Origin of the sequence: Streptomyces sp. NPDC047981 (genome assembly GCF_040653315.1) — a bacterium.
Classification (GTDB): Bacteria; Actinomycetota; Actinomycetes; order Streptomycetales; family Streptomycetaceae; genus Streptomyces.
The window spans coordinates 55408-112430 of sequence record NZ_JBEZNQ010000015.1 but is presented as its reverse complement, the minus strand read 5'-3'; the positions used below and the strand labels follow the sequence as shown (position 1 = coordinate 112430).

48 protein-coding genes (2 of these 48 only partly in view) are annotated in these 57023 nt (G+C 71.5%); 23 read left to right on the top strand and 25 right to left on the bottom strand.

Features of this window, described 5'->3' with window-relative positions; translation table 11 throughout:
- The 5 genes from sbnA to AB0E14_RS12155 form a co-directional block, all read right to left on the bottom strand.
- Positions 1-222 carry the start of a 2,3-diaminopropionate biosynthesis protein SbnA gene (gene sbnA / locus AB0E14_RS12175; RefSeq protein ID WP_362415337.1) on the bottom strand. Its footprint begins 732 nt before the window's first position, so 222 of the gene's 954 nt are visible here — the first part of the coding sequence; it begins with the start codon at positions 220-222; the stop codon falls past the left edge of the window.
- Positions 223-323: 101 nt separating this feature from the next.
- Positions 324-1424: a 2,3-diaminopropionate biosynthesis protein SbnB gene (sbnB, locus tag AB0E14_RS12170; protein WP_362415306.1), complete on the bottom strand. Its 1101-nt coding sequence runs from the start codon at positions 1422-1424 to the stop codon at positions 324-326.
- Complete coding sequence (locus AB0E14_RS12165; RefSeq protein WP_362415304.1) at positions 1421-2431, bottom strand: TauD/TfdA family dioxygenase; 1011 nt, start codon at positions 2429-2431, stop codon at positions 1421-1423. The genes sbnB and AB0E14_RS12165 overlap by 4 nt, the downstream gene beginning before the upstream one ends.
- Positions 2428-5007 (bottom strand): amino acid adenylation domain-containing protein, encoded by a 2580-nt coding sequence (locus tag AB0E14_RS12160; RefSeq protein ID WP_362415302.1) that lies wholly within the window; start codon positions 5005-5007, stop codon positions 2428-2430. Before AB0E14_RS12160 ends, AB0E14_RS12165 begins: the two co-directional genes overlap by 4 nt.
- Positions 5004-7628 (bottom strand): Pls/PosA family non-ribosomal peptide synthetase, encoded by a 2625-nt coding sequence (locus tag AB0E14_RS12155; protein ID WP_362415299.1) that lies wholly within the window; start codon positions 7626-7628, stop codon positions 5004-5006. The genes AB0E14_RS12160 and AB0E14_RS12155 overlap by 4 nt, the downstream gene beginning before the upstream one ends.
- A gap of 310 nt (positions 7629-7938) precedes the next feature.
- On the opposite strand from AB0E14_RS12155, the gene AB0E14_RS12150 reads away from it, so the two are divergent.
- From AB0E14_RS12150 to AB0E14_RS12140, 3 genes are all read left to right on the top strand, one after another.
- Complete coding sequence (locus AB0E14_RS12150; protein ID WP_362415297.1) at positions 7939-9453, top strand: glutamate synthase subunit beta; 1515 nt, start codon at positions 7939-7941, stop codon at positions 9451-9453.
- Positions 9454-9746: 293 nt separating this feature from the next.
- On the top strand, positions 9747-10313 hold the full coding sequence (gene sigK / locus AB0E14_RS12145) for an ECF RNA polymerase sigma factor SigK (RefSeq protein WP_362415294.1): 567 nt from the start codon (positions 9747-9749) through the stop codon (positions 10311-10313).
- Positions 10310-11143 carry an anti-sigma factor gene (locus tag AB0E14_RS12140; protein ID WP_362415292.1) on the top strand — a complete coding sequence of 278 codons (834 nt, stop codon included), beginning with the start codon at positions 10310-10312 and terminating at the stop codon, positions 11141-11143. Before sigK ends, AB0E14_RS12140 begins: the two co-directional genes overlap by 4 nt.
- 29 nt (positions 11144-11172) lie before the next feature.
- On the opposite strand, the gene AB0E14_RS12135 is transcribed toward AB0E14_RS12140, so the two are convergent.
- The gene (locus AB0E14_RS12135) at positions 11173-11358 is read right to left on the bottom strand and encodes a CsbD family protein (RefSeq protein ID WP_362415290.1); all 186 of its coding nucleotides are present in this window, start codon (positions 11356-11358) and stop codon (positions 11173-11175) included.
- A gap of 176 nt (positions 11359-11534) precedes the next feature.
- Between AB0E14_RS12135 and AB0E14_RS12130 the strand changes: the two genes are divergently transcribed.
- Both AB0E14_RS12130 and AB0E14_RS12125 read left to right on the top strand, forming a co-directional pair.
- Positions 11535-12539 carry a TerC family protein gene (locus AB0E14_RS12130; protein ID WP_362415288.1) on the top strand — a complete coding sequence of 335 codons (1005 nt, stop codon included), beginning with the start codon at positions 11535-11537 and terminating at the stop codon, positions 12537-12539.
- Between the two features lie 69 nt (positions 12540-12608).
- The gene (locus AB0E14_RS12125; protein WP_362415286.1) at positions 12609-12899 is read left to right on the top strand and encodes a hypothetical protein; all 291 of its coding nucleotides are present in this window, start codon (positions 12609-12611) and stop codon (positions 12897-12899) included.
- 15 nt (positions 12900-12914) lie between these two features.
- Here the strand turns inward: AB0E14_RS12125 and AB0E14_RS12120 are convergent, their stop codons facing one another.
- Positions 12915-14360 (bottom strand): SulP family inorganic anion transporter, encoded by a 1446-nt coding sequence (locus AB0E14_RS12120; protein WP_362415284.1) that lies wholly within the window; start codon positions 14358-14360, stop codon positions 12915-12917.
- A gap of 689 nt (positions 14361-15049) precedes the next feature.
- A complete protein-coding gene (locus AB0E14_RS12115; protein ID WP_362415282.1) occupies positions 15050-15532 on the bottom strand; it encodes a VTT domain-containing protein in 483 nt (160 codons plus the stop codon).
- A gap of 329 nt (positions 15533-15861) precedes the next feature.
- Between AB0E14_RS12115 and AB0E14_RS12110 the strand changes: the two genes are divergently transcribed.
- Positions 15862-16692: a glycoside hydrolase domain-containing protein gene (locus tag AB0E14_RS12110; protein ID WP_362415280.1), complete on the top strand. Its 831-nt coding sequence runs from the start codon at positions 15862-15864 to the stop codon at positions 16690-16692.
- 39 nt (positions 16693-16731) lie between these two features.
- Here the strand turns inward: AB0E14_RS12110 and AB0E14_RS12105 are convergent, their stop codons facing one another.
- The 4 genes from AB0E14_RS12105 to AB0E14_RS12090 form a co-directional block, all read right to left on the bottom strand.
- Positions 16732-17538 carry an ABC transporter permease gene (locus AB0E14_RS12105; RefSeq protein ID WP_362415335.1) on the bottom strand — a complete coding sequence of 269 codons (807 nt, stop codon included), beginning with the start codon at positions 17536-17538 and terminating at the stop codon, positions 16732-16734.
- A gap of 5 nt (positions 17539-17543) precedes the next feature.
- On the bottom strand, positions 17544-18530 hold the full coding sequence (locus tag AB0E14_RS12100; RefSeq protein WP_362415278.1) for an ATP-binding cassette domain-containing protein: 987 nt from the start codon (positions 18528-18530) through the stop codon (positions 17544-17546).
- Positions 18531-18818: 288 nt separating this feature from the next.
- Complete coding sequence (locus AB0E14_RS12095; RefSeq protein ID WP_362415275.1) at positions 18819-19523, bottom strand: M24 family metallopeptidase; 705 nt, start codon at positions 19521-19523, stop codon at positions 18819-18821.
- Positions 19524-19737: 214 nt separating this feature from the next.
- Entirely contained in the window at positions 19738-21264 is a 1527-nt protein-coding gene (locus AB0E14_RS12090) for a helix-turn-helix domain-containing protein (RefSeq protein WP_362415273.1), read from the bottom strand.
- Between the two features lie 346 nt (positions 21265-21610).
- On the opposite strand from AB0E14_RS12090, the gene AB0E14_RS12085 reads away from it, so the two are divergent.
- The 4 genes from AB0E14_RS12085 (at position 21611) to AB0E14_RS12070 (ending at position 25642) form a co-directional block, all read left to right on the top strand.
- Complete coding sequence (locus AB0E14_RS12085; protein WP_362415271.1) at positions 21611-22003, top strand: helix-turn-helix transcriptional regulator; 393 nt, start codon at positions 21611-21613, stop codon at positions 22001-22003.
- Between the two features lie 93 nt (positions 22004-22096).
- On the top strand, positions 22097-22912 hold the full coding sequence (gene modA / locus AB0E14_RS12080) for a molybdate ABC transporter substrate-binding protein (RefSeq protein ID WP_362415269.1): 816 nt from the start codon (positions 22097-22099) through the stop codon (positions 22910-22912).
- Positions 22913-23004: 92 nt separating this feature from the next.
- The gene (locus AB0E14_RS12075) at positions 23005-24939 is read left to right on the top strand and encodes an ABC transporter permease (RefSeq protein ID WP_362415267.1); all 1935 of its coding nucleotides are present in this window, start codon (positions 23005-23007) and stop codon (positions 24937-24939) included.
- Between the two features lie 103 nt (positions 24940-25042).
- The gene (locus AB0E14_RS12070) at positions 25043-25642 is read left to right on the top strand and encodes a pyridoxal 5'-phosphate synthase (protein WP_362415333.1); all 600 of its coding nucleotides are present in this window, start codon (positions 25043-25045) and stop codon (positions 25640-25642) included.
- On the opposite strand, the gene AB0E14_RS12065 is transcribed toward AB0E14_RS12070, so the two are convergent.
- Positions 25643-26062, bottom strand: coding sequence for a TOBE domain-containing protein (locus AB0E14_RS12065; RefSeq protein WP_362415265.1), 420 nt, complete (start codon positions 26060-26062; stop codon positions 25643-25645).
- A gap of 749 nt (positions 26063-26811) precedes the next feature.
- On the opposite strand from AB0E14_RS12065, the gene AB0E14_RS12060 reads away from it, so the two are divergent.
- On the top strand, positions 26812-27588 hold the full coding sequence (locus tag AB0E14_RS12060; RefSeq protein WP_362415263.1) for a methyltransferase domain-containing protein: 777 nt from the start codon (positions 26812-26814) through the stop codon (positions 27586-27588).
- A gap of 63 nt (positions 27589-27651) precedes the next feature.
- Here the strand turns inward: AB0E14_RS12060 and AB0E14_RS12055 are convergent, their stop codons facing one another.
- The 3 genes from AB0E14_RS12055 to AB0E14_RS12045 all read right to left on the bottom strand — a co-directional run bounded on the left by AB0E14_RS12055 (position 27652) and on the right by AB0E14_RS12045 (position 30246).
- Positions 27652-28044 carry an excalibur calcium-binding domain-containing protein gene (locus AB0E14_RS12055; protein ID WP_362415261.1) on the bottom strand — a complete coding sequence of 131 codons (393 nt, stop codon included), beginning with the start codon at positions 28042-28044 and terminating at the stop codon, positions 27652-27654.
- Positions 28045-28048: 4 nt separating this feature from the next.
- Positions 28049-29623, bottom strand: a complete 1575-nt coding sequence (locus AB0E14_RS12050; RefSeq protein WP_362415259.1) for a prepilin-type N-terminal cleavage/methylation domain-containing protein — start codon at positions 29621-29623, stop codon at positions 28049-28051.
- A 68-nt stretch (positions 29624-29691) separates the two neighbouring features.
- Complete coding sequence (locus AB0E14_RS12045) at positions 29692-30246, bottom strand: hypothetical protein (RefSeq protein WP_362415331.1); 555 nt, start codon at positions 30244-30246, stop codon at positions 29692-29694.
- A gap of 434 nt (positions 30247-30680) precedes the next feature.
- On the opposite strand from AB0E14_RS12045, the gene AB0E14_RS12040 reads away from it, so the two are divergent.
- Positions 30681-31856 (top strand): hypothetical protein, encoded by a 1176-nt coding sequence (locus tag AB0E14_RS12040; protein WP_362415257.1) that lies wholly within the window; start codon positions 30681-30683, stop codon positions 31854-31856.
- A gap of 253 nt (positions 31857-32109) precedes the next feature.
- Complete coding sequence (locus AB0E14_RS12035; protein ID WP_362415255.1) at positions 32110-34101, top strand: FG-GAP-like repeat-containing protein; 1992 nt, start codon at positions 32110-32112, stop codon at positions 34099-34101.
- 116 nt (positions 34102-34217) lie between these two features.
- Here the strand turns inward: AB0E14_RS12035 and AB0E14_RS12030 are convergent, their stop codons facing one another.
- The 3 genes from AB0E14_RS12030 to AB0E14_RS12020 all read right to left on the bottom strand — a co-directional run bounded on the left by AB0E14_RS12030 (position 34218) and on the right by AB0E14_RS12020 (position 36199).
- Positions 34218-34766, bottom strand: a complete 549-nt coding sequence (locus tag AB0E14_RS12030; protein WP_362415253.1) for a PadR family transcriptional regulator — start codon at positions 34764-34766, stop codon at positions 34218-34220.
- An 84-nt stretch (positions 34767-34850) separates the two neighbouring features.
- Positions 34851-35669 (bottom strand): prepilin peptidase, encoded by an 819-nt coding sequence (locus AB0E14_RS12025; RefSeq protein ID WP_362415250.1) that lies wholly within the window; start codon positions 35667-35669, stop codon positions 34851-34853.
- Positions 35670-35848: 179 nt separating this feature from the next.
- Entirely contained in the window at positions 35849-36199 is a 351-nt protein-coding gene (locus AB0E14_RS12020; protein WP_362415248.1) for a prepilin-type N-terminal cleavage/methylation domain-containing protein, read from the bottom strand.
- Between the two features lie 280 nt (positions 36200-36479).
- On the opposite strand from AB0E14_RS12020, the gene AB0E14_RS12015 reads away from it, so the two are divergent.
- The 6 genes from AB0E14_RS12015 to AB0E14_RS11990 all read left to right on the top strand — a co-directional run bounded on the left by AB0E14_RS12015 (position 36480) and on the right by AB0E14_RS11990 (position 45595).
- Positions 36480-38351, top strand: a complete 1872-nt coding sequence (locus AB0E14_RS12015) for a GspE/PulE family protein (protein ID WP_362415246.1) — start codon at positions 36480-36482, stop codon at positions 38349-38351.
- Positions 38352-38447: 96 nt separating this feature from the next.
- On the top strand, positions 38448-39659 hold the full coding sequence (locus AB0E14_RS12010) for a type II secretion system F family protein (protein WP_362415244.1): 1212 nt from the start codon (positions 38448-38450) through the stop codon (positions 39657-39659).
- A complete protein-coding gene (locus AB0E14_RS12005; protein WP_362415242.1) occupies positions 39656-40090 on the top strand; it encodes a prepilin-type N-terminal cleavage/methylation domain-containing protein in 435 nt (144 codons plus the stop codon). Before AB0E14_RS12010 ends, AB0E14_RS12005 begins: the two co-directional genes overlap by 4 nt.
- Positions 40087-40611: a prepilin-type N-terminal cleavage/methylation domain-containing protein gene (locus AB0E14_RS12000; protein WP_362415240.1), complete on the top strand. Its 525-nt coding sequence runs from the start codon at positions 40087-40089 to the stop codon at positions 40609-40611. The genes AB0E14_RS12005 and AB0E14_RS12000 overlap by 4 nt, the downstream gene beginning before the upstream one ends.
- A complete protein-coding gene (locus tag AB0E14_RS11995) occupies positions 40608-44486 on the top strand; it encodes a hypothetical protein (RefSeq protein ID WP_362415238.1) in 3879 nt (1292 codons plus the stop codon). The genes AB0E14_RS12000 and AB0E14_RS11995 overlap by 4 nt, the downstream gene beginning before the upstream one ends.
- Positions 44483-45595 (top strand): type IV pilus twitching motility protein PilT, encoded by a 1113-nt coding sequence (locus tag AB0E14_RS11990; protein WP_362415236.1) that lies wholly within the window; start codon positions 44483-44485, stop codon positions 45593-45595. The genes AB0E14_RS11995 and AB0E14_RS11990 overlap by 4 nt, the downstream gene beginning before the upstream one ends.
- Before the next feature lie 121 nt (positions 45596-45716).
- Here the strand turns inward: AB0E14_RS11990 and AB0E14_RS11985 are convergent, their stop codons facing one another.
- The 5 genes from AB0E14_RS11985 to AB0E14_RS11965 form a co-directional block, all read right to left on the bottom strand.
- Positions 45717-46583: a carbohydrate ABC transporter permease gene (locus AB0E14_RS11985; RefSeq protein WP_362415234.1), complete on the bottom strand. Its 867-nt coding sequence runs from the start codon at positions 46581-46583 to the stop codon at positions 45717-45719.
- Positions 46580-47908 carry an ABC transporter permease subunit gene (locus AB0E14_RS11980; protein ID WP_362415232.1) on the bottom strand — a complete coding sequence of 443 codons (1329 nt, stop codon included), beginning with the start codon at positions 47906-47908 and terminating at the stop codon, positions 46580-46582. Before AB0E14_RS11980 ends, AB0E14_RS11985 begins: the two co-directional genes overlap by 4 nt.
- 11 nt (positions 47909-47919) lie before the next feature.
- Complete coding sequence (locus AB0E14_RS11975; RefSeq protein ID WP_362415229.1) at positions 47920-49257, bottom strand: ABC transporter substrate-binding protein; 1338 nt, start codon at positions 49255-49257, stop codon at positions 47920-47922.
- Between the two features lie 50 nt (positions 49258-49307).
- On the bottom strand, positions 49308-50978 hold the full coding sequence (locus AB0E14_RS11970) for a glycoside hydrolase family 13 protein (protein ID WP_362415227.1): 1671 nt from the start codon (positions 50976-50978) through the stop codon (positions 49308-49310).
- Between the two features lie 203 nt (positions 50979-51181).
- Positions 51182-52453, bottom strand: coding sequence for an ABC transporter substrate-binding protein (locus AB0E14_RS11965; RefSeq protein WP_362415225.1), 1272 nt, complete (start codon positions 52451-52453; stop codon positions 51182-51184).
- Positions 52454-52606: 153 nt separating this feature from the next.
- Between AB0E14_RS11965 and AB0E14_RS11960 the strand changes: the two genes are divergently transcribed.
- The 3 genes from AB0E14_RS11960 to AB0E14_RS11950 are packed head-to-tail and all read left to right on the top strand — an operon-like array spanning position 52607 to position 56222.
- Positions 52607-53113: a PadR family transcriptional regulator gene (locus AB0E14_RS11960; RefSeq protein ID WP_362415223.1), complete on the top strand. Its 507-nt coding sequence runs from the start codon at positions 52607-52609 to the stop codon at positions 53111-53113.
- Positions 53110-53877 carry an ABC transporter ATP-binding protein gene (locus AB0E14_RS11955; protein ID WP_362415220.1) on the top strand — a complete coding sequence of 256 codons (768 nt, stop codon included), beginning with the start codon at positions 53110-53112 and terminating at the stop codon, positions 53875-53877. Before AB0E14_RS11960 ends, AB0E14_RS11955 begins: the two co-directional genes overlap by 4 nt.
- An 11-nt stretch (positions 53878-53888) precedes the next feature.
- Positions 53889-56222 (top strand): FtsX-like permease family protein, encoded by a 2334-nt coding sequence (locus AB0E14_RS11950; RefSeq protein WP_362415218.1) that lies wholly within the window; start codon positions 53889-53891, stop codon positions 56220-56222.
- 132 nt (positions 56223-56354) lie between these two features.
- On the opposite strand, the gene AB0E14_RS11945 is transcribed toward AB0E14_RS11950, so the two are convergent.
- Positions 56355-56573, bottom strand: coding sequence for a DUF6011 domain-containing protein (locus AB0E14_RS11945; RefSeq protein ID WP_362415216.1), 219 nt, complete (start codon positions 56571-56573; stop codon positions 56355-56357).
- 318 nt (positions 56574-56891) lie between these two features.
- On the opposite strand from AB0E14_RS11945, the gene AB0E14_RS11940 reads away from it, so the two are divergent.
- Positions 56892-57023: the 5' portion of a hypothetical protein gene (locus tag AB0E14_RS11940; RefSeq protein WP_362415214.1), read on the top strand. The gene runs 432 nt beyond the window's last position; only the first 132 of its 564 coding nucleotides appear in the window; the start codon lies at positions 56892-56894; its stop codon lies off the right edge, out of view.

Here is a 57023-nt window from a genome sequence, read left to right as displayed (position 1 = left end):
CACGCCGAGGTTGCCGGAGGAGGATTCCACCAGGATCGACTCCGGGGTGAGAACGCCCCGCCGCTCGGCGGACTCGACCATCTCCGCCGCGGCCTTGAGCTTGATGGAGCCGGCGAAGTTGAAGCCCTCGCACTTGAGGTAGAGGGGGAGGCCGAGCGTCGGCATCAGGTCGACGTAGAGATCGTCCTGATTGAAGGCGTGAGGGGTGGTGATGACGGGCACGGTGCTCTCCTCCTCGTGCCGCTGCGGCCGGTCGGTTCTCATGGGCGGTCTTCGTGGGTCGGTCCTCGTGGGGCGGTCCTCGCGGGCCCGGCGGTCCCGTCTCAGCCGTACCGGCCCAGCTCGTCGAAGAAGTCCTCGACGATGGACAGTTCGCCGGCGCGCGCCAACCGGTCGTAGACGTACTTGCCGACCGCCAGGTCGAGGACGCCGAGTCCGAACGGCGAGAAGATCACGGTCCGGTCCGTGGGCACGGACACCCGGCCGGACATCACGTCGGCGAGGGTGCCGTGCACGAAGTCCCGGTTCCCCGTGAGCTGTTCGGTGAGGTGGGGGGACGTCTGGGCCCGCAGGCAGTGGTCCGCGTCGTCGACGATGTTCGTCGCGGACAGCAGGATCCGCGGATCGAGGTCGCGCAGGGAGATGTGCAGGACCACCGGGTGGTGGTCGAACCATGCGGGCTCGGTGATGTGGGGTGTGCTCGCGACGGTGGCGAAGACCACCACATCGCTGGTGCGGATGAGTTGTTCGGGGTCGCTGTGCACGGTGACGCGGCCGTCCCTGTCGGTCTGTTCCAGGTACAGCCGGAAGCCCGCGGCGCTGTCGGCGGAGCGGTCGTGGACACCGATGTGGTCGAAGGACCAGCCGGTCCCGCGGAGATAGGTGTGGATGTAGCGCGCGATCAGGCCGGTCCCGATGAATCCGACGCGGGAGGCACGGGGGCGGCCCCGGCTGAGCCGGCCGGCGGCGGAGGCGGCGGAGGCCGCCGTCCGCGCGGCGCTGATGACGGAACTCTCCATGCAGGCGAAGGGGTAGCCGGTCACCGGGTCGTTGAGGATGAGGACCGCCGACGCCCGGGGAATCCCCGCCGTGATGTTCGCGGGGAAGCTGGAGATCCACTTGAGCCCGTCGACGTGCGCGTCGCCGGACAGGGAGGCGGGCAGGGCGATGATGCGCGAGGCGGGGCGGTCGGGGAAGCGCAGGAAGGTCGAGGCGGGGTTGACCGTCCGGCCCGCGGCGTGCAGCTGATAAGCCGCTTCCACCACGTCCGTCACCGTCGACTCCCTGCCGTCGAGGACCTGTCTGACCTGACGTCCCGGGACGACCGCGAAGGGGGGAACCCTGATGTCCTCCGGGGAGCGGGCGGGCCCGGACAGGGGCTGGGGGTGCGGCTGGGGTTGGGATTGGGGTTGGGTGACGGTCATGCCGCTGCCCTCCCGGTCGACGCGGCGGGCGGCGCCTGGCGCTGGGGTTCCGCCATCGCCACCACCACCTGCCGGGGGCCCTCGTAGGGCTCCCTGCTGTGCGCGGTGCGGATGTTGTCGACGAGCATCAGGTCGCCGTCCTGCCACGGCCTGCGGACGGTGTGGGCCTCGTAGACCTCGTTGATCTGCTCCACCGCCTCGGAGGCGACGCCGTCGCCGTTCCCGTAGGAGGTGTTGAACGGCAGTCCTTCGGGCCCGTACTCCTCGATCAGGAACGCACGGACCTCCGGGTCCATCGTCCACTGGTTCAGGAAGGCGACCTGGTTGAACCAGCAGCGCCTTCCCGAGCGCGGATGGGACACGACGGCCCTGCGGTGCTGCCGGGTGCGCAGCGACCCGTCCGGCTGCCAGTCGGTGACGATGCCGTTGTCCCGGCAGTAGGCGTCGATGGCGCGGGGGTCGGTGGTGCCGAAGGCCTGGGTGAGGCTGGTGCCGATCTCCTCGTGATACGCGCGGGTGAGCAGCCAGCCCTCCTGCTCGAAGCGTTCCACGATCGCGGAGGGGAGCGCTTCGAGCACCGCGGCGGCGTCGGCGAGCGCGGTCGCTCCGCCTCCGCCGGGCGCCCGGAGGCAGGCGAAGAGCAGCAGACCGGGGAACCGCCCCGCGTAGCTCAGCTCGTGGTGCATGCACATGGGCTGCCGGGCGGGCCAGGCCGCCGAGGAATAGACGCCGTCGGCGTACGGCGTGCGGGCGGCGAAGCCCTCGGCCTCGCGCACCGGAGGGACGCCCAGTCCCCCGAGCACCGCCTCGACGTCGGAGACCGTGCGCAGATCCAGGCCGGTCACGACGGCGGCGCCGTGCTCGGCGACGACGGCGAGCACGTCACTCGCGTGTTCGGCGGCCCAGGCCGCCGCCCCAGCGCCCGCGCCCGCGCTCGGCGTGGTCTCGATCTCCGGCAGGGCCGGCGGCGGCGCTGCTTCCCGCCGGTGGAAGAGTGCGGTCCTCATGTCGATTCCCTCTCTCGTGTCGTGGCTTCGGGTGTTCTCGGACCGGGGGCGGGCCCCGCCGGGTGGGCCGCCCCGGCACGCGTGTCGATCAGCGCCGCGAGGTCGGCCAGTACCGGACATGCCGTCAGATCACGCAGCGACACCACGCGGTCCAGCGCGACGGCGAGGCGCACGGCGGTCAGGGACGTACCGCCGAGGTCGAAGAAGCCGTCCGCGCGCCCGATCCCGGACGCCGGTACGTCGAGCACCGCGGCCCACGCGTCGGCGAGCCGCTCCTCGGTCGCCGTGCGGGGAGCGTCGCCGAGGGAGCCGGCGCGGCCGTCGCTGCATCGGCTGCCGTCGCCGCGGCCGTCCGTCTCGGCGAGCGCGCCGAGCGCCTTGCGGTCGACCTTTCCGTTGGCTGTCAGTGGGAGCGCGTCGAGCCGGTGACACGAGGCCGGCACCATGTAGGCGGGCAGCAACTCCCCGAGCAGGTCGCACAGATGCTCGGGGCCGAGCGCCGGGTCGCCGGTGTGGAAGGCGACCAGCTGCCGTCCCTGTCCTTCCGCACCCGTGACGACGACCGCGCCGTCGCGTACTCCGGGCACACGCAGCAGGGCGCTCTCGACGTCGCCGATCTCGACCCGGAAGCCCCGGATCTTGACCTGCGCGTCCCTTCTGCCCAGGAACTCGAGCTTGCCGTCGGGCAGCCAGCGGCCGAAGTCCCCTCCCCGGTAGAGGCGTTCCCCGGGGCGGAGCGGGTCGGTCCGGTAGCACTCGGCCGTGCGGTCGGGGTCGTTGACGTAGCCCCGGCCCACGCAGACCCCGGAGAACGCGATCCCGCCGGGGGCGCCGAGCGGGACGGGCATCAGCCGGTCGTCGACCACGGAGACGCGCACGTTGCGGATCGGTCGCCCGAGGGAGACCCGGTCGTCCGCGGGCGCGTGCTCCAGGATTTCGTGGTTGGTGTCGTCGGAGGTCTCGGTCAGCCCGTACGCGTTGACGAGCCGGGTCCCCGGCCTGACGTGGAACCACCGCCTCACCAGCTCGGCGCGCAGGGCCTCGCCGGTCACGGAGACGCATGCCAGGTCGGGCAGCGTCCTCCTCGTGCGTTCCAGCGCCGAGATCAGGACGTCGAGGTAGGACGGCACGACCTGCAGCACGTTCACCCGCTCCTCGGCGATCAGGGCGAGGATCCGGTGGGCGTCCAGGACCGCCTCCTGCTCGACCAGCAGCGTCCGTCCGCCCCGCAGGGGCCCGGCGAACAGCTGCCACAGCGAGATGTCGAAGCACTGCGACGCCGTCTGCGCCACGACGGTCTCCGCCCCGATGCCCAGGTCCTCGGCCTTCGCCAGGAGGTGGTTGAGCATGCCCGCGTGTTCGACCATCGCCCCCTTGGGCTCCCCGGTCGACCCCGACGTGAAGAACACGTAGGCGAGCGCGTCGGCCTGGACGGGGATGCCGAGGTCGCGGCCGTCGCTCGCGCGCTCCGCGACGGCGGGGGCGTCGAGCACGCGCGGAGGGGCCGGGGACGCGAGTGCCCGGTCGAGGTGCCCGGTGCTGCCGGGCTCGGTCAGGACGAAGCGGCACGCGGCGCGCTCCAGCATCGTGCCGATGCGTTCGGACGGGTAGTCCGGGTCCACCGGCAGGTACGCTCCGCCCGCCTTGAAGGCGGCGAGCACGCAGGCCATCCAGTACAGGTCGCGCGGGAGCACCACGCCGACCGGTTCCTCGCGCCGCAGTCCCTGGTCCAGCAGGGCCCGTGCGAGGCGGTTGGCGCGGAGGTTCAGGTCGCGGTAGGTCCACCGCCGTCCCCGATGCACCGCGACGACGGCGTCCGGGTGCCGGCGTACCCGTTCCTCGAACAGCTCGTGGAACCTCCGGTCCGGCAGGGGCCTTCGTGGTCCTGCCAGTCCCTCGGCCTGGAACCGGATCTCCCGGGCGGACAGCAGGCAGTGGCGGTCGTGGCGGGAGTCCGGGTCGGCCAGGACACCTCGGAGCGCCGTGAGGTGGTAGCCGGCGATCCGCGCCGCGGCGTCGCGGTCGAGCGCGTCGGTGCGGACGCGGAGCCTGAGCACCTCTCCGTCGGCCTCTTCGCGCACGGTGACGCAGAGGACCGCGTCGCCGGGCAGGTCAGGACCGTGGCCGTCGGGGTCGAACACGGCCGCGTGGGCGCCCGGTCGGTCGGACGCGGACGCGTCGGGGAGCCGGACCACCCATCCCCCGTCGCGGAGCGGCTCCTCCGCGCGTGCTGCGTCCCGCACGAGCTCGCGCCACGTGCCCGGCACAACGGTCGTCCGGCAGGGCACGCACCGCCCCGGCGCCATCAACCGGGCGGTGGTCACCGCCGGATCGCCGGAGAGCGCGGCGAGCACCTTGGCGTGCGCCGCCAGGTGGATCGACGAGAGCCGGACACCCAGTTCCCCGGCACGCTCCCGCAGGCCGGTCGCCAGGGCGGCCGGGAGAACGACCGCGTGATCGGCCCAGCCCGGCACCGGAGCCGTGGTCCACGGGGGAACCTCGGTCCATCCCGTCGTTGCCGTCCCACCGTCGGGGAGTACGTCGCTCACATCGCGTGGGTCGCGTGTCGCCGTCATCGGACTTCACCTCCGCCGCCGTCACCCTCGTCGGGGAGTTCCGCGGGCCGGGCCGGGTTGCCGGTCCACCGGTCGCCGTCGGGGACCGTCTCGCCCTTCATCAGGAAGCAGTCGGTGTCCAGGAACGCGTGGGCGCCGACGTCGACGCCGTAGTGCACGAAGGCGCCGACGCCGAGCGTGCAGCCCGCGCCGAGGCTGCTGGGCTCGGACTTGAACGCGCCGTCCTCCTGCGAGTGGCACTGGACGACGCTCCCCGCGTTGAGCGTGCAGCCGTCACCGATGGTCACCATGGACCGCTCCGGCAGGCCGCAGCCGTCGTCGAAGACGTTCCTGCCGATCCGGACCCTCAGCATCCGCCAGACGGCGGTCTTGAACGGAGTCCCGTTCAGCGCCTGGAGGTACGCCTCGGAGGGGACCTTCCAGTACCGCTCGCGCCGCCAGAACCGCACGTCGTAGATCGAGCAGAACAGCGACCCCAGCGGGGCGAACCGCGTGACGATCCGCTCGACCAGCACGTAGTAGAGGATGGTGAACGGGAGCAGTACGGCGTTGGCGAGGGCGAGCGCCCAGACGCCCGTCTGCACGTACAGGTCGGCCGCTCCGGTGTAGAGCACGGTGACGAGGAAGAAGTAGAGCCACGCGGTGAGCAGGTGCCAGGCCATGGTCATGGCGTTGTGCCGGTTCTTCGCCGCGAGACGGCGACGCCGCTCCTCCCCCGTGTGGATGTCCTCGAACGAGCTGTCACGGAGCACCGAGCGCGGGATCTCGAAGCTGGGCGACCCCAGCAGACCGACGTTCTCCCGGATCGGCCCGTCCACCGGGACCATGACCTTGGTGGCCAGGAGGCAGTTGTCCCCGGTCCTGCCGCGCGTGGGATAGGAGACCTTGTTCCCCAGGAAGTTGCGGGCGCCGATCCGGGTGGGCGACAGGCGGAACGACGTGCTGGAGTAGTCCGCGTTCATGAGCGAGAGGCCGTCGGCGACCATCGTTCCGCTGCCCACCTGGCTCATCAGGGGGCTTTCGTGCTTCACGACCGTGCCGAAGTTCGACCCGGTCTGCTCCACGTGGGACAGGTCGTATCCGATCCAGCGCAGGTAGTGGACGATGGCCGTGCTGTCGCCGAAGAGCCGGGTCAGGCTCCTGCGGTTGGTGAGCACCGTCGACAGACGGTGCAGGGCGTGGTGGAAGCCGAAGAGCGGGTACACGCGCCCCGGGACCACGATCCGGCCGACCAGGCGGGACACGGCGGCGAGGACGAGCAGGGCGAGCGGAATGGCGGCGAAGAACACGAGGGCCGTCCCCGCGAGCAGATCCGCGTAGAAGGTCCACGTGGTGAGGGCCGACGGCCCGGTCTCCAGTACCACCGCCAGCTGCGGGGCCTTGGAGAGCAGGACGTCCACCCCGCCGACGGCGAGCGGCGCGACGACCAGTGCGGCGAAGAGGAGCTGGCCGACGGTGTGGAGGGCTCGCCGTACGCTGCCGCAGCGCGCGGCCTCGACGCCGTGGAAGTCGGCGTCGGCAGGCTGGGCGGGTGAGCCGTGCCAGCGCTCTCCGTCGGGAACGGCCTGGCCGGCGTGGAGCGACGAGGCATGGCCGAGCTGCGCGCCGTCGCCCATCGACGTCCGGATGTCCAGCACCGTCGATTCGCTGACGACAACGCCCCTGCCGAGGGAGACGGGGCCGGTCTCGATCACGGCGTCACGGGCGCGATAGCAGCTGATCAGCGCGTCCTTGCGGACGACCGTGTGGTCACCGATGGACAGCAGGTCGGTGCAGACGGGCACGCTGCGGGACAGGACGGTGACGCCCCGGCCCACGCGCGCGCCGAGCGCCCGCAGGTAGAGCGAGTACAGCGGCGATCCCACGGAAAGGACCAGCGGGTTGGTCCGCACGAGTGTCCTGACCAGCCAGAAGCGGACGTAGCCGAGGCTCCAGACCCGGATCCGCCGCGGCCGCCACCGTCCGACGAGCAGCCACTTCGCCGCGATGGGCAGAGCGCACAGGAGCAGGAGCACGGCCGCACCGAACGCCACGGACCTCAGGTAGTCGTCGAGCGGGCCGCTGCCCGCCGCTATCCACGCGTAGCCACGGGTGACGATGACGGCGATGAGGAGGGCGTAGCCGAGGTAGCTCAACAGCTGCAGCAGCCCGCAGAGCACCGGCCGCGGCCGGCCGAGCGGGTCACCGGGCGCGGCGGGCGCGGCGGCGGGCGACGCGGACACCTCGGTGGACGGCTCCCGCGTCGCCACCGGAGGGTCGGCCGGCCGTACGGCGGCCGCGGCCGCGGCCGCGGCCGATGCCGATGCCGATGCCGATGCCGACAGTGCGGCGCTGAGTCCGCGGATCGTCGGATGCTGATAGACGTCCTTCATGGACACCGGAGGCAGTCCGGGCTGCTTCCTCACGCGCGCGCAGAAGTGCGCCATGAGCAGCGAGTCGGCGCCCAGGTCGTGGAAGAAGTCGCTGTCCGGTGGTACGGAGTCCAGCCGGGCGACCTCCGCGAGCAGACGGGTGAGGAGCTTCTCCACGGCGGCCGCGTCCCCGTGGTCGAGGCGCGGCGGGGTGGTGGCGACGGGGGTCGCGGAGGTGGTGGCCGTCATGCCGAGCGGCTTGCCACTCATGAGGTCTCCCTGAGGTGGGCGTTCCGCTGTCCGCGTGCCGGGCAGGAGTCCCACAGAGGTGATTCGTCGCCGCGGGCGGAAGGTATGGAGGAAGACCGGGACTTCTCGGCATCCGGCCGCGCGTTCCGCTCCGCGGACCGGGGCGGCGCAGCGGGTGGACCCGCCTCGCACGGACGTACGATGAGGGGCACGGACACAGGGCTTACCGCACGGAACAGGGCTTCCCGCACGGACACAGGGCTTACCGCGCGGAACAGGGCTTCCCGCACGGACACCGGCTTCCCGCACCGCCAGCCATGTCGAGGGCACCATGACCGACCCCTTCGGCTTCCTCCGCACTCCCCGGCGACCGGCCCCCTCCAGACCCCCTGACGAACGCGTCGGAGACTGGAACGAGGTGCACACGGGCCAGCCGCTGTTGCCCGTGGTCTCCGCCCAGGCCGGCCGGTGCATGGACTGCGGTGTGCCCTTCTGCCACGGTGGCTGCCCGCTCGGCAACCTCATACCGGAGTGGAACGTGTACGCGGCCCACGGCGACTGGGCCACCGCCTCCGAACGGCTCCACGCCACCAACAACTTCCCCGACTTCACCGGTCGGCTCTGTCCCGCACCCTGCGAGGACGCCTGTGTGCTCGCCCTCACCGGCGAACCGGTGACGATCAAGAACGTCGAGCAGGCGATCGCCGACCAGGCGTGGGCGCGCGGCCATGTGCGCCCGTTGCGGCCGACCCGGGTCTCAGGCCGCTCGGTCGCCGTCGTGGGATCGGGGCCCGCGGGGCTTGCGGCGGCGCAGCAACTCACCCGCGCGGGGCACGCGGTCACGGTGTACGAACGCGCCGACCGGGTCGGCGGGCTGCTCCGCTACGGCATCCCCGACTTCAAGATGTCCAAGGACCGGCTGGACGCCAGGATCGCGCAGATGGAGGAGGAGGGCACGTGCTTCCGCCCCGGCGTCGACGTCGGCCGTGATGTGGACACGGCCCGTATGAGGGCCTCGTACGACGCGGTGATCGTCGCCACGGGAGCCACGGAACCGCGGGACATCGACTGCCCCGGGCGTGTGCTGGGAGGTGTCCACCACGCCATGGAGTACCTCACGGCAGCCAACCGCTCGGCCGGTCCCCTCCCCGTACCCCTGCCCGCCGCGCTCTCCGCGCGCGGCAAGGACGTCGTGATCGTCGGAGGGGGCGACACGGGCTCCGACTGCCTCGGCACCGCCCTGCGCCAGGACGCGTCGTCCGTCGTCCAGGTGGACATCAACCCCCTGCCGAGCAAGGACCGTACGGTCGACGAACCGTGGCCGCTGGTCCATCCGAGGATCTACCGGATGTCCCACGCCCACGAGGAGGCGTGTGCCCGCGACGGTGCCGACCCCAGGGCCTTCGCCTCCGTCACCGTCCGCTTCGACGGTGACGGGTCGGGACAGGTGGTGGCCGTGGTGCTGCACGAGGTCGAACCGGCGAGCAGGCGCCCGCTGCCGGGCACGGCCCGCGTCCTTCCGGCCCAGCTGGTGCTGCTCGCCCTCGGCTTTCGCGGCCCTCGCCAGGATCCTGGCCTCACCGGCCCCCTGGGTCTCACGGCCGACGCCGGCGGGACCTTCGCGCGGACCCCGGATTTCGCCGCGCTCGCACCGACGGCGGCGGCGCCGCCGGGTGGGCAGGAATCCGTCGGCGTCTTCGTCGCCGGCGACGCCGGGCGGGGTCCTTCCCTCGTCGTCTGGGCCATCGCCGAGGGCAGAGCGGCCGCTGCCGCCGCCGACCGGTTTCTGCGCGGCCGCACCGAGCTCCCGGCCCCCGTCAGGGCCACGGACCGTCCGCTCGCGTGACCCGACGATCGCCGTTCGCCGATCCGTCATCCGCGCCCCGCACGGCAACGAATCCCTCACACAGGCAGTCTCGCCTCCTGGGAGCGGTCATGACCCTCACCGCCCCGAGCCGCACTCACCCGGCTGGCCCGGCCACGCGGCACACCCCCGCCACAGACGGCAGAGTCGGACGGGTCGGACCGGTCGGACCGGTCGGACCGGTCGGACGGGTCGGGCCACCCCGAGCGGGTCGACTCGGCCGCAGCGCCCCGACGAGCGACCACCAGAGGCACGATGGAGGACGAGGACGCCCCTTGCCGCACGCATCCGGACCGGACTCCGACGTCGACGCCCTGCTCCTCCGCGCCGCGGATGGTGACCAGGAGGCGTTCGCCGGTGTCTACGACGCGCTGTCCCAGCCGGTGATGGGGCTGGCGTGCCGGGTGCTGCGGAACCCGGCCCAGGCCGAGGAGGTGACGCAGGACGTCATGATCGAGGTGTGGCGGACGGCGGACCGCTTCCGGCCCGACCGGGGAACGGCGAAGTCATGGGTGCTCACCCTCGCTCACCGGCGGGCCGTGGACCGCGTGCGATCCGTCCGGGCCGGTTCGGACCGCGAGCTGCGTGCCGCGCTGTTGTCGGCCGACCGGGAGTTCGACCAGGTCGCCGAGACCGTCGAAGGCCGCGACGAGCAGCGCCGTGTCCACCGCTGCCTGGAGGCCCTGGCCCGCCTCCAGCGCGTGCCGCTGGTGCTCGCCTACTACCAGGGCATGACGTACGTCGAAGTGGCGCACTCCCTTTCCACCCCCGAGGGCACGGTGAAGTCCCGTATGCGCACCGGCCTCCATCAGCTGCGCGACTGCCTGGAGGCCGGCTCATGACGCCACCGGAGGATCCGCACCTCGATGCCGCCGCGTACGTGCTGCACGCGCTGCCGCCCGCGGAGGAGGCCGCGTTCGAGAACCACCTCGCCGGCTGCGAGGCCTGCCGCCGGGACGTCGCCGAGTTCGGGCGGACCACCGCCGCTCTCGCCTCCGACGAGACCGCACCGGTGCCCGAGGAGCTGCGGGCCCATGTCCTGCAGCAGGTCTCCCGCACGGCGCAGGACGGGCGCCCACGCTCGCACGGCGCCACGCCTCCGGACGGCAGCTCCGCCGGCCGGCAGGACCGGAAGGACCTGAGGGATCTCAAGGATGTGAAGGGCCGGAAAGGCTGGAAAGGACGGAAGGGCCTGCGTCTGGCGCTCGCCGCGAGCGTCGCCGCGGCGGCCACGCTCGGCGCTGTCGCCGCGTGGCAGCACTCGGAGGCCGAGGATGCGCGCGCCCGGGCAGCCCAGGCGCAGGAGCAGGCCCGCGCGGCGAGCGGCGCCTTCGCGGAAGTCCTCACCGCCCCCGACGCCACCGTGCACACCGGCGAGTTGGCCGGCGGGGCGGACGCGGCGGTCGTCGTCTCCCGCGAGCAGGCCCGGTCCGCGTTCACCGCCCGCGGCCTCCCGGCACTGCCGAGCGACAAGGTGTACGAACTCTGGTACGCGGGTGAGGCCGGCGACTACCGTCCCGCGGGCCTCCTGGCCGCCGCCGGCGACCGGGCGGCGCGCGTCCTCGAGGGTCCCTTGGGCGACGCGGTCGCCGTCTGCCTCACCGTCGAACCCGCGGGCGGCTCCGCCCGGCCGACGACCGAACCCCTCGGTGTCATCCCGATCGACGCGTGATCACGCGTCGATCGGTGGCGACGACGGAGCTACGAGTGGTCGCGCTTGAGGGAGTCCCTGATGCCTTCGGCCCGGTGTCGCACGCTCGTCATCGTCTGACGGATCCTGGCTTTCGCCTGGTCCGTCCTGCCCTCGGCCTCCAGGCGCTCGTGCCCGGTGACCTTTCCGGCGATCTCTTTGATCCTGCCCTTGGCCTTGTCCATGGCGGCACTCATGCCCGTGCTCCCTCCCGTCACAGGGATCCGTACCGTCCACGCTAGTTTCGGGGACCCCAGGGCGCTCGCCGACGAGGCACCCCACAACAGGCAAAAATCGCCCAAAAGCTTCGTCAGGGCGCAGAATAGACTTGAGGGGTCCGTGCACCGGCGTGGGCCGTCGGGGAGTGACTGGCGTGCTTGAGGTCCCGGTCTGGCTGTGGGTGGCGTTCGCCGCGACGGTGCTGGTGTCACTGGCGGTGGACCTCCTGGCGCACCGCACCGCTCATGTCATCGGCTTCAAGGAAGCGGCCGCCTGGAGCGCACTGTGGGTGGGGCTCGCGCTGATCTTCGGCGGCGTCGTCTTCCTCGTCCTCGGGACGACCGCGGGCACGGAGTACACGACCGCGTGGCTCCTGGAGAAGAGCCTGTCGGTCGACAACCTCTTCGTCTTCGCCGTGATCTTCGCCTACTTCAAGGTGCCCCGCGCCTACCAGCACCGCGTGCTGTTCTTCGGGGTCATGGGGGCCCTGGTCTTCCGCGGGATCTTCCTCTCCCTCGGCGTCGCCGTGGTGAGCCGCTTCACCGCCGTGCTCTTCGTCTTCGCCGCCATCCTCTTCTGGAGCACGTACAAGCTCCTCAAGGACGAGCAGGAGAGCTTCGACCCGGGCAAGAGCCTCGCCGTGCGGATGCTGCGCAAGATCATGCCGGTCCGCGACGACTACGCCGGGATGAAGTTCTTCGTCAAGGAAGCCGGCAGACGCGTGGCCACCCCGCTCCTGGCGGTGGTGGCGGCGATCGAGGCGGCCGATCTCGTCTTCGCCGTCGACAGCGTTCCCGCCGTTCTCGCCGTCAGCGACGACGCCTTCATCGTCTATACCAGCAACGCCTTCGCCATCCTCGGGCTGCGGGCCCTGTACTTCATGCTCGCCGGTCTCCTGGACCGGTTCCACTACCTGAACAAGGGCCTGGCGATCATCCTCGCCTTCATCGGCGTCAAGCTCGTCCTTCAGGCGTCGCACAAGACGATCAGCACGAGCATCCCCGAGATCCCCTCACCGGTCAGTCTCGCGGTCATCGTCGTCGTCCTGGCGGGCTCGGTCGTCCTCAGTCTGCTCCGGCCCGCCCCGACGGCCTCTGCCACCGCCCCGGAGGAGCAGGAGCAGGAGGAGCGGGAGCCTCCTCGGGAGGAGGAGACCTGATCTCCTCCTCCCGGGAATACAGGGGCACCTTTCGTCCCGCTTTGCTGCCATTGGGCCTATTGTTAAAGAATGAGCAAAGCCGAGTTCGAGACAGGTCCCCAGGGAGCGCTTGTCTGCCCGGTCTGCAAGCAATCCGTGACCACGACAGTGAAACGACGGCACAAGACCCTCGGAGTCTTCGTGCCCGTGTGGCGGCCCGGCCCCTGCCACAACCCCGAGTGCCCCGAATACCTGGAGGACCCCGAGCACCCCGGACACGCCCAGCACCCCGAACACGCCGAGCACCTCGGAGAGCCGGAGCGCCACGGCGACCCGGAGCGCCCCGAGCAGCCCGAGCAGCCCGAGCATCAGGGCACGTGACGCGACCGAGAGCCGTCAGCGCGGTTCGACCTGGGCGTCGGCGTCGCCGTGCCGTTCGGCCCAGGTCTCCAGTGCCGCCTGGCAGGCGTGGTCGAGGTGGTGGACCCCGGAGAGGTCCAGGACCACCCGGCGGTCGTCGGGGAGGGCGTCCAGGCTGTCGAGTATCTGGGGCAGCCGCAGGAACGTGACCGTCCCCTGGAGCCGTACGCGGACGGCGCCTCGGCCGTCGTCGGTGTGCTCGATCCGCAGGTGGGAGGCCTCCCAGGCCGCCTTCACGACGGACAGGCCGAGGCCGATCAGGACTCCCTCGAACATGCCGACCGCGACGATCGCCGTCGCCGTGACCACGAGCACGAAGGCCTCGCCCCGGTGCCGGCGCCAGAGCGCCAGGACGCCCTTGAACGGGATGAGCTTCCAGCCGGCGTGCACGAGGATGCCCGCCAGGGCGGCCAGCGGGATGTACGCGAGCACGGCGGGCAGCAGGGCGACGAAGACCAACAGCCAGACGCCGTGGAGAACCCGGGACGCCTTCGTCCGGGCCCCGGCCTCGACGTTGGCCGAACTGCGCACGATGACCGCGGTGAGCGGCAGTGCGCCCAGCAGGCCGCACAGCGCGTTGCCGGAGCCCTGGGCGACGAGTTCCTTGTCGTAGTCCGTCCGGGGCCCCGAGTGGAGCCGGTCGACCGCCGCCGCGCTGAACAGTGACTCGGCGGAGGCGATCAGCGCGAACGCGAGGACCGTGCCGATGAGAGCCGGGTCGGCGAGCGAGGAGAGGGCATCGGAGTCCGGCAGGTTCACGGCCGCCGCCACGCCGCCCACCCGCACGGTCTCCACCGGAAGGCCGAACACGGCGGTCGCGAGGGCGGCCAGTCCGACCGCGACCAGGGCGCCGGGCACCGCCCGCACCCGGGCGGGCATCCGCCGCCAGCCGACGACGAGAAGGACCGTGCCGGCTCCGAGGGCGAGCGACACCAGGGCCGCGCGGCTCCCCAGGGCGTCGACGAGGGCGCCCGGCAGACCGGTGAGCTTGTCGAGGCCGGAGTCCGGGGCGGGCGTGCCCGCCGCCGCGTAGAGCTGCCCGGCGATGATGACCAGGCCGATGCCCGCGAGCATGCCCTCCACGACGGAGAGCGAGATCGCGCGGAACCAGCGGCCCCACCGAAGCAGCCCCATGGCGATCTGCAGCACACCGGCCGCCAGGACGATGACCCCGAGCGCGGCGAGTCCGAAGGTGCGGACCGCTTCGAGGACGAGCACGGTGAGGCCGGCGGCGGGACCGGACACCTGGAGGCTGCTGCCCCGCATGAGGCCGGTGACGATGCCTCCGACGATGCCGGTGATGAGACCCAGTTCGGCGGGCACCCCCGAGGCGACGGCGACACCGACACAGAGGGGGAGAGCGACGAGGAAGACGACGAGCGAGGCGGCGAAGTCCTGCCGCAGGAAGGGGAAGGACGGCATCAGGGATTCCTCCTGGCGCACCGCGGCGGGTGCGTCGGGCTGACAGGTCGGCGCGGGTGGTGCCGCCTGTCAGCAGAGGAAGACCTGAAGCGCGGAGGAGTCGTGGGCGGCCGGCGGTCTCGGCCGCGACTCCAGACCCGCGGTGCGCGCGGTCGACGAGTCCGTGCGCGGCGCGTCGCGGGTCACGAGAGGCTCAGGGCAGGGTGGGCCCGCGGGCGAGGCGGCGGCCCTCCGCCGGTCGCGGTGGAGGGCGGACCCCCTGGGCGCGTCGGCCTCACTCCCCCCGGCGTGCGCGGACTCGTACGCCGGGACGGCCGCGGACTGCTGGAGTCGGGGCTGCTGCGGCGCCGCGGGGCCGGCTGAGCCCGGCAGGACGCACGTGCCGCAAACCAGGGCGAGCACGAGAAGGAAGGTCGCGCGCAAGGCCACGGACAGGCGGACGGCCGGCATCGTGAACGCTCCTCCCTCCGGTCGCGCCCTCGCCCGAATTCACCAAAGCAAGCCCAAGGGCGAGTCAACGAAGAGTAATGCGCGCACGTGGACAGCGCCCCGCAACACCCGTGCCGTACGAAGGTTTTCGAATGGAATCAGCCTGATGTTGACGCGAACGGAGGCCTGGGAAGGGTCCGCGCCACGGACGTGTCGGCACCTCGGAAGAGTCCGCACGGCGGCAGTCCGTCAGGACCGGCTCAGGATTCGTCGGCCGCGGTCTCGGCGGCCGACGACGCTGCGCTCCTTCTGCGGTACACGAGCACCCCGCACACCGCGAGGAGGAGGACGGCCACGGCGGACACCCCGAGGGCGGTCCGCTCGGCGAAGAGCCTTCCCACCACTTCGAGTACGCCGATCCCCGCGGTGGCGTAGATCAGCGCCCAGGCCGCTCCGCCGACGAAGAGGGCGGGAAGGTAGCGCGACAGCGGCATGCGCATGGTGCCCGCGAGGAAGTTGACGGCGGTCTGGAAACCGACGGTCAGGAAGGAGACGGCCACCACGGGCGCGCCCCACCGCTGGATCGCCCGCTCGGCGCGCTGGAACTTCGCCGACGAGATCCGCTCGGCGTAGCGGCTGCGCCGGGCACCGGCACCGGCGAGCCATCCGACGGCGAACGTCCCGCCGGCGCGGAGCAGGACGATGACGTACAGGGCTCCTGCAGTGAGCGCGATCTTATCCACGGCGCCTCGTCTCGGGCGCCGGGCCACGGCCCGCGCCGGCGTTCACCCGCATCGGCGTCCCGCCCCGACGGGCGCACACCACGTACAAGCCAGGGTCACCGTCTCTCACCTGCGCCCCGCCCTTGTCCGTGTTGCTCTCTCGGTCCACATGCGCGGCACCGGGAACCCGACGCCGCGCGTCCGGCTCCGTATGCCGTGACAAGGCCAGCCTAACCAAACATCCATACGACGGATACGGGCACCGGGCCGGACCAGGAGGGCTCCGGACCTGGTCCGGATAGAGTGGCCGGGCTCCGGAGATCCGGAGCAAGGGGTGGGATGGGTGGGGAATGGCGAAGCATCGTTTGTCCAGAAGAGGTCGCTACATCGCTCTGGCGACGACGGGGGTCGTCGTGGTCGGCGGCGCCGGTGTCGCGGCGCAGACCTCGATGGCCGCCCCGGCGTGGCCGGCGCAGAAGACCTACACGGGCCGGGCCTTCGACGCCTGCACCGCGCCCTCGCTCACCGCGATGAAGGCGTGGAAGAAGGACGGCTACTACGGCGGCGTCGCCGTCTACATCGGTGGCAAGAACCGCGGCTGCGCCCAGCCCAACCTCACCAGGTCCTGGGTCAAGTCGGTCGACACTCTCGGCTGGCGGGTCATCCCGCTGTACGTCGGAGCCCAGCCGCCCTGCCAGAAGAGCCGGAACAAGGAGCGGTTCACCGCGGCCACCGCGACCTCGGTCGGCGTGAGCAACGCCAACGACGCGATCGCGAAGGCCTCGGCACTCGGCATGAAGGCCGGCAGCGCGATCTACCTCAACATGGAGTCGTACGACATCGCGGACAAGGCCTGCAACGACGCCACCCTGGCGTACGTGCGGGCCTTCACCAAGACCCTCCGCGCCAAGACCTACCGCGCGGGCCTGTACGGCTTCAGCACCTCCAGCGCCAAGGCGATCGCCACCGCCAAGGACCGTACCGACCTGCCGGGCAACCTCTGGTACGCCCTGTGGAACGGCCAGGAGACCACCACCAAGGACTGGCCCTGGAACCCGAAGCTGTACACCGACCACAGCCGGGGCCACCAGTACAAGGCCAACAGCAAGGAGACCCGCGGCGGTCACACCATCAACGTCGACCGCAACGCCTGGGACGCTCCCGTCGCCATCGTCGGCTGACCGGCGGCCTCACCGCGGCCCCTGCCGGGGGCCGCGGTGTCAGCGGCTGCGGGAGTTGTAGACGCGCATCGCGATCGGCATGAAGACGGCCGTGATCCCCGCGGCCCAGATCAGTGACCACATGACGGCCGACGCGACCGGGGTGCCCAGCAGGAGGCCTCGGAACGCGTCGGACAGGTGCGTGACGGGGTTGACCTCGACCCACGCCTGGAGCCACCCCGGCATCGTGTCGACGCGCACGAAGGCGCTGCTCGTGAAGGTGATCGGGAAGATGATCGTGAAGGCGAAGACCTGCACCTTCTCCGCGTCGCCCGCGAGCATGCCGATCAGTACGGCGGTCCAGGAGACGGCGGCGGCGAAGGTCAGGAGGAGCAGCGTCGCGCCGAGGAATCCGAGGGCGCTGCCGGTGATCGTGAACCCGAGCAGGGTGCCGAGGCCGATCATGAGCAGCATCGCCCAGAGCTGCTTCGCCAGGTCGGCGGCGATGCGTCCGTACAGCGGCGCGGCCCGTGCGATCGGGAGGCTGCGCAGCCGGTCGAACACGCCCTTCGTCAGGTCGGCGTTGAGCGACATCGCGGTGTACATGCTCATGAACAGGGTGTTCTGCACGATGATCCCGGCCAGGGCGTACTGCAGGTAGTCCTGCGGAGAGCCGGCCATCTGTCCGCCGAAGACGAAGGTGAAGAGGAAGACGAACATGATCGGCGTGATGCTGTAGTCGACGAGCTCCAGCGGGTTGTGCTTGACCGAGATCAGGCTCCGCCAGGCCATGGTGGCCGTCTGCCGCAGCGCCGCGCCCACGTGGACGCGGTTGCCTCCGCGGGCGGCGGTCTCCGTGAGGTCCATGCCGGTCATGACGGGCTCCCTGTGGAGGCGTAGTCGTCGTCGGACGTCGCCGGGTCGTCCGCCTGTGCCTTGTGACCCGTCAGGGCCAGGAACACCTCGTCGAGGGAGGAGCGACGCAGGGTGAGCTCGCCCACGGCGATGCCCGCGTCGTCGAGACGGCGCACCACGCGGGGCATGAGCGTCTCGCTGGCGACGGGGGCGATGACGCGGTGGTCCTCGATCGCGGTCTGCTGGCCGGCCTCCTCCGCCACGAGCGCGCGGACCCGTGCCAGATCGGCCGCGGCGACCGGCCGTACGTTCAGCACCTGCCCTCCGACCTGCGTCTTCAGCTCGTCTGGGGTGCCCTGGGCGATCACGGTGCCCTGGTCGACGACGACGATGTTGTCGGAGAGACGGTCCGCCTCGTCCAGATACTGCGTGGTCAGCAGCGTGGTCATGCCCTCGGACACCAGATCGCGCAGCATCCCCCAGACCTCGCCGCGGCTGTGCGGGTCGAGCCCGGTGGTCGGCTCGTCGAGGAAGAGGATGCGGGGCCGCCCCACCAGGCTCGCCGCGAGGTCGAGGCGCCGTCTCATCCCGCCCGAGTACGTCTTCACGGCGCGCCCCGCGGCGTCCTCCAGGTGGAAGCGCCGGAGCAGATCGGCCGACCTCGCCCGCGCCTCGGGGCGCGGCATACCCAGCAGACGGCCGATCATCACCAGGTTCTCGGTGCCGGTCATGTTGTCGTCCACCGCGGAGAACTGGCCGGTGAGGCCGATCAGGGACCGGACCTGGCGGGCCTGGCTCACCACTTCGTACCCACCGACCTCGGCACGGCCCCCGTCGGGGAGCAGCAGCGTGGCGAAGATCCGGACCGCCGTCGTCTTGCCGGCACCGTTGGGTCCCAGCAGGCCCAGGACGGTGCCTTGCGGGACCTCGAGATCGATGCCCTTGAGTGCGACGGTCCCCTTGAACCGCTTGGTGAGGCCTTCCGCCCGAATCGCGTGTGTCATGGGGTCACCCCGCTCGTCGAGGAATCACCTCTTCCACTGTGCCCGACGCCTCTGACACTCACCGACCGAGGAGGGCGCACGGGGGGTCCGTGGCGGCCAGGGGCCGCTGCTGAGCCCATGCGTCGACCGGCGAGGTGCCTCCCGCGCGTGGCGAGGGGCACGCGGCCGGGGCGATCAGGGTGCTGCCGTACCGGCCGTGGGCGTGGGCCAGGCGATGCGGCGGGAGCCCGCGGGGCGCGCTGTGCGGCCGAATCCGCCGCCTCGGTCACAGAGCGCGACCGCCGTGTGTCAGACGAGGTCCAGGAGTTGCTTGTGCGTTCCGGCGAAGCCGCTGCACGCGTCGACGAGTCGTATCTCCATGGTCCAATGAGCTCGGAACCCCGCGTGGTCCGTGCGGCGCAGCGGCTTGTCGTTCTCCGGGGCTATGAACTCCTCCCCTCGCACCGCCGCGGTGGCGCCCTCGGCCGCCGTGCCCGTCAGGCGGCCGACGTGCCACGTGCCCAGATCCCAGCCCGCCTTGAGGGCGAAGGCGCTTACCTCGGCGTGCAGTTGACCGCCCGTGATGGTCTCGTCCCCCCGGAACGCCCCCCGGCTGTCCCTGAACACCCCGTACAGATCCCCGACGAGCCGACGCTGTCCGGGGTCCTCGCCGAAGGCCACCGTCCGGGCGAAGCCGGTCTCGTGACCGACCATCAGCGGGCTGAGATCCACCACCACGAGGTCGTCCACTCCGATCGCTCGATCCGGGATCCGCTGCCCGGTCGGGAGCACCGTGTGAGGCCCGGACCGCACGAGCCGCCCCGGGCCCGACAGCATCGGACCCGCGACGTCCCGGGCGATGCCGCGGATCGCGCTCTCGGCCTCGCTCTCGGAGCGCCCCGGGGTGATCGCGCCCTCCTCCATCGCTCGGTCGAACACGGCCCGCGCCATGCGCTCGGCCTCCAGCAGTCGGAGCACCCGCAGCCGCTCGTCCATCCGGTCGCGTACCGTCATCGCGCCCTTCCTCATCCGGGGTCTCCCACCGCGACGGCCGCCCGGTGACGAGCGGGGCAGAGGGTGGTGACACCTGCCTCCTCACATGGCCGGGCCGAACGTAGCACCGCGGACACGGCCCGATTGAGTGGTCAATCCCCAGAGGATTCCGGCGAGTTGCCCCCTATGACCTTGGTCGAATCACCAGGTGGACCTCCCCCGACGGCAGCGGCTGTCAACTGCACATCAGCGCCGCGCGCAGGTCGAGTCTGTGGTCGAGTCGGGACAGGTCCCGGCCGGTGAGGCCCTCGATGCGCTCGATGCGGTAGTGGACCGTGTTCACGTGGAGGTGCAGGGCGTCGGCCGTCCTGGCCCACGAACAGTTGTGGTCCAGGAACACCTTCAGGGTCTCCAGGAGCATGGCGCGGGAACCCTGGTCGGCTTCAAGCAACGGGCCGAGCACCGTGTCCACGTACACCCCGCGCACACGGTCCGGGATGCCGGCCAGGAGCGTCTCCAGGTCGGCGAGGTCCGCGAGCCCCGCCACCCGCGCCGTCGACGACGCCGTCGCTCGGGCCCCGGCCAGCGCGTAGCGGGCCTGGGCGAGGGCGTCGGCGAGTTCGGCGGGGTTGCCGACGGGGTCACTGACGCCCGCGTGCAGGGCGGCGCCGGGCAGGCAGGCGTGGACCAGCCGCCACACCTCGGTCAGCCCCGCCCGTACGTCGAAGCCGAGGCCCGGCTCATGTGCCAGCACCGCGACGGCCTCGCCTTCCGGACGCTCCGAGACGGCGAACGCGGCCACCCGCTGATGGCTGAGCGCCTCCGCGAGCGCCGCCGCGGCTCCAAGGGCTTCCGGGCTCGCAAGGGCGGCGACCACCACGGTGTACGTGGCTGCGACAGGGAGGCCGCACGCGCGCAGCGCGTCCTCCAGGCCGTGCACCTCGCCGTGTCCGGCGCTCACCCGCTTCACGAGTTCCTCGTGGGCCTGCTTCCGCGCCGCCCTCTGCTGTTCCTGCCGTCGGCGATGACGGCCGAGCAACTCGGCGATCTCGTGCAGAACTCTGGGCGGCACCTGGCCGTCCTCCGGAACGTACAGGTGCCAGGAGTCGAAGACCGTGTCGTCCGCGTCGATGCGCACGGTCGCGCCCTGCCGGCCGTGCACCGCCTCCGCCGCGCGCCGGGCGGGGAGTTCGGCCGCGGTCGCGGTCCTGGCGACCGTACGGCCGCTGCCCGTGAGGAGATGACATTCGGGAACGCCGAGGAAGGCGAAGGCCCGGTCGAGCAACTCAGCCGCCGGCGCCCCGCGTTCCAAGGCCCGGTCCAGGTCCACGCGTACGTTCTCCGGCAGCGCGAAGTGGTCCGTCGGACGGCGACTGAGCTCACCCCACTGCCGGAGGTAGACGGCCTCGGTGATCGCCCGGAAGGTCGTGTGCGCCGGGACGGCGAGCAGGGCGATCCGGTGCCTGCGGCAGGCGGTCACCAGCTCGTCCGGCACTTCGCCGTGCGTCTCCTCTCCCGCGAGCAGGGCCACCGCGCCCGCCTCGCGCAGCGCCGAGACGAACCGGTCCGCCTTCACCGCCTCGTCCTCACGCCCCCACCACACGAGCCCGCTGAGCACGATCTCGCCCGGCTGCAGAAACCGGGCGGGATCCTCCAGGTCCGTCGCCGTGACGCCGCCGATCTCCTGACCCAGCAGCGTCTCCTCTCCCCAGACCAGGGAGAGGTCGAGCCGGTCGAGACGGAGAAGATGATCGACTTGCATAGGGGCTCCTTGCGTACCTGCGATCCGGACCCGCCTCTCACAATCACTAAGCGGGAACGAGTTCAAGCATCGTAGATGCGAAGGCACCACGGCGAAACACCTCTTAGATCATCACCCAGAAGATGAGGGCCGAGCCTGGAGGATCTCCGCGCGCCACAGATGGACGGAGCAGTCGCGGTACGCCGGAGGCCATGCGCCGGTCCTGCTCGCGACGCGCATGGACGGCGAGGAGCTCGATGCGGCCGACCTGCCCCTTCGTGGCTTTCTCCAACACCACTCGCATCCGCGATGGAGGGTCACACGGATTTGTTGCAGATAAGAGCTGATCCGGCCTACGGTGTCGCACATGCAGTCCTACACCATCGGGCAGGCCGCACGGCTTCTGGGCGTGAGCCCCGACACCGCGCGGCGCTGGGCGGACGCGGGCAGGGTCGCGACCCATCGCGACGAGAGCGGACGGCGCGTCATCGACGGCAAGTCCCTCGCCGCGTTCTCCATGGAGGTCGCCCAGAGCGGCGGCGAGGACGACGCGTCCTACACCTCGGCCCGCAACGCGTTCCCGGGCATCGTCACTGGGATCAAGCTCGGTGACATCGCCGCCCAGGTCACCATCCAGGCCGGCCCCCACCGACTGGTCTCCCTCCTCACCCGCGAGGCCGTCGAAGAACTCGGACTCGAAGTCGGCATGCAGGCCACCGCCCGCGTGAAGTCGACCAGCGTGCACATCGACCGCACCTGAACCACCCCTCACGCAGCACCCGCAGACCCCGGCCGCCACCACGGCCCGCCTCCCGCCGCATCTTCCGCTCGCCCTCAAGGAGTTACGACCCTCATGACCCTCGACATCACCCTCACCAGACGCCGTGTCGCCGCAGCCGCCCTCACCGCCGCGCTGCTCGTCCCGCTCACCGCCTGCGGCAACGAGGACCCCAAGAAGGACACCGCCGGCTCCACCGCCTCCGGTTCGGCGAGCGCCGCGCCCAAGGCGAACCTGACCGTGCTGGCCGCCGCCTCCCTGACCAACGTCTTCAAGACCGCGGGCGTGGCCTACGAGAAGGCCAACCCCGGCACCAAGGTCACCTTCTCCTTCGCCGGCTCCCAGGAACTCGTCGCCCAGGTCTCCCAGGGCTCGCCCGCCGACGTCCTGGTCACCGCCGACACCAAGAGCATGGACAAGGTCGAGGGCGACACCGGCACCCCGGCGATCATCGCCAAGAACCGGCTCGTCATCGCCACCGGCGAAGGCAACCCGCTCAAGGTCGACGACCTCAAGGACCTCGCCGACACCAAGCTCAAGGTCGTCCTCGCCGCCCCCGAGGTCCCGGCCGGCAAGTACAGCAAGCAGATCCTCGACGCCCAGAAGATCACGGTGAAGCCGGTCTCCCAGGAGCCCAACGTGCGCGCCGTGCTGAGCAAGGTCGAACTCGGCGAAGCGGACGCGGGCCTCGTCTACAAGACCGACGCCGAGAGCGCCAAGGACAAGGTCGACGCCGTCGCCATCCCGGACGCGCAGAACGCCATCGCCCAGTACCCCGCCGCCACCCTCAAGGACTCCAAGAACGCCGAGGCGGCCGCCGCCTTCGTCGCCTGGCTCTCCTCACCCGAGGGCCAGAAGATCCTCCAGGACGCCGGCTTCGAGAAGCCGTAACGTAGCGAGATCACTCAGATCGTGAGGGGCTGCCCGTACCGGGGGGACGGGCAGCCCCTCATCCCTTGTCCTCATTCTCTGCGGGGTCACCGATGAAACGAGCAGGCGCGCGTACGCCCGGCGCACGTCCCCCTCTCACGCTTGCGCTGCCCGCGCTGCTGGCCGTGGCCTTCCTGACGCTGCCGCTGCTCGGGATCCTCGTACGGACCGAGTGGGGCGAGCTCGCCGACCACCTGTCCTCGCCGGGGACCGTCGAGGCGCTCAAGCTGTCGCTCGTCGTCTCCTTCTGGGCGCTGGGTCTTTCGCTGCTGCTCGGAGTGCCGCTCGCCTGGCTGCTCGCCCGGGTGCCCTTCCCGGGCAAGGCGTTCGTCCGCTCCCTCGTCCTGCTGCCGATGGTCCTTCCGCCCACCGTCGGCGGTGTCGCCCTGCTCCTCGCCTTCGGCCGACGCGGGCTCCTCGGGCCGTGGCTGGAGAACACCTTCGACATCACGCTGCCGTTCCACACGTCCGGCGCGGTCCTCGCCGCCACCTTCGTCGCGATGCCGTTCCTCGTCATCAGCCTCGAAGGCGCGCTCGGCGGGCTGCGGCCCCGTTACGAGGAGACGGCGGCCTCCCTCGGCGCCTCGCCGGTACGCGTCTTCTTCACCGTCACCCTGCCCATGGTGGCGCCCGGTGTCATCGCGGGCGCGGCCCTCACCTGGGCCCGCGCGCTCGGCGAGTTCGGCGCCACCATCACCTTCGCCGGCAACCTCCCCGGCACGACCCAGACCCTCCCCCTCCAGGTCTACCTGCTCCTCCAGGACGAGCCCGAGGCCGCCACATCCGTCTCCCTGCTCCTCCTCGCCATCGCCATGGGCGTCCTGATCGCCCTGCGCGGACGGTGGACCGGCACCCCGATCGACCGGCCTCGCCGTACCACTCCGGAAGTCGCCACGGACCCGATCGCGCCCGAGCCGACAGTCGAGGTCCCCCCGCCCGCGCCCTCCGGCGAACGCTGGTCCCTGCACGCCGAGGTCACCGGCTTCACCCACCTCACCCTGGACGCCGAGCCCGGCACCACGATCGCCGTCGTCGGCCCCAACGGCGCCGGCAAGACCACGCTGCTCCGCGCCCTGCTCGGGCTCACCCCCCGCGCCCACGCCGACCTGGCCCTCGGCGACACCGACGTCACCGCACTCCCCCCGCACCGCAGGCGCGTCGCGTGGGTGCCGCAGGACGGGGCCCTGTTCCCGCACATGACGGCCCTCGCCAACACCGCCTACGGGCTGCGCGCGCAGGGGGTCTCCCGCGCCGAGGCCCGTCGGGCGGCGCAGAGCTGGCTCGACCGTCTGGGGGTCGGTCACCTGGCCCACCGCAGGCCGACCCAACTCTCCGGCGGACAGGCCCAGCGCGTCGCCCTGGCCCGTGCCCTGGCGGCCCGGCCCCGGCTGCTGGTGCTCGACGAGCCGCTCGCGGCGCTCGACCAGACCACGCGCGCCCATGTGCGTCATACCTTGCGCGCGCACCTCGCCGGGTTCCCCGGTGTCTGTCTGATCGTCACCCACGACCCCGTCGAGGCGGTGTCCCTCGCCGACCGCGTCCTGGTCCTCGACGAGGGCCGCGCCCTCCAGGACGCCGCGCCCGCAGAAGTGACCCGGCACCCCCGATCCCCCTGGGTGGCAAGGATGCTAGGACGCAACGCCTGGCCGGGCACGGCCACGCCGGAGGGCCTCGCGCTCGACGGCGGCGGCCTCCTGGTCGCTCTGGACCCGCCACCGACCGGCACCCCGGCGCTGGCGATCGTGGCGCCCGAGGCGGTCTCCGTCCACCGCGAGAAGCCCACGGGCAGCCCCCGTAACGTCTGGCCCGGCACCGTACGCGAGATCACCGCCAGCGGCAGTCGGCTGCGGGTCCTGATCACCTCCGAGCAGGCACCGGACCTCGTCGCCGAGATCACCCCGCAGGCCGCCGCCGAACTCGGCCTCGCCGACGGTGTGTCCGTATGGACCAGTGTCAAGGCGACCGAGGCCACGGTCGTGCCCCTCTGACCCCGCCGGCACCCGTCCGGAGATTGCGAGAACGACATGACGGAGAGCGGCTCCCCCCAGCGTGCGTGACTGGCTGCGGGGCATCGAGGTGTTCGCCCGGCCGATGCCCGAGTTCGCCACGGACCGTGCGCCGGCCGAGCCGTCGGAGCTGTTCCTCGCGTGGCTGACGGACGCCGTCGAGGCCGGGGTGCCCGACCCGCACGCCATGACGCTGTCCACTGTCGACGAGGCGGGCGATCCTGATGCCCGGGTGCTGATCCTGAAGGACGTGGGCCCCGAGGGGTTCCGCTTCGCGGGCCACGCCGCCAGCCCCAAGGGCATCCAGCTCACCGGGACGCCCCGCGCCGCGCTCACCTTCTACTGGGCGGAGTTCGGGCGTCAGGTCCGCGTCCGGGGCGCGGTCCGGCCCGCGCCCGCCGACCGTTCGGCCGCCGACTTCCTCGCCCGCTCGCCCACCGCGAGGGCCGAGGCCCTGCTCGGCCGGCAGAGTCGCTACCTCGTCGACCCGGACGTGGGCGAGCGGGCGCTGCGGGACAGCCTCGCCCGGATCGAGGCGGAACCGGGGCTCGTCGAGCCCGCCTGGACCCTCTACACCGTCCAGCCGGACGTGGTCGAGTTCTGGCAGGCCGCGGCGACCCGCGTCCACATCCGGCTGCGGTACGAGAAGGAAGGCGCCGGCTGGCAGCGTCGACCGCTCTGGTGATCAGGCCGAGGCGAGGGAGATCTCGGTCGACTTGATCAGGGCCACGACGGAGGAGCCGGCGTTCAGACCGAGGTCCTCGACGGCGTCCTTGGTGATGGCCGCGGTCAGTTCACCGCCGTCGACGGTGACCTTCACGGAGCCCATCGCGCCGCCCGTCGACACCTCGGTGACGGAGCCGGCGAGCTGGTTGCGGATGGAGATGCCGTCGACGGGGCCGGTCGCGAGGGCGACCTCGGTCGACTTCACCAGGGCCTTGACCGCGGAACCCTCGGCCAGGCCCAGCTCCTTGACGGCGTCGGCGGTGATGGCGGCGGTGATGTTCTGACCGCCGGCCAGGCGCACCTTCACGGACGCCATGGCCTCACCGGTGGTGACGGCGGTGACGGTTCCGGGGAGCTGGTTGCGAATGGACAGGGTCATGGGGAACACGCCTCACAAAGCCGGGGAGAGGAACAGTCGTGACTTCTGTGACCTGCTTCCCGAACGACGCTACCGGAGCGGGAAATACCTTCCGCGAACCGCGTCGCATCCACCAGCCGAATGGACGTCATTCCCTCGCGCATTCCGCAGGGGCCTCCCGACTCCTGATCCAGGATTCGTTCCCCGCCTGCGAGCGGCGCGTCGACTTTCGGGCAGCCCCCACAGCAGGTGGCTACCGCATAAGCGAGATCTCAACGCGTTCCTGCCTCGCAGATGTACCCCTAGGACGCGCTTCCTCCTCTTGGATGATCGACTGTACCTACACCCCCGAGCGAAGCCGATCTCTGTGGCTGAATCCAATCGCTCCGACGGGGTCGGGCCTGGTTGACTCGCTCGTGCCGGTCCAGCGCGGAGGAGTGGCTCTCGCCGCGCCGGGGCAACCGGCCAGGAGGGCCCTGCGCGTCGTTCCGCGATGTCGGCGCGCAGGGGCTCGCCGAAGGCGGCCCGACCATGCCCCCCTTGAGCCGCCCCGTGGGCCGCTCCCCTGGCGACACATCCAAAGAGTCGAACCACATCTGCGCACTGGATTAGGCGATCGACCAAGCATTCGTGAGCTGATTGCACTCTGCGGGCAGCATATGCAGGATGGACAGCGCGGCTGCCGTCGCGGAAGCCGCCGATCAGGTCGCCGACGCGCCGGCCTTGCGTCCGCTCCCCGCTGTTCCTGCTCACAAGGCGAGGTAAGGCAGATGACGACACGTTCGCACGACGGTAGCGCCGGCGACGTCGACTACGGCGCGATCGGGTCCGGGTACGCCACCTACCGGCGCCCCGACGGACGCATCGCCCGACAGATCGCCCAGGCCCTGGGAGCGGCGCGCACCGTCCTCAACGTCGGGGCGGGGGCGGGCTCGTACGAGAACGTCGGCGGCATCGTGACGGCTGTCGAGCCGTCGGCCTCGATGCGCGCCCAACGGCCGACCGGACTCCCCCGTGCCGTCGACGCCGTCGCCGAGGACCTGCCGTTCGCCGACGGGGAGTTCGACTCGGCGATGACCATGTTCAGCGTCCACCAGTGGAGCGACGTGACCGCCGGACTGCGCGAGATGCGGCGCGTGGCCGTCGGACCCGTGGTGGTGCTGACCTGCGACCCCGCACTCGTACGGAACTTCTGGCTGTACGCGTACGCGCCCGAGGTCCTCGACACCGAGGCGCGCCGCTACCCTCCCCTCGACGAGATCACCGCCGCCCTCGGCGGAACGGTCACCGTCGAGGCCGTGCCGATTCCGCTCGACTGCACGGACGGCTTCAACGAGGCGTACTACGGGCGCCCCGAGATACTTCTCGACCCCGCCGCCCGCCAGGCGTGCTCCGCTTGGAGCTTCGTCGGCGACGACACCCGCGAACACTTCGACCGCACTCTGCGCCGCGACCTCGACTCCGGCACCTGGGACGAGCGCTTCGGTCACCTGCGCACGCAGCCGACGTACGAAGGCTCGCTCGTCATCGTCCGCGCGACGCCGTAGAGCGCCCAGCGTCCTGCCCGGCACGGAGTCCAGCTCATGCCGGGCAGGACGCTCCCACCGCTGCTACAACGACGCCGGCCGCGGCGTGATCGGCTCGATGATCGGCGCGCCGTCCTTGTCGGTCATGAAGTCGCGGTGGACCGGCTTCTCGTCCGTCGGCCCGGGGAGGCTCGGGCACGCGATGCCGTCGCCGTCCCGGTCGAGTCCGTTCGGGTCGAGTGCGTCCGCTCGCAGCACCGCTTGCGCGTCGGCCTGGGCCTTGAACGCGTCGCAGTCGACCACATGTCCCTTGCGGACATAGGGAGCGACGTCGAACGTGTGCTCCGCGGGGCGATCGTCGCCGCACGCGGTCAGCGTGATCGCCGCGATCAGGCCGACGGCCGCGAGAGAGGTACGACGGCCCGGCCGTGGCCGGCGGTCCGGGCCGTTGGGGATGGTGCGTGTCTGGTCTGGCATGGTCCTAGTCCGATCCCGTCCGGAAGACCGCGACCGTTCCGTTCGCCAGATCGACCGCGTACACCTTCGCCGTCGTGTTGTTCACGGCCAGCGCGCCGAACTGGGCCGGCGTGCCGAGCGGATCCTGCGTCAGCAGCGTGGAGCCGTCCGCCACCCCGAGGCCGCCCGGCCCCGTGGCCTTCTGCTGGGCGACGAAGATCCTGTTGTACTTGTCGAGCACGGCGATCTTGCGTGCGTGGTTCCCAGGGGCGGACGACATGCCGCAGACGGTCGCCTGCCCCGTGACCTTCGTCCCGACGATCCGGTCGATTCGGCCCCCGGAACCGCCGCAGGTCCCGCCGCCGTTGAAGTAGACGTAGACCGCCCCCGCCGCGGCGTTGTAGACCGCGGAAAGGGGACCGTACGGCGTACCCAACGGGTCGTCGATCGCCGTCGAGCTGCCGTCGACGGGGTTGACGACGATCGTTGTCGCGACGGCTTTCCACGCGCCCGTGGAGCTCCCCGGGTCCGGAACGCACCTCCTCGCGAGGAGGTAGACGAGGTTGCGGTTCGGATCGACGACCGTCCTGCCCCGCACGGTGTTGATGACGAGGTTGTTCCCGGGGGTGCCGCAGCTCGACTTCGTCGGGAAGTCCACCACGACCCTGGCCTCGTGGGTCTGCGAGGAGATGGCGAAGAGACCGCTGGTGGCAGCGGCGCTCGTGCCGCTGCCGTGGCCCGACTTCGCGAGGTACACCGCGTGGCGCGCGGTGTCGAAGGTGAAGTCCATGCCGGCGCTCGTGCCCACGAGTGCCGCGGCGGGCAGCGGGATCGGCGTCGCCGACGAGCTGCCGGCCGCGATGTAGGCGACCGCCGAGCTGCCTCCCGTGCCGCCGCCGACGTAGACGTCGCCGTTCTCGGGAGAGACGGCCAGGCCGGACACGGTCGCCGTGAAACCGCTGACGCGGGTCACCCGATGGGCGTCGGCCGGGTCGATGATCGCGACACCGCCCGTACCCCCGACGTAGACCTGCCCCGTGCCGGGATTGACCGCGATCCGGGTCGGGCTCGACACAGCGCTGGAGACGTTGATCGGAGAACCGATCGGTTCGTCGGTCGTGCCGTCGATCACGGTCACGGTGTTGCCACCGCTGGACACGACGTACACGCGATCGGCCTTCTCGTCGACCGCGAGGTCCGTCGGATTCGCGCCCACCGGGATCGAGTCCGCCGTGCGCTCCGTCGGCGTGGAGGTGTCATAGAGCGTGAAGGACGAACTCGGGCCGCGACCGCACTTGTTCTCCTCGCCGACCGTCACCATGTTGTAGACCGGATCGCCGGTCAGCAGACCGTCGGCTCTCAGCTCGTCGACCGTCCCGTAGCGTCCGTGCCGCGCGCAGTAGGACTCCTCCGCTGTGCGCAGCGTGGCCGCGTCCGCAGCGATCGCGTTCTTGCGGCCCTTGTCGCCGATGCCTCTGACGGAGAACACCACGATGGCGGCGAGCACACCGAGGATCAGGATGACCACGAGCAACTCGACGAGGGTGAAACCGTCCTGGCGTCTGGAGCGCAAGGGGAACAGGCGATGGTCCGGTGTCATGACAGTCGGGGCTTCCTTCGATCGATGGGTCACGTTCAGCCCGAGCACACGCGCGAGCCCTTGCCGTCTCACGCTGTTCCCCGTCGCACGGGCTTGACGTCCTCGGGGCCCGGCAGGTCCGGGCACGCGATGCCGTTGCCGTCTTCGTCCAGGCGGTTCGGGTCGGCCGGCGCGAAGCGCAGGACGGCCTGCGCGTCCGCTTGGCCGGCGAAGTCGCGGCAGTCGTAGGCGTCCGTGCCGTAGCGCAGGAAGTAGCGGGCGTCGAAGGCCCGCTCGGGCTGCGGGCAGAGCGCGCTGCGGGTCTCGCGAGGACCGCACGTGACCTGTTGCGCGACGCGGACCGGTGTGGTGTCGCGGGGTTCAGGCAGTCCGCGACACGCGACGCCGCCTCCGTCGTCAAGGCGATTCGGATCGCCGGGGTCGGCCCGCAGCACGGCCTGGGCGTCCGCCTGGTTGGCGAAGTTGACGCACTCGAAGGCGTCGCCGTGGGTGGCGTACTCCTTGGCCTCGAACACCTTGCTGTTGGGGCAGAGCGCGGTGCGCGGGGTGCCTGGCGTGCACCAGTCCCGCTCGGGCCGTTGGGCCTGGGCGGCTGTGTCCGACCCGCCTCGCACGAACACCACGACGGCCAACGCCGCCACCACCACAGCGAGAACCAGCCCACCTCGCTTGATCGCGCGTGAGCGCGACGCTCTGCTCGATTCTCCGCTCGACCCTCTGCTCGACCCTGCCATCACGCGCCTCTGCTCATCGTGCCGTCAGCCTCTCCCTCGCATGCCGCGGCCGACCGACGGCACTCGGCCGCCGGCCGGGCGCAGGCTGATCGCGTGCATTACATCCAGCCCGAGCAAGGTTGTCAATCATTGACTACTGGGTTCCCAAGTGAGCACCATCTAGGCCGGGTAGCCATGCAGATGCCCAGGAGTTTTCGGACATCTGCCCACTTTCACCGGCACGGCGCCCGTGCGGCAGCCGCCGCCTGACAGATCAACAGGAGCAGCAGATGCAACGAAGGTCCAGACACACTCGAAGCGTTACGAACTCCGGCCGCACCACGTTGCGCCGGCTTCGGAGCGCCTTCGCGGCGGGCGCTCTCGCCACGGCGCTGATCGCCGCCACGGCACCGGCGGCATCCGCCACGACGGATGCGCAGGTCGGTGTCGCGAACAACATGTATCCCGCCCTGAAGGACATGAAGGGCACGATCGCAACGCTCCAGTCCTTCACCCCCTTCGCGGCCAACGCCGCATCGCAGGTCGGCGGGTTCTGGAACAAGCCGGCGATCGACACGTCGACGATGCGGGGAATCACCTCCGGGAACCTGCGTCAGCAGCTGAAGAGCGCCGGGCCCTACACCACGTGCGATCCCTCCACCTCCAACAACTGCGTCAACGGGCCGTTGCACATCGACGCGTTCCTCTCCGCGGACGAAGCCAACGTGGACGCGGTCATCCCCACCTCGGACGGCGGAACGTGCACGGCGAGCGGCAGCGTCGAGTGCAACGGCGATGTCGCGAGCAAGTACCCCGTGGCGATCGGGCGCCTGGCGATCTACAGCTGCAGCGGCAACTGGGCGGGCTCGACCAAGGGCGACGACCCGTCCAACGCCGGAAGTCCGCCGCTGGCGCTCGGTGCGGACGTCAACGGCAGCGGCAACGGCAAGGCGCAGTCGCCTCGTTGTGACGCGTCGCCGGTCTCGGGCGGCGCGCCCACGACGATGTCGGGGGTGGTGAGCTGGCTCGCGACGAGCGGACACCGGATCGCGGTCGCCGACCCGGCGTCCGCGCCGTTCGGCGCGGCGTCCAAGGAGGCGTTGACACAGAACGGCTTCTCGTGGATCGCCAGCGGGGCGGGCCAGAACGTGTTCCGCGGAAGCGCGTGCGACAGCGCGGGTACGGCGTGCAAGGTGCGTCTGGAATCGGGGATCAGTCAGGTGCGCGGCGCGGTGACGGCGAACGCCGGCGGGAACACCCAGCTGGGCCTTGTCGCGAAGTCGACCATCATGAACGTGAGCTGGACATCGAGTTCACTGAACGGCACCACGGGCAATGACCCCAACACCTGGACCGAGGTCGACCCGAGCGCGTACTCCAACTACGGACCCATCGAGCAGTACGGCATCGCCCTGAACGGTGGCAACACCGGCGCGGCGGCTGCCTGGAGCGATCTGTTCAACAACCAGTGGGACGGGAACGCCACCATCCAGTCGACCCTCGCCGCCTACGGCTACTAGGCGGTCCGGACCTCTGGACGCCCGGACCTTCGGCCGGGCACGAACGTCGCCCGCCGACGGTCCGGGCTCGGCGATCCCGGCCCATCGTGCCGCCGGTCAGCCGCAGGCCGGATGACGCGCACCGCGTACGCTGCCTCAGTTGTCAGCCACTGACTACTGAAGTCGGCTGCGCCACGCCCTCCGATCGGCCGTCGCCCTGGCGAAGTACCCCATCGACTCTCCCTTCATCAGGCCCTCGGGAGGGGCCTCACCCATGAACAGACCTCCACGCCGGCACCTCACGCCGGCCGGCCGCTCCGTCGCGGTCACGCCCGGTCGGCCACGCCGCCTTCCGGCGCTCGTCCTCGCGGTGGCGACCGTCGTCCTGGCCGCCGCCACCCCGGCCTCGGCGACCGGCGCCAATCCGACCGGCTTCGCCACCGCGGTGAACCTCGACGACAACGGCCGCGGCAGCTCCGCCGTCGCGATCGGCGATCTCGACGACGACGGGACACCGGACCTCGTCACGGCGATCCGCGGCGAGGGCGTCGGCGTGTTCCTCGGCTCGGGCGGCGGCGGCTTCGGCGCCGTGACGAAGTACGCGGCTCCGCGCACCGCGTCGAGCGTCTTTCTCGGATCGGCTGTGATCCGCGACCTCGACGGCGACGGCCACAAGGACGTGATCAGCCAGGATTCGCGCGGCAACGTCGCTCTGGTCTGGCTCGGCGACGGCTCCGGCGCGCTCGGTGCCGGAGCGGCGGTGCAGCTCAACCCGGCGCCCGGGTGCGACACCACCGGCGACAACCCATGTGTGGTGCGCTTCCCGACCGACGTCGCCGTGGCCGACTTCGACGAGGACGGGACTCCGGATCTCGCGACGTCCAACGCGAACACGAACAACGTCTCGGTCGTCCTGGGCGACGGCGACGGCACCTTCGGCACGGCGACGCAGTTCGGTCTGAGCGGCGGTGCCGGCCCGCAGGGCATCTCGGCCGCCGACCTCGACGGCGACGGCCATCTGGACCTCGTCACGTCGAACTCGTCGACCGGCACGCTCTCCGTGCTGCTGGGCGACGGGACCGGGGGCTTCGGCACGGCGTCGAGCGTCTCGGCCGGAGTCGCCCTGCCGTCCAAGCTCGAGCTCGCCGACCTCGACCAGGACGGCACGCCGGACGCCGTCGTCGTGGCACCCGGCTCGCCCGGGCGCGTCGCCTTGCTGCTCGGCGACGGCGCGGGCGGTTTCGCCGCCGCGAGCGTCCTGTCGGCGGGGGCCAACCTCAGCTCCGCGTCGGTGTCCGACCTGAACGGCGACGGCCACGCCGACCTGGCCGTGGCCAGCGCCGGTTCGGCCGAGGTCGTGGTGCTGGAGGGCGACGGCACCGGCGCCTTCGGCACTCCGCTCGCCTTCGGGCTCAACGGCGGCACCAACCCGCAGGCCGCGGCGACGGCCGACCTCGACGGCGACGGGCGGCCCGATGTCGTCACGGCCAACAGCAACAGCTCGGCGACGTTCGTCAACGACGCGTCGGTGCTGCTCAACACGACGAACCGGACGCCGGCGGCCGCGAACGAGTCGTACCAGCACGTCGGGGCGGACACCACGCTCGTCGTCGGCGCTCCTGGAGTCCTCGGCAACGACACGGACGCCGACGGCGACGCGCTGACGGCCTCGGTCGTGACCGGTCCGGCACACGGCGCCCTCACGCTGGACCCGGACGGCTCGTTCAGCTACCAGCCCGGCAGCGCCTACGTCGGAAGCGACAGCTTCACGTACACGGCGCACGACGGCACGGTCGATGCGAACGTCGCGACCGTGACGATCAGCGTCTCGGCGGGCTGTCGCGGTCTCGCCGCCACGATCACCGGCAACGGGACCGTGAACGGCACGAGCGGCGCCGACGTGATCGTGACCGGCAACGGGAACGACAGTGTCAGCGGGAACGGCGGCAACGACACGATCTGCACGTTCGGTGGCGCCGACGCGGTATCGGCCGGCAGCGGCGACGACTCCCTCGACGGCGGCGACGGCAACGACGCCCTCAGCGCCGGCAGCGGCGACGACGTCGTCCATGGCGGGGCGGGCGATGACGCGCTCTCCGGCGGCTCCGACAACGACACCGTGGTCGGCGGCTCCGGCAGCGACACCCTCTCCGGCGGCAGCGGCACGGACGTCTGCGCCGGCGACGCCCACGGCGGTCCGACGCTCCCCGGCACGGACGCGATCGCGACCGGCGGCTCCTGCGAGACCGTCGTCGAGGTGCCGTAGCCCACGCCCACGAGCCGCTTCCGGCGGCTGTCCATGAAACGCTGACCTACGAGACGGGCTCGGCGATCCCGATGACGCGATCGCCGAGCCCTTTGCGCCCGCCCACGAAGGTGACGTCAGCCGGTCTTGACCGCGCCTCGCGTCGAGTCGACGTCAACGGCGTCGAGGAACTGTCGCGCGGCGCGGACGTGCTCGAGCCGCCAGGCGTAGATCGCGCGGGTCAGGTAGTCGCCGGCGTCTTCCTTGGCGCGCAGCGACTCCTCGATCTCGTCGATGACGACCCTCTGACGCTCGACCAGGCGAGCCGGGCTGGTGTCCCGACGCCGGAGCAGCAGAAGCTTGCACGTGAGGTCGGCGCGCACGTCGAACAGACGGGTCACCGGCTCGCTGAGCCACCGGCTGACCGTCGTCTTCGCGGAGCGGGTGGCGGCGTAGATCATGCGCTGCGGTCCGCGATTGCCCTCCTCGGCGCCGACCGGCAGGATCAGCCCGCGCTCTGCCAGTCGCGTGATCGACCGGTACACCATGGGTCGCGAGATGTACCAGAACTCACCGATTTCCGCGCCCTCCGCGGTGAGGGCCGCGATGGCGAAGCCGTGGCTGGGTCGCTCGGCCATGATCGCGAGCACGATCCACTCGGCCAGTGGCAGATCAGGTTCCTTCATGGAGACAGGGTAAGGATCGCCGGTGGTGATTGCGATGCCGACCGAACCCTGACCAGGAAAGGCTGAGACCACGGGCCGCCGTGGTCAGGGGCGGACCGCCGTGAGCGGCGAATCTCGCGTGTACGGGTCACTCAGGCTGTCGTACCAATCGACGACAGGAGCCCCGACGAGCAGGGTGGCGATGGCGCCCGCGGCGAGGAACACGCCGAAGGGGAGGCGGGTGTGGCGGGTCGCTCGCCCCGCCGCCATGAGCGCGATGCCCACCAGCAACCCGACGGCGCTGCCGGCCAGCAGCGCGAGGACGAGATACGACGGGCCGAACCAGCCAAGGCCGGTGCCGAGCAGGCCGGCCAGGCGGACGTCACCGAATCCGAGCCAGGCCGGCCGCACCCAGTGCAGGGCGAAGAAGGCGGCGAACCCACCCACCCCGCAGGCCGCCGTCATACCGAGGCGCTGCCACTGGCCGGTGGCCCCCGCGGCCGCGAGCAGACAGGCTGCGGTGAGCCCGAGAGTCGGGTAGATCAGCCGCCGAGGGAGCAGGAACTGTTCGGCGTCGCACGCGGCCAGGGCCAGCAGCCCCGCGGTGAAGACCAGTGCGGCCGGGAGCACTTCCGAGCGGCCGAAACGCAGGGCCATGGCGACGAACAGGACCGCGGCGAGCGCTTCGAGGAGCGGGTAGCGCGCGGGGATCGGAGCCCGGCAGGCGCGACAGCGCCCGCCCAGCAGGAGCCAGGACACGAGGGGGATGTTGTCCCGGGCCGCGATCGGCGTGGCGCATCGCGGGCACGCGGAGCGCGGCCGCAGCACCGAGCGGCCGGCCGGCACCCGGGAGACGGCGACGTTGAGGAACGACCCCACGGCCAGCCCCAGCAGACCGATGATCACGACAAATATGGATGACATGGACGAAATAGTGCCGTACCTCGCATACAACTCGCCACCGGCGCATTGCGGTTGACCCGGGCCGACGCCCCAGGTCTCCGCCGAACACGGTTCGCCAGGTGGCGTCACTGATGCCACCTGGCGAACCGGACGTCCGACGCCCGCCGGGCGGCGTCGTCGTCCGGCGAGGCTCCGCCGCGTCAGATGGCGGCGCAGGGGTTGGTCCGGCCGTCCTGGAATGTCCTCGGCGTGACGGTGTACTCGCCGTTCGCGACGGTGACCTCGTACCACTCGGAAGGAGTGGACAGGAACCCGTCCTTCACCAGGTCGTCCATGGTGCCGTACCTGCCCCGGTTGTCAGCGGCGAAGTACGCCTCCTCCGCGGTCCGGATCGTGGACTTGTCGGTCTTGCACGCCGAGCCCTGACCCTTGTCGTTGATGCCGCTGACGGAGAAGACGACGATGGCGGCGAGGACACCGAGGATCACGATGACCACGAGAAGCTCGACCAGTGTGAAGCCGGCTTCCGCCGCCTCGCTCTGTGCGCGCATCCTCCGTCGAGCCTTGCCTTGCAGGTATCTGAACATCTCTCTCCATCTACGCCGACCGACGCAAGCGAGTCGCGCACTAGTAACCATGTGATTAGTCAGCCGCAGACTACGCAGCGAGCAGGGGGGCCACAAGGGGCGACCCCGGCGAACACCGGCATCCCGAGGGCGCGCTGACGTGCTGTAGTATCCCGCTGACTAATCAGCCGCTGACAGTTACTGCGGACGCACCCGCGGCGAGTGATCGGCCCGTTGTTCTGGACACGCGAAAGGGGTGGGTTCCTTGGCGCATCGTCGGCTTCTCCGTCGCCGCGCGGCGACGACAGGCCCTGCGAGCGGGGACGGCGCCCTGCCCGATGGATCGGAGCGCGGCCCGGCGCGCTCGCCGGTTCCGGACCCGGCGCAGGATCCGGCGCCGGGAGGCGACCAGGCCTCGGACGCCACGTCCGGCGCGGCCCAGTCGTCGCCCTCGGGGCAGGAGCGGCGGCCGCGCATCGGGGAACTGCTGGTGCTGCGCGGGCTGCTCACCCCGGCGCAGGTGGACGAGGCGCTCCTGCAGCAGTCGGCGTCGGGCAAGCGGCTCGGCGCCCTGCTGGTCGAACTCGGCATGGTCGACGAGCGGTCACTGATCGAGGCGCTGGCGGTTCAACTCGACGTCCCGGTCGCCGACCTGCGCCAGAGCGAACCCGATCCCGAGGCGGCCGCCCGGGTGCCGGAGGCGCTGGCCCGCTCGCTGGGTGTCGTCGCGGTGCGGCGGACCGAGGGCACGCTGCTGATCGCCGCCGGCGACCCCGGCGACCCGCGCGTACGCGACGAGGTGAGCCGGGCCGTCGCGCCGGATCGGGTGCGGTTGGCGATCGCGGCCCCCTCGGACATCCGGCGCTCGATCGACAGCGCCTACCGGGCGTTGGCGGGGGTCAGCAGTCTGGTCGAGGCCTTCGAGGCGACCGAGACCGGCCGCAACGCGGCCTCCGGTGCCAGGGTGGTGAGCGAGGACGCGCCGGTCGTGCACCTGGTGCACCTCATGCTGACCCAGGGACTGCGCGACCGGGCCTCGGACATCCACATCGAACCGCACGCGGACCGGGTTCGGGTCCGGTACCGCATCGACGGCGCGCTGCACGACGTACTGAGCCTGCCGGAGAGCATGGGCCCGTCCGTGGTCAGCCGGATCAAGATCATGGCCAACATGAACATCGTCGACCGGCGGCGCCCGCAGGACGGGCAGATCGCCACCGAGATCGACGGCAGGTCGGTCGACATCCGGGTCGCGACCACCCCCACCATCTGGGGCGAGAAGGCGGTACTGCGGCTGCTCGACAGCAACCGCACACTGTTGCGTCTCGCCGAACTCGGCATGCCCGCCGCGACCTACGAACGGTTCTCGTCGCTGCTGCGCTCCCCGTACGGCATGGTCGCCTGCGGCGGACCCACCGGCAGCGGCAAGACGACCACGCTGTACGCCACGCTCGGTGAGCTGAACCAGAGCGAGCGCAACATCACCACCATCGAGGACCCGGTGGAGTACGTGGTCCCGTCGGTCAACCAGATCCAGATCAACGACCAGGCGGGCGTCTCCTTCGCGACCGGGCTGCGCTCGATCCTCCGGCAGGACCCCGATGTGATCCTGGTCGGCGAGATCCGGGACGCCGAGACGGCGCGGATCGCGGTCGAGTCCGCGCTCACCGGCCACTTCGTCCTGTCGTCCATCCACGCCGCCGACGCCTGCTCCGCGCTGCACCGGTTCGTCGACATGGGCATCGAGCCGTTCCTGGTCACCTCCACTGTCTCCGGCGTGGTCAGCCAGCGGCTGGTGCGGCGGATCTGCGACCAGTGCCGCGAGCCCTACCGGCCCGGCGTGGACGAACTGGCCTTCTTCGCGAAGGCCGGCGGGTCGACCGACACCGACTTCTGGCAGGGCCGAGGCTGCAACTTCTGTTCCCGGACGGGCTACCAGGAGCGGATCGGTGTCTTCGAACTGCTCGTGATGAGCGACGCGGTCAAGCGGCTGCTCGTCGAGAAGGCCCCCGTCGACAGGCTGCGCGAAGCCGCCCGCGAGCAGCGCATGGAGAGCCTTCTGGACGGAGGCGTCCGGCTGGTGGAGGAGGGGACCACCACCATCGCCGAGATCATGTCCAGCGTGTACGTGGTCTGATGACCGGCCCGCTGGATGCCGTACCCGATCACTGACGACGCGAGCCGATGACAGGCGACGCGAACCCCTGACACTGGAAACCAGGAGGGCACCGGCATGGCCACCTTCAAGTACGTCGCGGTCGGCCCGGACGGGACACGGGCCACCGGCGTGCTGACGGGCTCCAGTGTCGACGGCGTGACCGACAGTCTGACCCGGCAGGGCTACGACGTGCGGTCGGTCAAGGCCGCGGGCCGGAATCTGCTGCAGCTCGAACTCACCGCGGAGAAGGTCGACCTGGTCGAGCTGAGCAACTTCTCGCGCCAGATGGCCGCCTTCATCAAGGCGGGAGTGCCCCTCCTGGACGCCCTGGAGATCATCCGGGCCGAGACCAAGGACAAGAAGCTGGGCAAGGTGCTCGTCGACGTCATGGACTCGCTGCGGTTCGGCGAGAGCTTCGCCGGCGCGATGGCCGCCCACACCAGGGCGCTCCCGCCGTTCTACGTCTCCGTCCTCCGCTCGGCGGAAGCGACCGGTGAACTCGACGTGGTGATGGCCCAGTTGGGCCGCTACATCGAGCGGGACGTCGAAGCCCGGCGCAGTATCCGCTCCTCCCTGACCTATCCGAGCCTGGTGATGGTCCTGGCGGTCGCCGTCATCCTCGTCCTCGTCATCTTCGTTCTGCCCCGGTTCAAGCTGTTCTTCGCCTCCTTCGACGCGGAACTGCCGCTGCCGACCCGGATCCTGCTGGGCTTCACCGACTTGGTCGCGGCCTGGTATCCGGTCGTCGTCGGCGTACTCGTGGCGCTCGTCGCGGCACTGATCGCCGGACTGCGGACCGAGCGGGGACGGCTGCTGCGCGACCGCTTCCTGCTGGCGATTCCGGTGGTCGGCGAGGTGGTCCGCTTCATGGTCATCGAACGGTTCTGCCGCATCCTGACCTCGATGATCAAGGCCGGTGTGCCCATCCCGGAAGCGCTCGGCCTGGCCGGATCGGGCGCCAACAACCGGGTGTACGAACGGTCCATCGAGACAGCCCAGGTGGAGATGCTCGAAGGCGGCGGCATCTCCGGGCCGATGGCCCGCACCCGGCTGTTCCCCGGGGCGGTCACCCAGATGATGCGTGTGGGGGAAGAGACCGGAACGCTCGACGACCAGCTCGAGAACGTGTCGGAGTTCTACGAGAAGGAACTGCAGCACAAACTCAAGCGGCTGACCAGCCTGTTCGAGCCGACCGTAGTGATCATGGTCGGGGTCGTCGTGGGGTTCGTGGCCGTCGCTCTCCTCTCGGCGATCTACGGGGTCTACAACCAGGTCGAGGTCCCATGACCGGCCCGGCACGCCGTCCGCGTCGCCGCCGTGGCGAAGAGGGCGAGACCCTGGTCGAGGTTCTCGTCGCCGTGGTGCTCATGGGCGTCGCCTTCGTGGCCGTCCTCGGCGGCATGGGCACCGCGATCATCAGCTCGGTGACGCAGCAGGAGGTGACGGGCGCCGACTCGGTCATCCGCAGCGCGGCCGAGAAGGTCGTCAGCGCCCCGTACGTGTCCTGCGCCCGTACGTACGCGACTCCGACGCCGCCGGCCGGATACGAAGTGACGGTCACCGTCGCTCACTGGGACGGGGTGGGTGCGTTCGACGGGTCCTGCCCCACGGCCGACACCGGAGTGCAGAAGGTGACGCTCACCGTGCGCTCGACCGGTCCCCGCCCCGTCAGGGACGCGACGCTCGAGGTGGTCAAGCGGGAGGCGATGCTGTCATGACGACACAACGGCCCACCGGGCGCTCGGAGTCGGGGTTCACGCTGGCCGAGTTGCTGGTCACGATCGTCATCGTGGGCATCATCGCGACACTGCTGCCCACCGCGATCGTCCTCGGACTGCGGTTCACCGCGGGCACCGAGAAGCGGGTCTCCGCCACCAGCGCGGCGGGCACGCTCAACAGCTACTTCTACGGCGACGTACACAGCGCGGAGAAGGTCACGACCGACCCCGCGTGCGGCGTCGCCGACGTGATCGTCCACCTGAGCCGGCCCGGCACAGAGGTCGTCTACACCTACGACCGGCGGACCGGTGCCCTCAGCCGGGTGAAGTGCGCCGACGGAGGCGTCGTCACCACGTTGCTGGGCCGGTTCGACAACGCCACATCGCCCCATCCCGTGATTCTGAGCTGCGGTGCCGAGACCTCGTGCGCCTCGCCCATGGAGGTGACGCTGACCGTGCGGAGCGACCCCGCCGAGCCGCCGACGGCCCTCACCGCCGTCCGACGATCGAGCGCGTCATGACCGGCCGCCGCTCGAATCCCCGCCGCCCGCGCGACGACGACGATCAGGGCGCGACACTGATCCTCGCGCTGGCCTTCATCGTCGTCTTCAGCCTGGTCACCGTGTCGGTCCTGTCCTTCGTCGGCACGGGGCTGAAAGCCGCGCGCGTGCAGGTCGACCAGGGCAAGCGGGGCTACAGCGCGGACGGTGCCACGCAGCTCGCGATCAAGAACTTCGCGCAGGGCAACCCGTGCGCCGACTACACCGCCCCGCCGATCAACGGCCGCCGGATGATCGTCCACTGCGACCCCCTCAACGCCTCCCCCGCCACCACACGCGCGACCCAACCGCAGGACGCGCTGCGCAGCCTGGGCCGGGGGGCGGGGGACGGTATCCATGTGACCACGCGTGGCCTGCGCGTACAGGGCAGCGTGTTCTCCGGGGCGAACATCACCACCGGCGCCGGCGCGTCGATGGTCGTGTCGGGCGATGTGTCCGCCGTCGGCGACTGCTCCAGCTCGGTGTCACAGACCCGACTGACCCCGACCCAGACGCCGTACGCGCGCGGTTGCGCCAACGACACCCCGTCGGCTCCCGCCGACGAGGTCGTGGGCGCCGACCCGGACTACGCCCCGCCCGCCACGGCCGTCCCGGTCCGGCGGACGGTACCCGCGTGCCCCGGGTCCGGGGCAGGGTCCGGGTCCGGCTCCGGCTCCGGCTCCGGGGCCTGGCTGGTGCGGTTGCAGCCCGGCTACTACGACGATGCCCGCGCCCTCACCGGCCTGACCGGTGGCGACTGCCCCGGCGTCGTCGTGTGGCTGCAGCCGGGTGTCTACTACTTCGACTTCACCTTCACCGGCGGCAGCGCGGTCTGGACGGTCGACGACCCCACGGTCAGCGTGGTCGGCGGCACGCGGGCGGGCTGGGATCCCGGGGCCCCCACCCGCCCGACCATCCCCCACCCGGGCGGCTGCGACACGACGCGGCCCGAAGGCGTCGAGGTCATGATGGGCGGCGGCAGCCGATTCCAGGTCGATCGCGGACACGTCGAACTGTGCGCCCCGGTGTCCCCGGACGCGCAGCAGGTGGCGGTGTACGGAGTCCAACCGCCGAAGCCGTCACACACATTGAAGCCGACAGCAGTGGTCACGAACACCGGCTTCGCGAACCCGGGCCACGCCCTGACCGGTGGCGAACGGCCGACCCTGCCCGGGTGCGCGCGGCCGACGGGCACTGCGAGCTGCACGGCGGACGCCGTCCTCGACCGTACGAATCGTCGTTCGGCGTCGATGCAGCTCGCCGGCTTCACCCCGCGGGTGCCGCCCGGCTCGGTCGTCACCGGCGCGACATTGCACGTCAGACACGGGGCCGACGGCGACCTGACCGCCCCCGGCGCGGTGAAGATCACCACCGCCGTGGACGGAGACACCTGCCGCACCGACGACCTGCCCCGGCACACGGCGCTCGCCACGGATCCCCCGATCGACCTGCTCGCCACGTGTGGGCTCACCGACCCGGCCCGGCTCTCCGGCCTGACCGTGACCTACACCGCCACCCTGGACACCGACGGCGCCACCGCCACGGAGCACCTGGACGGCATCTGGCTGGAAGTCGCGTACCGCACGCCGACGACGTACAAACCGACCGTCGTGACCGCGTCGACGGGGTTCACCGCCGCGGGCACGGAACCCGACGACGCCCTGGAGATCGGCGAACAGCCGACGGCGTCGGTCGCCGCCGCCGATCTGACGACGGCGGCTCCGTCCGCGTCGATCACCGTGGCCGGGTTCGGTATGCCGCCCTTGCCGCCGGGTTCGACCATCGACTCCGCCGTGCTGCGGGTGGCCCATCAGGAGCACGGCGACGCGGCGGCGCCCAGAATCAGCGTCACCCCCGCGGCCGGCGGCGGCCGTTGCACCGACCTGCCGCTCACCGCGCGGACCGGCCTGGGCGACGACCGCGTCGATCTGGAGGCCTGCGGCATCACCCTCCCGGCCCAGCTGACCGGCCTGACCGCGAGGTACGACGCCGGTCTGAACGCGGACGGCACCGCGGGCACCCATGCCCTGGACGGCATGTGGCTCGAGATCGTCTACGACCCGCCGCCGCCCCGGCCGGCGACGAGCGCGCAGTCGACGACGTTCACCGCCGCGCCCGACGCCAGGGCGATCGACGGCTCCGACACCGCCCGCGTCGCACTCGACCCGGTCACCACGCCGACCGCCACGATCGACCTCGGCGGTTACGACACACCGGCGGTGGCGCCCGGCTCGGTCCTGGACGGGGCCCTGCTGCGCGTCGCGCATCGCGACGACCCGGGGGTGACGGGAGGACCGCCACCGGCCGTCGCGGTGACCCTGAACGGGCCCGGCATACCCCGCTCCTGCACCAGCCCGCAGAAGCTCGCCACGCACCAGGGGGCCCTGGGCACCGACACCCTGGACCTGGTCGCCGTCTGCGGGCTGACCGACCCCGCCCAGCTGAGAGGCCTGGTCGTGACCTACACCGCCACCCTCGGCACCGGCAGCACCACCGCCGCCGATCAGCTCGACGGCGTCACCCTGGAACTGGCCCACCGGCCCCCGCTGTCGGTCCGTCCCACCGTTGCGACCAGCACCGCGGCGCCGACCGCCGCGGCATTCCTCGACCCGGGGAACGCGCAGGCGATCGACGCCACCACCTCGACGGCGACGCTTGCCACGGGCACCCCGTCGGCGTCGATCCGGCTCGACGCGTTCGCGAGGGCGCCCCTGCCGACGGGGACGGTGATCGACAAGGTCGTGCTGCGCGTGGCGCACCAGGACGACGACACCACCCCCGTACCGCCCGATGGCGTCGCCTCGCCGGCCCAGCCGCCCACAGCCGCGCTGACCGTCTCCGGAACCGGAACGGCCTGCGACACGCAGCACGTCCTGCCGGCACGTGAAGGGGCCCTCGGTGTCGACGTGGTCGACCTCGGCGCCTGCGGGGTCACGAGGGACGAGCAGCTGTCCGAGCTCGCTGTCGACTACGCGGCGGGGCTGGGCACGGGCAGCACCGACGCCGCCGTCCGGCTCGACGGCGTCGAACTCGACATCGTGTTCCGAGCGCCGTCCATCAGGGCCCTGTCCGGCTGCCTCACCGCGGGCGGCGGTTGCGCGGTGCTGAAGTCGACCGACAAGGCCGACACGGCCACTCACCGCAGCCGCCTGGTGATCAACGGGACCGTCTACGCGCCGACCGCTGCCGTCGACCTGTCGATGAGCAGAGTCAGCTCGCAGGTCGTCACCCGCGGCATCATCGCCCGTACCATCGCTCTCGGCATCAGCCCGGCCACCGGACACCTCCGACCGGTGATCGGGATCCCACCGGAACCGGTGCTGTTCACGACCTACCCGGCCGTGCTCGCGAAACCGGCGTCGGTCACCGCGGTCACCGGGTTCACGCACCCGGCTCCCGGCGCGCCCGTCGACGTCACGGACGCCACCGTCCCCGGCGGTGGCCGGGCGTCCCTCACCCTCGGCGGCTACGCCCCGCCGGCGCCGGCCACGACCGAGCCGCTCGACCACGTCGTCCTGCGGGTGGCGCACCACGAGGACGGTGACGTGGACTCGGTGAAGGTGTCGGTGGACTTCACCGGCAGCGCCTGCACGGGCGCCGACTCACTGGACGTGCCGGTCCGTCTCGGCTCGAACGGCCCGGTGACCGACCAGGTCGACCTGGCACCGTGCGGCCTGACCAGAGCCGCCCAGTTGTCCGGGCTGACCGTGACCTACACCGTCACCGCCGGGAGCGGCGGTGCGACCGAGCACCTCGGCGGCACCCAGATCGACCTGCTGTCCGGTCCGCTCGTCAAGGCCGCCGTGTCCTTCGACGGCCACACCAGCACCGTCAAGCAGTGGACGGTCCTGCCATGAGCACGCACCCCACCTTGGAGACCACCATGTCCCGGCCGAGCGCCGCGATCATCGACCACCTGCTCGGTGAGCTGTGGGAGCGGGGCGGCAGCGACCTGCTGCTCACCGCCGGATCGGCGCCGTTCCTCCGCGTCGACGGCGCCCTGCGACCGATCGAAGGGGCCGCGCTGAGCGAACCGGAGGTCGACCGCCTGGTGACCGGAGTGCTCGGCGAGGACCTCACGGAACGGTTCCGCCGGGAGAAGCAGGTCGACTTCGCGTTCAGCTGGGGGGAGAAGGCCAGGATGCGCGGGAACGCGTTCGTGCAGCGCGGCGCGTCGGCGCTCGCCCTGCGGATCATCCCGTTCGACGTGCCGTCGGCCGAGCAGCTCGGGCTCCCCACGGTCGTCACCGGGTGGGCGGGCATGCCGCGCGGGTTCGTGCTGGTCACCGGGCCGACCGGGTCGGGGAAGTCGACGAGCCTCGCCGCCCTCCTCGACCACGTCAACGCCCACCGGTCGGTGCACATCCTCACCATCGAGGACCCGATCGAGTACCTGCACCGGCACAAGCGCTCGGCGGTCAGCCAACGCGAGGTCGGCACCGACACCGACTCGTTCCCCGCCGCCCTGCGCGCGGCCCTGCGCGAGGATCCCGACGTACTACTCCTGGGCGAGATGCGCGACCCGGAGAGCATCTCCGCGGCCCTGACCATCGCCGAGACCGGGCACCTGGTGTTCGCCACCCTGCACACCAACGACACATCGCAGACGCTGGACCGCATCGTGGACGTGTTCCCGGCCGAGCAACAGCCGCAGATCCGGCTGCAATTGGCGCACACACTGGTCGGCATCCTCAACCAGACGCTCATCCCCCGGATCGGCGGGGGCCGGGTGGCCGCCTTCGAGGTGCTGGTGGGAACGTCGGCGATCCGCAACCTGATCCGCGAGGGCAAGACCCGCCAGCTCCGTAACATGATCGCGACCGGCCACCGCGACGGCATGCAGACCCTCGAAACCAGCATCAACGCCCACGTGGCCGCAGGCACCATCACCCACGGGCAGGCCGTGCTCCACACGGCCCACCCGGAGGACATCCACCGCCCCTACGCCCCACACATTCACACCTGACCACCCACCAGGCTCCCGGCTCCGCCCCGCCGCCCTACGTCAGGCGACCGACCGTGCGAGCAGCCCACCCGGCGTCGGCGGCTCGCCGGCTGGTCCGTACGCCAGGCTCGTCCCCGCGCCGCTACTTCACCGACCCGGCCATCACCCCCTGCACGAAGTGCTTCTGGAAGGCGAAGAACACCACGAGCGGGACGACGAGCGACAGGAACGCACCCGGTGCGAGGACGCCGATGTTGCTGCCGAACTGCCTCATCTGGGACTGGAGGGCCACGGTCAGCGGCTGCGACTCGCTGTCGGCGAAGAGCAGGGCCACGAGCATGTCGTTCCACACCCAGAGGAACTGGAAGATCGCCAGGCTCGCGATGGCGGGCCGGCCGAGCGGCAGGATGAGCCGCAGGAAGATCCGCCACTCGCTGCCGCCGTCCAGGCGCGCCGCCTCCAGCATCTCCTTCGGGATCTCGGCGAAGTAGTTCCGCAGCAGGAAGACGGCGAAGGGCAGGCCGTACGCGACGTGGAAGAGGATCACGCCCGCGACCGTGCCGAACAGGCCGACCGCGCCGAAGAGTTTGGCCACGGGCAGCAGACCGATCTGCACCGGCACCACGAGCAGGCCCACGACGACGAGGAAGACGGCGTCCCGGCCGGGGAAGCTCAGCCAGGCGAAGGCGTATCCCGCGAGGGCCGCGATGCCGACGACGAGCACCGTCGTCGGCACGGCTATCAGGACGGTGTTCCAGAAGGCGGTGACGAGACCGGAGTCCGCGAAGAGCGCCTGGTAGTTGTCGATCGACAGCCGGGCCGGGTCGACCAGCGAGGTCCACCAGCCGTTCGAGGCGTTGTCCTGCTCCGAGCGCAGCGAGGAGAGGAAGAGCCCGGCGAGCGGGGTGATCCAGACGAGGGCGACGAGGACCAGGAGCGCCTGGACCATGGAGTTGCCGAGCCATCTGGTCGGTCCGGAACGGGCCTTCGTGCCCGCGTGGCTGCTCATGATCCGCCCTTCCGGAAGCGCCGGATGTTGAAGATCATCGCCGGTACGACGAGCAGCAGGAGGAGCACGCTCAGCGCGCTGCCGAGACCCTGGTCGTTGCCGCCGCCGAAGGAGACCAGCCACATGCGGGTGGCGAGCACGTTGGCCTCTTCCTGCACGGGGCCAGGGGCGATGATGTAGACGAGGTCGAAGACCTTCATGACGTTGATGACGAGGGTCACGAAGACGACGGTGAGGACGGGCGCGAGCAGCGGGACGGTGATCTTGCGGAAGATCTGTCCCTCGGTCGCGCCGTCCACCCGCGCCGCCTCCAGGGCGTCGCGCGGGATGGCCGCGAGTCCCGCCCCGATCAGAACCATGGAGAAACCGGTCCAGACCCAGAGGTAGGCGCCGATGATGGCCGGGGTGACCAGCGCCGGGCCGAGCCAGTCGACGCCGGCGTACCCGGCGGCGAAGTTGGACGCGGGAACCCGCAGCGTGTACGCGCCGTCGCCGAGATCGGCGAAGCGGAACGAGCCGTCGCCGCCGGTCTCCGCGGACGCGACGACCGTGCCGCCGCGCATCACCTCGACGGTGACACCGGGAAGGCCGTTCTCCTTCGGGTCGATCTGCCCCTGCCGGCCGCCCGCTCCCGGCGTGAAGTCCAGGTAGACGGCGCCCGAGAGGCTCCCGGCCGACGGCTCCGGCAGCCGGGCGGGCATCGCCCCCGTGGGCATGGCCTCGGGCGCGACGCCGACGAAGGGCAGGGCGATGTCGTCGCCGGGCCTGACCTCCACGGTCGTGTAGCCCTTGTCGGGGGCGCCGGTCAGCCCCTTCCCGTCACGCGCGCGTGCCGTCGGGTACGGGGACGGTTCGTCGATCGCGTCGTGGACGCCGACGATCGCCGCGTTGAGCACGCCCCGCTCGGGGTTCTGCTCGTAGGCGAGCCGGAAGATGATGCCCGCCGCGAGGAAGGACACCGCCATGGGGAGGAACAGGACCAGCTTGAACGCGGTGGCCCAGCGCACCTTCTCGGTGAGGACGGCGAGGACGAGCCCGAGTCCGGTGAGCAGGACGGGCGCGACCACGACCCAGATCGCGCTGTTGCGGACCGCCTTGAGGGTGGCCGGGTCCTGGAACATCTCCAGGTAGTTGTCGCCGCCGACGAACCGGTCGCCGCTCGCGTCGAAGAGGCTGCGCCCGATGGAGAACACGACGGGGTAGACGACCAGGGCCCCCAGGAGCAGCAGGGCCGGCAGGACGAAGAGCGCGCCGAGGAGGCGCCTTCTGCGCAGGGCACGGCGCCGCGGGGTGTCCGCGGCGCGTGCCTTCGGGGTACGTGCCATGGCGGCCGGCCTCAGTTCCCGTACGCCTTGGCCGCCTCGGCCTCCAGAGCCGCCGCGGTCGCCTTCGGGTTCGACGGGTCCCGCAGGAAGTCCTGGAGCAGTTTCCACTCGCCGGCGCCCTTGGTGCCGCCGAAGGCCGCGGGGGCCTGGTCGGACATGTCGAAGCGCACGGAGTCTCCGGCGGCGACGAGCGAGGCCGCGGTGGCGCGCGTGGTGTCGTCGGAGTACGCCTCGGGCTTGACGTTCTTGTTCGGGGAGAGGAAGCCGCCCGCCCCGGCCCACACCTCGGCGGCCTCGGGGGTGGCGAGGAATTCGAGGAGCTTCATGCCGGCGTCGGCGTTCTTGGCGTCCTTGAGGACCACTGCCGCGTCGCCGCCGCTGACCACGGGCGCGGTGCCCGTGCCGACCGCCGGGAACGGGAAGAACTTGGCGTCCACGCCCGGCTTCTTGCCGAACTCGTCCTTCGCGACGCCGCCGACGAAGTCGCCCTCGTAGACCATGCCGGCCTCCGGCTGCGGTCCGAAGACCTTCTCCACCGAGCCGGGGAAGTCGGTCTGCAGGGCGCCCTGGGCACCGCCGGCCACGAGCTGCTTGTCCTTGAAGACCTCGGCGAGCGTCGTGAGGGCCGTGACGACGCTCTCGTCCGTCCACTTGATCTTGTGCTGGGCGAGCTGGTCGTACTTCTCCGGTCCCGCCTGGGAGAGGTAGACGTTCTCGAACCAGTCGGTGAGCGTCCAGCCGTCCTCGCCCGCGACCGCGAAGGCGGGGCGGCCCGAGTCGGCGAGCGTCCGCCCGGCCGTGAGGAGTTCCGCCCAGCTCTTCGGCTCGTTCACGCCGGCCTGGGTCAGCGCCTCGGGGGCGTACCAGATGGTCGACTTGTGGGCGGCCTTGAAGTAGAGGCCGTAGTACCTCCCGTCGACCGTGCCGTAGTTCTTCCAGACGGGCGCCAGGCCCGCGGTGGCTGTCTCGGTGGTCTTCGGGGACAGCTGCGTGAGCCAGCCCTCCTTGGCGAACTGCTGGAGCACGCCGACCTGCGGGACGAGCACGACGTCCGGGGCGTTGCCGCCCTCGATCTTGCTGCCGACGAAGGTGGAGACGTTGTCTCCCGAGGGGACGAAGACGGTCTTGGCGCCGGTCTTGGCGGTGAACGCGTCGAGCACCTTCTTGAAGTTCTTCTGCTCGCTGCCGGTCCAGACGCCGGCGACCGTGACCGTCTTGCCGGCGAGTTCGCCGCCCCCGCCTGCGGCGGGTCCGGTGTCGCCGCCGCAGGCGGTGACGGTGAGCGCGAGGGCGAGCGCCGTGGTGACGGTGGCGGTGGTACGGAGTGCTGTGGTGGCGGGTCGTCTCATGATGACGGTCCATCCTTCCTTGGGGAGCGGGCGGGGCGGGCAGACGTGGGTCAGGGGGTGTCGACGGACCACCAGGCGGCGGTCGCTCCGGGAAGTTCGCCCGGCGGGCAGGGTCCGCTCGCGAGAAGCGGCGCGCCGGGCACCGGGGCGGGGACGGTCTCGGAGCCGAAGTTCACGGCGCAGACCAGACCGTCACCGCGCGCCATGGCGAGCACCTGCGGCGGCGCCTCCAACCAGCGCAGCTCTCCTTCCCCCAACTGCGGTAGTTCACGCCGGAGTTGGAGCCCTTCGCGGTAGAGGTGCCAGAAAGAGCGGGTGTCGGCGAGGGCACGGTCGGTGGCGTACTCGGCGAACCACTCCGGCTGCGGCAGCCAGGGGCGGGCGCCGGCCGCCCCTTCGCTGAACCCGAACGGGGACGCCTGGCCGGACCAGGGCAGCGGGACACGGCAGCCGTCCCTGATCCGGGCGCGGCTTCCCGTGCGGTGGAAGATCGGGTCGGTCAGGACGTCGTCGGGCAGGTCGAGCACCTCGGGGAGACCGAGCTCCTCGCCCTGGTAGACGTAGGCCGCGCCCGGCAGCGCCAGCATGAGGAGCGCCGCCGCCCGGGCTCGCGCGGAGCCCACGTGCTCTCCACCCGGGCCGCCTGCGTAGCGGGTCACGGTGCGGACCTGGTCGTGGTTGTTGAGGACCCAGGTGACCGTGGAGCCCGTACCGGCGATGTCCCGCAGGGCCTCGTCGATGACGCTCCGGAAGGCCGTGGCGTCCCAGGGGGCGCTGAGCAGGTCGAAGAAGAACGCCTGGTGCAGCTCGTCCGGCCGTACGTACAGGGCGTGTTCGCGCGCGGTCGGCACGGACACCTCGCCCACGAGGAGGCGCTCGACGCCGTCGCGCGCGGTGTACTCCTCGCAGATCGCGCGCCAGCGGCGCCACACCTCGTGGACCTCCGGCTGGTTCCAGGCCAGCGGGTTGACCGAGTCACGGGTGCGCTCGTCCGCCGTGGGGTCGTCGGAGTCCGGGAGTTCGGGGTGCTTGAAGAGCCCGGCGGCCACGTCGATACGGAAGCCGTCCACGCCACGGTCGAGCCAGAAGCGCAGCACCTGCTCGAAGTGGTCGCCGACCCGGGGGTCGCGCCAGTTGAGGTCGGGCTGTTCCGGGGTGAAGAGGTGGAGGTACCACTCCCCCGGCCTGCCGTCGGGTTCCCTGACGCGGCTCCAGGCGGGACCGCCGAACATGGCGTGCCAGTTGTTCGGCGGCAGGTCCCCGTTCGGCCCGCGCCCGGGGGCGAAGTGGAACCGCGACCTGGCCGGGCTCCCCGGTCCGTCGGCCAGGGCCTCGCGGAACCAACGGTGCTCGGCGGAGCAGTGGTTGGGAACGATGTCGATCAGCAGCTTGAGCCCGAGCCGGTGGGCCTGGGTGACCAGGCGCTCGAACTCGGCGAGGTCGCCGTAGACGGGGTCGACGCCCTGGTAGTCCGCGACGTCGTACCCGTGATCGTGCTGGGGCGAGGGATAGAACGGGCTCAGCCAGATGCCGTCGACGCCCAGCTTCCGCAGGTACGGGAGCCCGGCGCGGACTCCGGCGAGGTCTCCGACACCGTCCCCCGTGCTGTCGAGGAAGCTGCGGACGTAGACCTGGTAGATCACCGCGTCCCGCCACCAGGGGGCGGTGGCGGAGCGGGGGTGGGGAGGGCGGCCGGTATCGGCCGCAAGCGTGCTGAGCATCTCGCGTCGACCTGTCTGCAGTGAAGGCGAGAGCACCCGAACGGGCCTCTGCTATGCATTCATGTTAAGTAGCTGTGACGGCAGGATGTCAACGACGCTGCAGAACTTGCTTGTACGGAAGCCTGATGGGGCATGCTGTTCGGGCAAAAGGGAAAGCCACTACCCAACAAGCAAGTAGTGGCCCAGGAAGGAGCGCATCAATCTCACGAGCCGCCCGAGATGGCGCCCAGCTCACGCGTCAGTCGCCGCACGGCTTCCTCGGGAGTCTCGCGGAGCGCCAGCACGTCCTGACCGACCGCCTGGACCACCAGGCTGACCTGGTCGTACCGCGCGCTCTTCGGGCGGGGCACGGCGGCGAGGACGCTCTGCCGGAGGATCGGGAGGTAGGGATGGGAGGCGACGAGGTCGGGGTCGTCGTAGAGCGAGGCCCGCACGGGCGGCAGCGCACCTCGGGTGAGGACCTGGCGCTGCACCCGCTCGCTCGTCAGGTACGCGATGAAGTCGGCGGCCGTGGCGGCGCTCTTCGAGCGGGCGGACACCGCGAGGTTCGATCCGCCCAGAACGCTCGTGCCCAGCCCGTCGAGACCGGGCAGCGGCACGGCGCCGAAGCGTCCCGCGACCTTCGATCCGGGACCGTTGGCGTCCGAGTAGACGTACGGCCAGTTCCGCAGGAAGAGCAGGCGGCCCTCCTCGAAGGCGGCGCGGGACTCCTCCTCCTTGTAGCTCAGGGCCTCCGCCGGGATCCAGCCCTCGCGCAGGCCGCCGGCCAGGAAGGCCAGACCCGCCCGCGCCGCGTCCGAGTCGACCGCGACCCGCGTGCCGTCGTCGCGCAGGACGGTCCCGCCCGCGGACTGGATCGCCTCGGTCACGTTCACGGTCAGCCCCTCGTAGGGCAGGAACTGGCCCGCGTACCCCTCCAGGCCGTGGCGCGGAGCGAGCGTGCGCGCCTGGCCGGCGAGCTCCGCCCAGGTCGTCGGCGGCTTCTCGCCGGCCGCGTCCAGCACGTCCTTGCGGTAGTACAGCAGCCCGGCGTTGGTCACGTACGGGACGGCGTACAACCGCCCTTCGAAGGTGGCCGTGTCGACCACCGGGCGCAGAAAGGCGTCCAGCTCGAACCGGTCGCGGTCCAGCGGGGCGATCAGCCCGGCCGCGGCGAACTCCGAGGTCCAGGCCACGTCGAGGTTGAGCACGTCGAAGCGGCTGCTGCCGGAGCGGAGTTCGCTGAGCATCTGGGCCCTGGTCTCGTCCGCCGAGTCCGGCAGTTCGACGAGGGTGACCCGCTCGCCCGGATGCTCACGGTTCCAGTCGTCGACCAGCGGCCCGAGGTAGCGGGTGAGGTCCCCCGCCGTGACGAAGGTCAGCGGCCCCCGGTCACCGGCCGTCGGCTCACCGGCACCCTGCGCGACGCCGGTGTATCCGGCCAGAACGATCGCCGCCGCGAGAATGCCCCTCCGCACGGCCCGCATCCACCCCATGGGCTCCTCCTGCACGTGGTCCCGGACGCGACGTGGACCATCGTGGCATATGTCGAGTCCGGGGAATCGGGGATACTGGTCACTTGGCCGCCGCCTGGTCCACCGGTCTCAGGTCCGGCATCGGGTTCCGGAACGACAGAGAAGGGGGAGCGTGTGCGGCAGCAGCTGCTGGCACTCCTCACCCGGGGCCCAGCCCACGGTTACGAGCTCAAGCAGGGCCTTGAACAACTCCTCGGCTCCGCCTACCCTCAGCCGAACGTCGGCCAGGTCTATGTGACGCTCGGGCGGCTGGAGAAGAGCGGCCTGATCAAGGGTGAGGATGTCGAACAGTCCGGCCGCCCCAACAAGCGGACGTACGAGTTGACGGATGCGGGGCGGGAAGCCGTGGCCGCCTGGTTCGAGGAGACCGCCGACGAACCGAGAGTGCGCGACGAGTTCTTCATGAAGCTCGCGCTGGCCCCGCTCTCCGGATTCGCCGACCCGATCACCTTGATCAACAAGCAGCGGCGCCAGCACCTGAACATGATGCGCAGCCTCTCCAAGCTCGCCGCCGCCGAGGACCGCGACAACAAGATCGCCCAACTCCTGATCGAGGGAGCCATGCTGCACCTGCAGGCCGACCTCGACTGGCTGGAGCGCTGTCAGGAGGAGCTGGAATGAGCGGAGGTCCCGTTGCGGCGCCCCCACAGGACACGATCGTGCACGCCGAGGGTCTGACCAAGACCCACCACGGCGACAGCGCCCCTGTCCAGGCGGTACGAGGCGTGGACCTGACCGTGCGGCCGGGTGAGTTCGTCGCGATCACCGGTCCGTCCGGGGCCGGGAAGTCCACCCTGCTGCACCTCGTGGGCGGTCTCGAACGGCCGGACAGCGGGCGCCTGTGGTTGGACGGGAAGCAGGTCGACGGGTACTCGGAGGCCCGCTGGGCGATGCTGCGGCGCCGCCACATCGGCATCGTCTTCCAGTTCTTCAACCTGGTCTCCAACCTGACCGTCGCCGACAACATCGAACTGCCGGCCCTCCTCGCCGGGGTGTCGCCGCGGGCGGCGCGCAAGAGCCGGGCCGAGCTCCTGGAGGAGCTGGGGCTCGAAGGCCGCGAGCGGTCGATGCCGGGCGAGCTGTCCGGCGGCGAACAGCAGCGGGTCGCGCTGGCCCGCGCCCTGGTCAACAACCCGGCGCTGCTGCTCGCCGACGAGCCCGCGGGAAGCCTCGACAGCAAGGGGACCCGCGATGTCGCCCGGCTGCTCTCCCGCTGCCACGCGCGCGGCCAGAGCATCCTCATGGTCACCCACGACGCCCGGATGGCCAGCGCCGCCGACCGGGTCATCAGCTTCTTCGACGGGCAGATCGCCGACGACGCGGCCCTCGGCGACGGCGGCACGGCACGGCCGGGAGTCTCCGGCGTGCTCGAACTGAGAGACTGAGGCGGGGCGTCGTGCGGGCCATTCTGCGGTGGGCTCACTCCGACCTGCGGGCCCATCGGGGCGAGGCCCTGTTCGTGGTGCTCGCCAGCGCCGGCGTGATCGTCTCGCTCCTGCTGTCCGGGGCGCTCCTCAGCTATGCCGTGAATCCCTGGCAGCGGGTCTTCAACCAGTCCGAGGGCGCCCACGTCTGGCTGCACACCCGGGGTGACCTGGACGCGTCCTCGACCGCCTCGCTCGCCGCGCTGGACGAGGTCGCCGCGGTGTCAGGACCGTTCCGTACGGCCGAGGCGACCGTCGAGGTGGCCGGCGCGCGGGCCCGGGTCGTCCTGCGGGGCGCCGGACCTCAGCCGCCCGCGGTGGCCCGCCCGCTCGTCACCGAGGGAGGCTGGCTGGAACCGCCGTCGCCCGACGGCCGCCCGGGCGGGATCGTCCTGGAGAGCGCGCTTGCGCGGGCCCTGTGGGCCGATCCCGGTGAGACCGTGACCGTCACGGGCGCGGACGGCGCGCCGCTCTCGCTGCGGGTCGCGGGCGTCGCGGAGAGCGCCGAACCCCTCTACCGGGCGGGCCAGGGCACGGGCGTCGCCTGGGTGCTGCCCGGAGCGCTCGACCGCGTGGCCACGACCGGTACGGGACAGAGCGTCGGGCTGCGGCTCAAGGACCCGGACGACACCGACTACGTGGTCCAGCGCGCCGTGACCCTGCTGGGCGCGCACCGGGTCGACCGGGTGACGAACTGGCAGGAGGCCAAGGCCGATGTGGGCGGCGACGACCGGCTGCTCGGCCAGATGTTCGCCGCGTTCGGACTCGCCGCGCTCTTCGCGGCCGCGGTCGCCATCTCGGGCGCGGTCAGGGCCCGCGTGCGGGGGCAGCTCAAGGACATCGCGGTCCTGAAGGCCATCGGCTTCACCCCCGGCCAGGTGACGCGGGGGTTCCTCGTCCAGCATCTGGGCTTCGCCGTGCTCGGTGCCGGGCTCGGCACGGTCGCGATCCTGACGGTCGGCCGGTGGATCCCGGGCAGGATCGGCGAGGCGGTGGTCCTCTGGCCCGAACTGCCCGGGCACCGGGCGATCGTGGCCGGACTGCCCGTCGCCGCCGTCCTGCTCATCGGCACGGCCACCGGGCTCGCCGCCTGGCGGGCCGGCCGGGTACCGCCCGTCCCCGCCGCCAGGTCGGCACTGCTCACCGCCGCCCCGCTCACCCGGCTCGGCCGCCGGGCCATCGCCCTGCGCCTGTCCCCCGCCCTCGTCCTCGGCTGGCGCTCGGCGTTCTCCGGCCGCGGGCGCAGCCTGGTGCCCATATCCCGGCTCGCCCTGCCCGTCGCCCTGATGACCGTGGCCCTGGTCGCCTGGTCGACCCTCGACCAGTTCGGCAGTGACCCGGCCCGGATGGGCCGCGCCGCCGCCCTGACCGTACGGGCCGACGCACCCGGCCCGGCCGACGACCCGGCGCTCGCCCGCGCGCTGGCCGCGGTCCCGGGGGTCGAGGCCGGCTTCCCCGGCGCGGAGTTCGTCGCGCTGGTCCCCGGGCAGACCGGGACGATCACCTTGCGCGGCCTCGGCACCCGGGAGCGGCCGTACCCGCACAGCGTCGTCGAGGGCCGGGCGCCGACCGGCCCGGACGAGGCGGTCGCGGGGCAGGGTCTCCTCGACCTGCTCGGCGTACGCGTCGGGGAGTGGGTGCGGATGACGGTCGAGGGCCGCCCGCAGATCCTTCACGTCGTGGGCCGCAGCGTCGAACCCGAGCAGGGCGGCCGGGTGATCTCCACCTCGCTCGACAGCCTCCGCGACGGCGACGCGTCGATGCAGGCGCGCTTCCACGCGCTCGTCCTGCGGCCTGGGGCCGATCCCAAGCAGGTGGCGGCCGCCGTCGCCGGGTCGGTGGACGGCCCCCTGGAGATCCGGGAGACGCCGACGCCCGCTGACCGCCTCGACACCCCCCGGGGCGTCATCGCGGCGCTCATCGCCGTCCTCGGTTTCATCGCCCTCGTCGAACTGCTCACGCTGATCAGCTCCGGCGTACGCGCCCGGGTGCGCGACCTCCTGGCCATGAAGGCCATCGGCCTGACCCCTCGCCAGATCGGCGCGGTCATCGTGACCGCCGCCGCCCTCACGACCCTGGCCGCCGCCGTCGTCGGCACCGCGGCCGGAGCGGCGATCGGACGGTGGCTCGTCGACGAGGAGGGCCGCTCCAGCGGCATCGGTGCGGGCATCGCCCACGTCCCGTCCCCTCTGGTCCTGCTGACCCTGGTCGCCGCGGCGACCGCCGTCGGCGCCGCCGCCGCGCTGACCCCCGCCGTGAAGACCGCCCGCCGCCGCCTCATCGACTCGGCCAGCGAGACGCTCTAGGCGGTCTCCGGCCTATGGCCGTTCGTCCGGGTCACGCCGGGCCCGGGGCCTGGCACCGCGGTCCGGTCCAGGACGTTGACCGCTCCCGCGGTGGCGGAGTGGTGCGAATCCAGCTCGGCATGCGCCGCTCCGCTACAGGCCCGGGAGCGGGTCCTGGTCGACGTCGTGCCGCCGGTGTCCGATGCGCCGCTCGGGATCGCACTCCGGGCCCAGGAGCCGCTGACGCGAGACGGGGTCACGCAGGACGGCCCCGCACCGGCGACACCAGCGCCGGGGCAGGTGCGGGACGGTCGTGTCCGGCAGCGGCTCATGGCGCGCCGGCTGTGCCGGGTGCGCGGGCTGCGTGGCCATGGCCACCTCATCCGTCAATCGGTCGTGCCGGGGCCGTCATTGGGCTCGTGGAAGCCCCGTTGTCGTCATCGTAGATCCCGTCGTCGTGCAGTGCGACCTCACTCGTACGGGGGCGGTGGCGGTACCTCACTCCCCAGGAGGTGGAACGGCGTCAGGCCCCCCGGTCCTCACTCGGCGGCCGGTACCGGCCGTCGGCGCCGGTGCGGGCGCGTTGCGCACATGTAGGCGAGAAGGAGGACCTGGGCGCGATGGCTCCAGGACATTGCGGGGAAACGCCGCCACACTGGGAACGGCGCGGACCAGGGAGGCGGTATCCGGATGAGCACCACGGTGGTGCCCCTGGTGATCGCGTTTCTGGGGATCGTCGGAACGCTCGCATCAGCACTGATGACACAGCGGCTCGCCGCGAAGGCCAAGGCCCTGGAACTGGATCGGTCCGCACGGCAGCGC

Bases quoted from the DNA above. Each gene is read 5' to 3' on its own strand.
- AB0E14_RS11975 (WP_362415229.1), bottom strand. From the start codon at position 49,257: ATGAGACGACCCGCCACCACAGCACTCCGTACCACCGCCACCGTCACC.
- AB0E14_RS11985 (WP_362415234.1), bottom strand. From the start codon at position 46,583: ATGAGCAGCCACGCGGGCACGAAGGCCCGTTCCGGACCGACCAGATGG.
- AB0E14_RS12000 (WP_362415240.1), top strand. From the start codon at position 40,087: ATGACGACACAACGGCCCACCGGGCGCTCGGAGTCGGGGTTCACGCTG.
- AB0E14_RS12150 (WP_362415297.1), top strand. From the start codon at position 7,939: ATGACCGACCCCTTCGGCTTCCTCCGCACTCCCCGGCGACCGGCCCCC.
- AB0E14_RS12155 (WP_362415299.1), bottom strand. From the start codon at position 7,628: ATGAGTGGCAAGCCGCTCGGCATGACGGCCACCACCTCCGCGACCCCC.
- AB0E14_RS12060 (WP_362415263.1), top strand. From the start codon at position 26,812: ATGACGACACGTTCGCACGACGGTAGCGCCGGCGACGTCGACTACGGC.
- modA (WP_362415269.1), top strand. From the start codon at position 22,097: ATGACCCTCGACATCACCCTCACCAGACGCCGTGTCGCCGCAGCCGCC.
- AB0E14_RS12140 (WP_362415292.1), top strand. From the start codon at position 10,310: ATGACGCCACCGGAGGATCCGCACCTCGATGCCGCCGCGTACGTGCTG.
- AB0E14_RS12030 (WP_362415253.1), bottom strand. From the start codon at position 34,766: ATGAAGGAACCTGATCTGCCACTGGCCGAGTGGATCGTGCTCGCGATC.
- AB0E14_RS11970 (WP_362415227.1), bottom strand. From the start codon at position 50,978: ATGCTCAGCACGCTTGCGGCCGATACCGGCCGCCCTCCCCACCCCCGC.
- AB0E14_RS11955 (WP_362415220.1), top strand. From the start codon at position 53,110: ATGAGCGGAGGTCCCGTTGCGGCGCCCCCACAGGACACGATCGTGCAC.
- AB0E14_RS11965 (WP_362415225.1), bottom strand. From the start codon at position 52,453: ATGGGGTGGATGCGGGCCGTGCGGAGGGGCATTCTCGCGGCGGCGATC.
- AB0E14_RS12100 (WP_362415278.1), bottom strand. From the start codon at position 18,530: ATGACACACGCGATTCGGGCGGAAGGCCTCACCAAGCGGTTCAAGGGG.
- AB0E14_RS12050 (WP_362415259.1), bottom strand. From the start codon at position 29,623: ATGACACCGGACCATCGCCTGTTCCCCTTGCGCTCCAGACGCCAGGAC.
- AB0E14_RS12085 (WP_362415271.1), top strand. From the start codon at position 21,611: ATGCAGTCCTACACCATCGGGCAGGCCGCACGGCTTCTGGGCGTGAGC.
- AB0E14_RS12065 (WP_362415265.1), bottom strand. From the start codon at position 26,062: ATGACCCTGTCCATTCGCAACCAGCTCCCCGGAACCGTCACCGCCGTC.
- AB0E14_RS12025 (WP_362415250.1), bottom strand. From the start codon at position 35,669: ATGTCATCCATATTTGTCGTGATCATCGGTCTGCTGGGGCTGGCCGTG.
- sbnB (WP_362415306.1), bottom strand. From the start codon at position 1,424: ATGACCGTCACCCAACCCCAATCCCAACCCCAGCCGCACCCCCAGCCC.
- AB0E14_RS11995 (WP_362415238.1), top strand. From the start codon at position 40,608: ATGACCGGCCGCCGCTCGAATCCCCGCCGCCCGCGCGACGACGACGAT.
- AB0E14_RS11945 (WP_362415216.1), bottom strand. From the start codon at position 56,573: ATGGCCACGCAGCCCGCGCACCCGGCACAGCCGGCGCGCCATGAGCCG.
- AB0E14_RS12090 (WP_362415273.1), bottom strand. From the start codon at position 21,264: ATGCAAGTCGATCATCTTCTCCGTCTCGACCGGCTCGACCTCTCCCTG.
- AB0E14_RS12035 (WP_362415255.1), top strand. From the start codon at position 32,110: ATGAACAGACCTCCACGCCGGCACCTCACGCCGGCCGGCCGCTCCGTC.
- AB0E14_RS12160 (WP_362415302.1), bottom strand. From the start codon at position 5,007: ATGACGGCGACACGCGACCCACGCGATGTGAGCGACGTACTCCCCGAC.
- AB0E14_RS12005 (WP_362415242.1), top strand. From the start codon at position 39,656: ATGACCGGCCCGGCACGCCGTCCGCGTCGCCGCCGTGGCGAAGAGGGC.
- AB0E14_RS11990 (WP_362415236.1), top strand. From the start codon at position 44,483: ATGAGCACGCACCCCACCTTGGAGACCACCATGTCCCGGCCGAGCGCC.
- AB0E14_RS12070 (WP_362415333.1), top strand. From the start codon at position 25,043: ATGCCCGAGTTCGCCACGGACCGTGCGCCGGCCGAGCCGTCGGAGCTG.
- AB0E14_RS12125 (WP_362415286.1), top strand. From the start codon at position 12,609: ATGAGCAAAGCCGAGTTCGAGACAGGTCCCCAGGGAGCGCTTGTCTGC.
- AB0E14_RS11980 (WP_362415232.1), bottom strand. From the start codon at position 47,908: ATGGCACGTACCCCGAAGGCACGCGCCGCGGACACCCCGCGGCGCCGT.
- AB0E14_RS12135 (WP_362415290.1), bottom strand. From the start codon at position 11,358: ATGAGTGCCGCCATGGACAAGGCCAAGGGCAGGATCAAAGAGATCGCC.
- AB0E14_RS12010 (WP_362415244.1), top strand. From the start codon at position 38,448: ATGGCCACCTTCAAGTACGTCGCGGTCGGCCCGGACGGGACACGGGCC.
- AB0E14_RS12075 (WP_362415267.1), top strand. From the start codon at position 23,005: ATGAAACGAGCAGGCGCGCGTACGCCCGGCGCACGTCCCCCTCTCACG.
- AB0E14_RS12020 (WP_362415248.1), bottom strand. From the start codon at position 36,199: ATGCGCGCACAGAGCGAGGCGGCGGAAGCCGGCTTCACACTGGTCGAG.
- AB0E14_RS12165 (WP_362415304.1), bottom strand. From the start codon at position 2,431: ATGAGGACCGCACTCTTCCACCGGCGGGAAGCAGCGCCGCCGCCGGCC.
- AB0E14_RS12095 (WP_362415275.1), bottom strand. From the start codon at position 19,523: ATGACGGTACGCGACCGGATGGACGAGCGGCTGCGGGTGCTCCGACTG.
- AB0E14_RS12105 (WP_362415335.1), bottom strand. From the start codon at position 17,538: ATGGACCTCACGGAGACCGCCGCCCGCGGAGGCAACCGCGTCCACGTG.
- AB0E14_RS12110 (WP_362415280.1), top strand. From the start codon at position 15,862: ATGGCGAAGCATCGTTTGTCCAGAAGAGGTCGCTACATCGCTCTGGCG.
- AB0E14_RS12120 (WP_362415284.1), bottom strand. From the start codon at position 14,360: ATGCCGTCCTTCCCCTTCCTGCGGCAGGACTTCGCCGCCTCGCTCGTC.
- AB0E14_RS12055 (WP_362415261.1), bottom strand. From the start codon at position 28,044: ATGCCAGACCAGACACGCACCATCCCCAACGGCCCGGACCGCCGGCCA.